The organism is Sporolactobacillus sp. CQH2019 (genome assembly GCF_028765345.1).
In the GTDB taxonomy this organism is placed as follows: domain Bacteria; phylum Bacillota; class Bacilli; order Bacillales; family Sporolactobacillaceae; genus Sporolactobacillus.
Window position 1 is genome coordinate 115,343 of sequence record NZ_JARAJZ010000004.1, and the last position, 57,671, is coordinate 173,013.

Consider the following 57,671-nt stretch of genomic DNA (forward strand, 5'->3'; position numbering starts at 1 on the left):
GCGTTTATCGGTCGCGCTCGGTTTTTCGATCACGGCCGCGAGTTAATCGAACGTGAGCTGCTATTTTGCGGGCGGCGACAGACGATTATCGGCCGGAAACTATGGTTTCGGTCGCGCCAGGCAGTTTTTCGGTCGCGCTCGGTTTTTCGATCACGGCCGCGAGTCGATCGAACGTGAGCTGCTATTTTGCGGGCGGCGACAGACGATTATCGGCCGGAAACTATGGTTTCGGTCGCGCCAGGCAGTTTTTCGGTCTGCCTTGGCTCTGTATCGGTCGGCACAGGCGATTTTTCGATCGTTACACTGGGTTTATCGGTCGGGACCAGGAGTTTATCGGTCGCTGCCGGAAAGGGAATTTCATTCCTCATATCGCCTCGCCGCCGGTAAAAACAAAACAGGGGAAAACTTATCCTGTCTCTTTTCAAAGCCGGGATTTTTTATGATAATAGCAAGGGGGGGCTGCACGGAATGACGAAATCAATGGCAAACGGGCTGCTATTGTTAGCTTCTGTCTTTTGGGGCTCCGGATTTGTCGCTATAAAAATAGTACTCGATGCCCATGCGTCTTCAGGATTCATCAATTTTTTCCGCGGCGTTATTTTTGTTGTGCTGGCATTTATGCTCTTTCACAGAAACATTTTAAAAATGACCCGCCTGGAATTCAAAATCGGGCTGATTGCCGGGCTGCTCAATTTTGGCGGATATATGACGCAGACCATCGGCCTCCTGTATACGACTCCGTCGGATAATGCTTTTATTTCCTCAACCTATGTGGTGATGATCCCGATCATAGCCTGGATCGTCTTTCATAAAAAAATTCCGGTTAAAAGCGTGATTTCTCTGCTTTTCTGCCTGCTCGGCATGGCCGTACTGACCGGAGTATTGAATCGGGCGTTCACTTTCAATCTCGGCGATGTATACTCTTTGATCTGCGCGCTGTTTTACGCAGGCTCCATCGTGTATCTGGGTTACGGAGCAAAAATAGCGGATGTCAGCGTGATCGCTTTTATGCTGGCGGCCGTCCAGGCAGCAGGTGGATTCGTTTTTTTTCTGCCGGGAGGGGTCGGACAGTTCGCAGCCGTCAATTGGTCCGTTGCGCTCTGGCCTTTGATTTATGTAGGCGTCATTTGTTCATTTGTCGGTCAAACCTTGCAGATTTTGGCACAGAAACATACTACCGCAACATCTGCCGGACTGATTATGATGCTTGAAGGCGTTTTTGGCAGCATTTTTTCGATCATTTTTGGTTATGATCATTTAACAGCCCATTTATTTTTCGGAGGATTGTTTATCACACTTTCACTTATTCTTATGGAAGTCGACTTACAGCATTTTCCATCTGGATTGCACCGGCATTCTCATTCCAAGAGCGGTATGTGAATTTTTATAAATCCTATGTTTTGAACGGTTCCCTTCAAGAGCCTGTCCCGCTTGATTTCTATAAAAGGCTTCTGCGAAAATTGGCCGTTATCCAATTTATGGCATTGTCATCGGCAAATTGCCGGTCCGGAAAAAAGCGAAAAAGACGTTATAGATAATCAGACTTATGATATGGACGCGAAAAGATGCTATACTGAAACCGATTGAACGACAAAATTAAACAAAAGAAAGTGAATTCGATGAAAATAGCCGTTTTTGATTCTGGTATCGGCGGAATGAGCGTATTGTACCGGATCATCAAATTATTGCCGAATGAAGACTATATTTACTATGCGGATACGGCGCATTTACCTTACGGAGAAAAATCTAAAGACGAACTCAAAAAATATATTTTCCAGGCGGCGGATTTCCTGATGGCTCATGACTTAAAGGCCTTGGTGATCGCATGCAATACGGCGACCAGCGCAGCGATTGAAGATCTGCGCGAATATTGTCCCTTCCCGGTCCTCGGCGTTGAGCCCGCGGTAAAACCGGCCGTTCTGGAAAGTGAGAAAGAGAATAAGAAAGTGCTGGTGCTGGCAACAAGGCTGACACTTAAGGAAGAGAAATTTCACCAATTGGTCGAGCGCGTCGACAAGCACGATATTGTCGACGGCCTCCCGCTTCCGGGGCTTGTCACCCTGGCCGAGGCCTTTCATTTTCAGGAAGATCAGGTTGTGCCTTACTTAAAAGAACAGCTGAAACCGTTTGACCGGAATCAATACGGCACCGTGGTTCTGGGATGCACCCATTTTCCGTTCTTCAAGGACAGCATTCAAAAATTGTTTCCTGAAAAAACAGACATTATTGACGGCAGCGTGGGAACGGCGAAGAACCTGAAACGGATTCTGGAAGAACGTCATCAGATCGGCGGCGGAACGGGAGCCGTGTCCTTTTATCAATCCGGCCGGAAAGTGGAGGACAGGGAGACACTGAATCGTTATCACCAATTGCTGAAGAGGCTGGATCATTTACAATGAGCGCAGACCGGCCTTCATCCGCAGCAGCGCAACACCGATTGAATGAAAAGCGGCGGTGCCGGAACAGCCGGCAACATAATGCTGAAACACATAAACACCTCCCGGCAGGTTTCCTGCCCGGGAGGTGTTTGATTCAAGCCGGCTTATCTTTACCGATCCGGCCGGCAAAATCATGATGCGGCTCAATCAGGCATTTCTCGGCTGCCGCGGCAGCGCGGCCTACCCGGAACGGCCGCTTTTCAAGCGTACATTGCGTGTTTCCGTTCGTATGCGGCAATTTCATCTTCGTACCCCATCGTCACGGCAATTTCATCAAGGCCTTTAACAAGCATCTCTTTCTGATAAGGATCGATAGCGAACGTGTAGCTGAACCCGTCCCCCGAGATCAGCTGTTCCTGCAGATTAACGGTTAGATGGAGGGACGTTTTCACGGCATAGGCGATCAGCACATCCGTTTTTTCCTTGTCCAGCCGTATGGCGAGAAGCCCGTTTTTCTGGCAGTTATTATAAAAAATGTCGGCAAAACCGGGGGCAATGATCACCTTGAAGCCATAATCCCGCAGGGCCCAGGGCGCATGTTCCCGTGAAGATCCGCAGCCGAAGTTATTGCCGGCGACAAGAATAGAAGCTCCTGCATATTTGGGCTGATTCAATACAAAATCCGGATTTCTGCCGCCGTCCTTGTTAAAGCGCCAATTAAAGAAAAGACATTCGCCGAATCCTTTCCGTTCGATCCGCTTCAGAAATTGTTTGGGAATAATCTGATCGGTATCCACATTTGCCCGGTCCATCGGGCAGACAAGCCCTGTAAAAGTTCGAAATGGTTCCATGAATTTACCTCCTCAATCAGTGCACTTTCTCAATTTCTCTGACGTCAACGAAATGGCCGCTGATCGCTGCAGCCGCGGCCATCGCCGGGCTGACAAGGTGTGTCCGCGAACCGGCCCCCTGGCGTCCTTCAAAATTGCGGTTGGACGTTGACGCACAGCGTTTTCCCGCCGGAACAATATCGTCGTTCATCCCGAGACACATGCTGCAGCCGGACTGGCGCCATTCAAAGCCCGCATCTGTGAAGACTTTGTCCAGCCCTTCCTGCTCCGCCTGGCGCCGGATCTGCTGCGATCCGGGAACAACCAGCGCACGGACGTCCTGATGGACATGCCTGCCGCGAACGATTTCCGCCGCCTGGCGAAGATCGCTCAGCCGCGAATTGGTACACGATCCGATAAAGACGACATCAATCGGAATTGCGGCTATCGGGGTTCCGGGTTGCAGACCCATATAGGCGAGAGCTTTTTCGGCGGCCTTCCTTTTCTCCTCGGAACCGAAAGAGCCGGGATCCGGAATTGTGTCTTTAATCGACGATCCCATGGACGGATTCGTACCCCAGGTTACCTGCGGTTCAATTTCAGCCGCATCGATCTCAATCGTCCGGTCATAAACCGCCCCTTCGTCAGTCGCCAACGCCAGCCATTCTTCCGCTGCCCGTTCGAACGCCTCGCCTTTCGGCGCGAATCGTCGGCCGCGGATGTATTCGACCGTCGTTTGATCCGGACTGATCAGACCGGCCCTGGCTCCTGCCTCGATCGACATGTTGCAGACAGTCATCCGTTCTTCCATCGACAGATTGCGAACAGCTTCGCCCGTATATTCGGCGATGCAGCCTGTGCCGACCGAAATACCGTATTTCGCGATAATAGCCAGGATCAGGTCTTTCGCGGCCACTCCCGTGCCGAGTCTGCCGTTCACCCGGATCTGCATGGTTTTCGGCCGTTTCTGCCACAGCGTCTGAGTTGCCAGCACGTGCTCCACCTCGCTCGTACCGATGCCGAAAGCGATCGCCCCGAACGCTCCGTGAGTCGATGTGTGGCTGTCGCCGCAGACGATCGTTTTCCCAGGCTGAGTCAGGCCGAGTTCGGGGCCGATGACGTGGACAATTCCCTGGTTCGGGCGATAAACGTCCGCCAGCTCAATACCGAAGTCCGCACAGTTTTTTTCCAATGCGGCAATCTGAATTTTGGAAACCGGATCCTTCGTCTCGCGGTTTTCCGTCGTCGGCACATTATGATCGACAGTCGCGAACGTCCGGTCCGGCCGCCTGACTTGCCGCCGATTCAGGTGCAGCCCCTCAAACGCCTGAGGGGAAGTCACTTCGTGAACAAGGTGGAGATCGATATAGAGCAGGTCGGGCTTTCCTTCCTCACGGTGAATCAGGTGATTTTCCCATATTTTTTCGATTATTGTCCGTGGTTTCATTCCATTCCTTCCTTTCCTGAAGCTTTAACCGACTATCTCATCAGACCGGGGCCCCTGCGGTTCGCCGGTACACGCAGCAGATGCATGATCGAATGATCGGGTCTTTCGAAATTCTTCATCTTTCAGAAAAATCGTCTTTCCGCAATTGATTGCCATCCCGGAACATATCACTTTTCAGGGGAGTTCATGACAGCCGGGCCGCGGACCGGCTGCGTACACGGATCAAACAGGCATGCCCTTTAACTTGCATGCTTTTTTCATCGCTCAAAAAGTTTCATTCAGCGCGGCGATAACCTGATCGGTCATTTCCGCAGTATTGACCGGGATTATCTGTTCCCCGCCGGTTTTCAGATCCGCCGTGCGGAAGCCGCGTTCGAGAACTTTTAAAACCGCCCTTTCGACAAGTGCCGCTTCACGGTCCATATCGAGCGAATAGCGGAGCAGAAACGCGGCGGACAGGATCGCCGCAAGCGGGTTGGCCTTTCCTTGTCCGGCTATGTCCGGAGCCGATCCGTGCACCGGTTCATACAGGCCGATTTTATCCGCCCGCAGGCTTGCCGACGGCAGCATGCCGAGCGATCCGCTAATGACGGAGGCCTCGTCGCTCAATATGTCGCCGAACATATTCTCTGTGACGATCACGTCAAATTGGCCGGGATTGACGATCAGCTGCATCGCCGCCGAATCGACCAGCAAGTGGCTGACCGCAACATCCGGATGGCGGCCGGACAATTCGTTCACGACTTCCCGCCAGACGCGGCTTGACTCCAGCACATTGGCTTTGTCGACGGAAGTCAGTTTCTTTTTTCTTCCTTCGGCCAGCCGGAAAGCTTTTTCGACGACGCGTTCAATTTCGCCGACACTGTAAGCCAGTGTATCGACGACCTGCTCGCCGCGCCGCTCGCTCGGTGTGCCGAAGTAAAGGCCGCCCGTCAGCTCGCGGACGATTACGAAATCGACATGTTCCACATAGTCTCTTTTCAGCGGCGAGTTGCCGAGCAGCGGTGCAAACGTTCTGACCGGACGCAGATTGGCGAAAAGGCCGAGCGTCTTGCGGAGGCCGAGCAGCCCTTGTTCGGGACGGACCCGCATTGACTGCTGATCCCACTTCGGACCGCCGACCGCCCCGAATAAAACTGCGTCGCTCGCCGCACACTGGTCAACTGTATCCTGAGGAAGCGGCGTGCCGTCCGCATCAATAGCGGCCCCTCCGATGCGTTTTTCGACAAACCGCACATTGCACCCTTTTTTTTCAAAAACGTCTTTCAACACACGGACAGCGGATCCCGTCACTTCCGGGCCGATCCCGTCGCCGGGAAGCACCGTAATCGTCCTTGTCATTTCCATTCCCCCGTTCCTTTCGTTTTCAATGGGTGATCTTCGTTTTCCCCGCATGTGCGAACAATGACAGAAGATCTTTGTCGCTGATTTCCTTCTTTTCATCCGCCATCTTCTTGAACGCTTTAAAAGATTGATCGACCTGCTCCTCCGACAGCTGCACGCCCAGGTCTGCCGCCCTCATTCTGAATGCGTGACGGCCGGAATGTTTCCCGAGCACCAGCCGGCCGGTATCCAGCCCGATCAGCGACGGCGACATAATTTCATAGGTTGCCCGGTTCTTCAGCACCCCGTCCTGATGAATGCCCGCCTCATGGGCGAAGGCATTGGCTCCGACAACTGCTTTATTCTTCGGAACCGGGCTGTTCATCAGTCTGCTGACCAGATCGCTCGTCCGCTTGATTTCATCCAGCTTCAGCCGGGTGAACGTTTTGTACGTATCCCGGCGGACATGCAGCGCAACGCCTATTTCTTCCAGAGCGACGTTGCCGGCCCGTTCACCGACACCGTTCATCGTACATTCGACCTGACGGACTCCGGCCTGAAGAGAAGCGAGCGTATTCGCCGTCGCCATCCCGAGGTCGTCGTGGCAGTGGCAGGAAAAACGCACGTGGTCGGCATTCGGTACGGATTCCCGAATATAGGTGAACATGTCCGCATACTCCCGAGGTGTATCATAGCCGACCGTATCGGGAAGATTGATGACCGTTGCTCCAGCGTCAATCGCTGCCGTCACAACTTTTGCTAAAAAAGCCGGATCACTGCGTGTGGCGTCTTCCGCCGAAAATTCGACCTGCGGAAAGAACCGTTTGGCATAGCCGACCGATTGAGCGGCGCAATCGAGAACGTCGGCCGGTGTCATGTGCAGTTTATCAGCCATGTGTATCGGCGATGTTGCAATAAATACGTGTACGCGCGGATTTTCCGTGTTTTTCAATGCCCGCCAGGCGGCGTCGATGTCGCTCTTCAGACACCTTGCAAGCCCGGTAACCGTACTGCTCTTTACCGCATCGGCAATGGCGGCCACTGCCTTGAAATCATCCGGCGAAGAAGCGGGGAAACCCGCTTCGATGACATCCACGCGGAGCCGTTCCAATTGCAGGGCGATCCTCATTTTTTCATCATCGTTCAGACTGCATCCCGGCGACTGTTCTCCGTCACGAAGTGTCGTATCGTAAATTTCAACCTTCTCCATTTTCGCAAACTCCTTTCTCATATTTTCATCACAATCACAGATCCCGGCCGTCTCTCTTTTTACCGAACTCGTTGACACACTTGTTTTATAAAAAATAAAAGAAGCCTCTCCGCGCCCTGCAGCGACTGCAGGGGCGAAAAGGCTTCTTTTCACGGTACCACCCGGCTTTCGCTATTCCTTGCGAAATAGCGACTCGGCGGCAGATTCAGATCACGCTGAACCTGCCTTTTTCTTAACAGGTGTCAGAAACACCCGGTCCGCCCTACTCATTCCTTTTCAGGCAGACACTCGGAGGTGAGCGCATCATCGGGGGCGCCGCCGGATTTTCACCCGCTTCCGGCTCTCTGAAAGGCACCGCGCCGCGATTTTTTCCTCCTCATCGATTTATCGCACGGCTGGCAGTTGCAAATGCCGGCCGCTTTGTTTTTAAACTCAAAAGGTTGTGAATTTTATGATACACGTTTTTAGAATTTTGTCAATGATAATAAAAATATTGAATCTTTCTTCTTTCTCATGATCGGATGGCCATTGAAAGCCGGCCGCCGTGCCGTTCGACAATGACTCCGCCGCCGTAAAAGGCGGTCATGTTTTCCGGCGTCATGATGTCGGCGGTCAATCCGGACTGATAGACCGCGCCCTCTTTAAGCAGCAGAGTATGGGAAAAGCATGGCAGGATTTCGCCGACATGATGGGTGATGAAAATCATTGTCGGAGCGTTTTCCGATTCGGTAAATCCCTCAATCAGCGTCAGCAGCCGTTCCCGGGCAAAGATGTCAAGCCCGTTGCACGGTTCGTCCAGAATCAGCAGCTCGGGAGATGCCATCATGGCACGGGCGATCAGGACACGCTGCTTTTCCCCCTGAGAAAGCGTGCCGTACGGCCTGGAAGCAAACGGCGAACAATGCATGAGCTCCAGCAATTCTTTCGCTTTGCGGACGTCTTGCGGATGAACGGCTTCATAAAGCCCGATGGAAGCGAATTTACCGCTCAGCACAATTTCTTCCGGAAGTTCATGCGGGCGCAGCTCGTTTCCGAGCGCGGAACTGACCCAGCCGATTTTCTTGCGCAGCTCGCGCAGGTCCCCCTTGCCGAACGGCATATCGAGCACCGACAGCGTTCCGCTCGACGGCCAGATATAGCCGTTAATCATTTTCAGCAGTGTCGTCTTCCCTGAACCGTTCAGTCCGACCAGAGACCAATGTTCCCCTCTTCTCACATGCCAGGTCACGTCTTTCAGCACCTCTTTATTTTGGCGCCGCCAGCTGACATGGTTTGCATTAATGATCATCGCACCGTCCCCTTCTTTGCCTTTTACGAAAAACGGAGCGTGCAGCGCGGCAGCAGCGGGAGTCCGGCTTTCCCCGCGCGAAAATTTTAAGATGGACGTCCTCTGCCCCGATATCCCGCCTGAAACGCTGTCCGCGCGCTCTGCGCTACTCCGCCGAACCGGCCCGTTCGCACCGCTCAGCCATTTTTTTGACCTCGGGCAGCATCTCCAGATCGACATTTCCGCCGCTGACGATCACGCCGACATGCCTTCCGCGAATGGCGGAACGGCCGGACAGGGCCGCGGCAAACGCAGCGGCTCCCGCTCCTTCGACGAGCAGTTTTCCCCGCTCCAGCATCAGGATCATGGCCTGTGCGATCTCATTGTCGGATACGGTCACCAGATCATCGAGATAACGGGCGATCAGCGGGAAAGTTTTCCGGCCGGCTTCTTTCACAAGGATGCCTTCCGCCAGGCCGCCCACGTGCTCCGATTTGACGGGACCGGTATGATAAAAAAGATTGAATACTGAAGGGCACCGTTCGGACTGCACGCCGATCACCCGGATATCCGGTCTGATGTTTTTCAGACACGTTGCCGTGCCGGCCGCCAGACCGCCGCCGCCGACAGGTACCAGGACCGTCTGAAGATCCGGACATTGCCGCAGCATTTCCAAAGCGACCGTTCCCTGTCCGGCCATGATTTCAAAATCATCAAAGGCGTGCACCAATACCGCGCCGCTGGCCTGACAGTCCGCTGCTGCCGCCTCGTATGATTCCTGATAGGAGCCGCCGGCAAGGACGACGTCCGCACCGTATGCCTCCGTTGCCCGTACTTTCGCTTTCGGCGTAGCAGCGGGCATAAAAATCTTGGCCCTGATCCCCTTTTTTGACGCGGAGAGGGCGACTCCCTGAGCATGATTGCCGGCCGAAGCGGCGACAATCCCTCCCGGCGGCAGCAACGGCAGATGGAGCATCTTGTTCAGCGCCCCGCGCAGCTTGAACGATCCGGTCCGCTGGAAATTTTCCAGTTTAAAGTGCAGGTGTGCGCCCGTTAAACGGTCGAACGTCGCCGACTCGACCATTGGTGTCTTATGGACATACGGGCCGAGACAGCGCATTGCCTCGAATATGTCGGTTAGTTGCAAGGAATCCCCAAAATCTTCACACTCCTTTTGAGTTTGCTTTTCAATGCGGCCTGTGGGTGTGGGACAGCCGGCCGCCGTCGCTTCTTACTGCGCCCCGCCTGATCATTCATCAGAAAATGCGGGCACGGGAAGGCGGAAATACGGTGTTTCCGCCAGGCCGCCCATCCGGACAGAAACCGCTATTTTTTTTGATTTCTTTCAGATTCCAGCAATTATTGAGCAACATTTTCAGTGATGTCTTCACTGTCCTGCTTGCCTTCTTTGACAAACGGCATGAGCCTGCGCAGTTTTCTGCCGACCCGTTCCAGTTCCGAATTGCTCTCTCTTTCCATGAGCGCATTGAACATCGGCCTGCCAACCTTGTTTTCGAGCAGCCAGTTGCGGGCAAATCTACCGGATTGTATATCCTCCAGCACTTTTTTCATACGGGCTTTCGTATCTTTATCGATGATATACGGACCCACTGTGAAATCGCCGAATTTTGCCGTATCGGAACAGGAGTAGCGCATGCCTGTCAGGCCGTTTTCATAGATCAGATCGGTGAGCATCTTCATTTCGTGACACGTTTCAAAATAGGCATTTTCCGGCTGATAGCCTGCCTCGACCAATGTCTCAAAACCGGCCTGGATCAAATGAGTCAGCCCGCCCATCAGCACCGCCTGTTCGCCGAACAGATCGGTTTCTGTCTCTTCCTTGAACGTGGTTTTCAGAACACCGGCACGGGCTGCTCCAAGGCCCTTAGCATAGGCGAAAACAAGCGCTTCAGCCTGACCGGTCGCATCCTGCTCCACGCCGACAAAAGCCGGAACGCCGCCGCCATTAAGATATTCCCGGCGGCAGAAGTGGCCCGGACCCTTGGGTGCAACTAAAAAGACATCGACGAAGTCCGGCGGAACGATCTGGCTGAAATGGATGTTAAAACCGTGGGAAAAGCCGAGCGCATTGCCGGGTTTCAGTCCGGATTCAACCTCCTGATAGTAAACCTGTGTCTGCCGCTCATCCGGCAGCAGCATCATAACGACATCCGCTTCTGCAGCTGCTTCCTTGACCGATCTGACATCAAATCCATCACGGGCCGCTTTGTCCCATGATTTGCCGGGTCTGACGCCGATTATCACCTGGAATCCGCTGTCGCGAAGATTCTGTGCCTGTGAATGGCCCTGCGAGCCGTAGCCGAGAACAGCTATCTTTTTGCCGCGCAGAACGCTTTCATCGATATCTTTGTCATAGTAAACATTGGCTGTCATTTTGCAGTTCCCCTTTGTTTTTTCCGATTTTTTCATGCATTCTTCCAGGCTGCGGAAGGCCCTTCCCGAAACCGATAGGCGGTTCAGCCATTGCCATTTGTTCCCGTTGCCGTATTTTCTTCTTCGCCGCGCTTCCTGTTCGCAGACGGTTCCGAGATATCGGCTGCCGAAATCACGTCGACCAGCTTGTTCAGCTGGCCGATCAGCTGCCGGGCCTGCCGTTCATTTTTAATATCCGTCACGATGTTCATATCGGACGTCGTTCCGGATCTCTGGTACGTCAGGCTGCCGATATTCAGTCTGTATCTGGAAAAAACGGCAGCGACCCGGGACAGAGCGTCCTTTTCAGCAGAAACCTTTGCGTGAACGGTTCTGTTCATTGTTTACACCCCGATCATTTCATTAAGCCCTTTCCCCGGGGCGACCATCGGGAAAACATTGGCCATTTGCCTGACCCGGCAATCGATCACCCAGGGGTAGGGATCCCGGAGGGCTTCGGGAAACACGCGGCGCGCATCCTCCTCCGCAGCCACACGGACACCGCGGATGCCGTAACTTTCCGCGAGGCGGACAAAGTCAGGCTGCACGGAAGGAATGGAATGGGCGTACCTTTTGTCATAAAAAGCCTCCTGCCACTGCCTGACCATGCCCAGCGCATGATTGTTCAAAATAACAATTTTGACAGGCAGATTCAGCTCGGCAACCACGGCCAGTTCCTGAAACGTCATCTGAAAACCGCCGTCGCCGACAATCGATACGACTGTTTTTTCCGGTTCGGCAATCTGCGCGCCGATCGCCGCCGGGAAACCGAAGCCCATCGTGCCGAGCCCTCCCGATGTCACCCAGCGATTGGGCCGGTCGAAAGAATAATACTGAGCGGTCCACATCTGATGCTGTCCGACGTCTGACGTCACGATCGCATCGCCGCCGGTATGGCGGAAAACATGTTGGATTACGCTCTGAGGGGCCATCCCCCCGTCATCCGCGTCTGTGCCGAAAGACAGCGGGTGCGCTCCGGCATACTGCTTCAGATGTTCCAGCCATCGGTGCCTGTCTCCGGACGGGCCCGTTGCCTGCAGCAATTTTTTAAGTACGGCCCGGGCGTCTCCTGCAACCGGAATCACCGTCCGGACGTTTTTCCCGATTTCCGAAGGATCGATATCCACATGGGCGACAGCTGCGCCCGGCGCAAACCGGGCAGGATTTCCGGTCAGGCGGTCATCGAAACGCGATCCGATGTTGATGAGCAGGTCGCATTCCGAAAGGGCCATATTGGCCGCATACGTTCCGTGCATGCCGGCCATCCCGAGAAAAAGCGGATGGGACGCCGGAAAACTGCCGAGTCCAAGCAGCGTGCTGACGACAGGCAAATGATGCTTTACTGCATAGGCGCGCAGCAGATCCGCCGCCTTCGCGTGGATGACGCCTGCTCCCGTCAGAAGAACGGGTTTTTCAGCTGTTTCAACGGCACGGGCCAGTTTTTCGACCTGCGCCACATTCGGCTCCTTCAGGAATCGATAGCCCGGGAGATCCATGTCCGTACCCGGCCGCTCCCGTTTCACTGCCGCCGCGCAAATATCCTTGGGCAGATCGACGAGCACGGGACCCGGGCGCCCCGTCGTCGCGATATAAAAAGCTTCCCGGACTATTCTTGGCAAATCATCTGTATTTTCGATCTGAAAGCTGTATTTGGTCGCCGGAATGGTCATTCCAATCACATCTGCTTCCTGAAAGGCGTCCGTTCCGATAACCTGGGTCGACACCTGTCCGGTAAAAACAACGAGCGGCAAGGAATCGATACAGGCATCCATCAGCCCGGTTACCAGATTGGTCGCGCCCGGACCGCTTGTCGCGATGACTACGCCCGGTTTTCCAGAAACGCGGGCATAGCCTTCCGCCGCATGAATTGCCCCTTGTTCGTGTCTGGCCAGGATATGTCTGACTTTCTGTCTGTAAAGCGCGTCATAAATCGGCAGGACGGCCCCGCCCGGATAGCCGAAGATGACGTCGGTTCCTTCCCGGAGGATCGACCGGATCATGACATCGGCACCCGTTTCCAAATGTGACCCCGCTGCGGCTGCGGTTTTTGTTCTGACATCCACGCGCGTTCCCCTTCCTTCTCAGATTTTTGTTATTAAGTTCCGGGTCTTTTTCCGTCCCATTGATATGGCAAATAGACTCGCTGAATCAGCAGATCCTGCGATCGCTCTATTCAAAAGTCCGTTTCTCCCCGCCAACTTTTCGATTCCGAACAAACGGCTCCGGAGCCAGTTTCTGAAAGCGATTTTTTGAGAGGATTGTCACACATACTAATCCAGATAAAAAAATCAGTCAACCTTTTTTTAAAACTTTTAAAAAATTTTAATTTCAAAAATTAAGGCCAATAGTTGGAAGCAAAAAAGGTCTGTAAAATTTTGGCGAAAATCGTAAATTTCCCTTTCTTATGCGGAAAATAAACAGATGATGGAACCTTTTCGGCCGATATCTGATTTTTTTAAAGAGCGTATTTAATTTGTAAACTTGGGTTGACTTTCTTTTGGACGGGTGTTATATTGAGCTATACCAAAGCGACAAATTATTCAGACAAGGAGTTAATCATCATGACTTTCCCATTTGATGACCGAGTGTTGTTGAGCATTATTCTTATTAGTTAGGATCCTGACAATCGTGAAAAAACTAACGACTGTCCGGGTCCTAATTGGCTTCAAATGGGATCCGGGTACAAGGCTCCCATCCGCAGTTCGGAATGGGAGCCTTTTTCTATGCCGTTTATGCAGCGGCGCCGGCAGAATGGTTTCAACAAAAAGTCTTCGCCGGGGCAGAAACGCCGGTGGAGAGATTTTTGCCATGGTAAAGGGGTGATGGAACTTCGACCGGAAAGAACGTCGCTGAGAACACGCTGTCCGGCGGTTAACGCCGCCGGGAACCGGTGCATTCTGTGGATGCACGGACTGTCATGGCTTGTGCAGCTCAAAGGCCGCTGCATCCGGCGGAAGTACGGCCGGCAGGCAGCGTCGGTGCCGTCTCAATCCGGTGGATGTACGATCTGCATTCTGCCGGCGGAGTCGGCGGATCTCTGGAAAGGTAAGCCGGGCAATGCGGAACTCGTTGTATTTTTTGTAAAGCCAAAAACAGAGAGGATGAAGAAACATTGAGAAGCGACGAAATCAAGAAGGGCGTTGACCGGGCACCGGCGCGCAGTTTGCTGAGGGCCACCGGAGTGGTGAAAAACGAGGAGGATATGCGTAAGCCGTTCATTGCAGTATGCAATTCATATGTCGATATCGTTCCCGGACATGTCCACCTCCGGAAACTGGCCGATGTCGCCAAACAGGCGATCCGGGAAGCCGGCGGAGTCCCGTTCGAGTTCAATACGATCGGTGTGGATGACGGCATCGCCATGGGTCACATCGGCATGCGTTACTCGCTGCCGAGCCGCGAACTGATTGCCGATGCTGCCGAAACGATGATCAACGCCCACTGGTTTGACGGAGTTTTCTATATCCCGAACTGTGACAAAATCACGCCGGGGATGCTGCTGGCAGCCGTACGCACCAATGTTCCCGCCATTTTCTGTTCGGGCGGGCCGATGAAGGCCGGTCTCTCGGCCACCGGAAAAGCGCTGACGCTGTCTTCGGTTTTCGAGGGCGTCGGCGCCTTTAAAGAGGGGCGGATTTCAAAAGAGCAATTTCTCGATATTGAAGCAGCGGCCTGTCCCACCTGCGGATCCTGTGCCGGAATGTTTACCGCCAATTCGATGAACTGTCTCATGGAAATGCTCGGAGTTGCGCTCCCCGGAAACGGCACCGCTCTCGCAGTTTCCGAAGAAAGGCGCAACTTAATCCGAAAATCGGCATTTAAGCTGATGGATCTGGTTAAAAATCAGGTCAGGCCGCGGGACCTGATCACACCGGAAGCTGTCGATGATGCCTTCGCGCTCGATATGGCAATGGGCGGATCGACAAATACCGTGCTCCACATGCTGGCCGTCGCCTCAGAAGCCGGTATCGATTATAACCTCGAACGGATCAACCGCGTCGCGGAAAAAGTTCCTTACCTCGCCAAAATCGCTCCAAGCTCTGCCTTTTCCATGCAGGATGTCCACGAAGCCGGCGGCATATCGGCCATCATTAAAGTGCTGACCGATATGGGCGGCGTGATCCATCCCGATCGAATGACCGTTTCCGGTCAGACAATCCGCGAGAATGTCGCACAGGCCGACATTAAAAATCCGAAAGTCATCCATCCGCTTGATCAGGCGTACAGCAAGACCGGCGGTTTATCCGTCCTCTTCGGGAATATCGCCCCGAAAGGAGCGGTCATCAAAGTCGGCGGCGTCGACCCGTCCATCAAAACATTCACCGGAAAAGCGATCTGTTTCAATTCACACGATGAGGCGGTTGAAGCAATCGACAATCATACGGTCAAAAAAGGCCACGTTGTCGTCATCCGTTATGAAGGACCGAAAGGCGGACCGGGCATGCCGGAAATGCTGGCACCGACATCCTCTATTGTCGGACGCGGCCTCGGAAAAGATGTGGCGCTGCTTACGGACGGACGGTTCTCCGGCGCGACGCGCGGCCTATCGGTCGGGCACGTTTCCCCGGAAGCGGCGGCGGGCGGGCCGATCGCCCTCGTCAAAGACGGCGATACCATTACCATAGATTTAGTGCAACGCACCGTCCATCTTGACGTTTCGGAGTCGGAACTGGCCGATCGTCGGAATCAGTTGAAACCTTTTGTCCCGAAAGTCAGGAGCGGCTATCTGGCCCGCTATGCGGCTCTCGTCACTTCCGCTCATACGGGAGGCGTCATGCGGCTGCCCGAAGCCTGGAACGATGCAGCACAAGAGAAAAAAGCGGCCGGTACCGCAAAATAATTTTTCAGAGACTTCATAGATATTTGAAAACAGAAGGGATGAAGCATCATGAAAGCCATTGTTTCCACAGGACGGTTTTTAGGAAAATATTTTGCGCTATTCGTCCTCGCCGGCGCAGTTATCAGTTATTTTCAGCCGAACCTGATCCTTTGGGTTCTGCCGTATGTTTCTCTTCTACTCGGCTTGATCATGTTCGGCATGGGCGTCTCTCTGAAAAGGTCCGACTTTGCCGCAGTATTTAAGAGGCCTAAAGATGTAATCGTCGGTGTCTGCGCACACTATTTGATTATGCCCTTGGTCGCCTACGCACTCTGCCTGGCTTTTCATCTGCCAAATGCGCTGGCTGTCGGCGTGATATTAGTAGGCTGCTGTCCGAGCGGCACGGCATCCAATGTCATGTGTTACCTTGCAAAGGGCGACGTCGCGCTTGGCGTTTCAATCGGCGCTGTCTCGACACTGATCGCTCCGGTCATGCTGCCCCTGATCCTGTGGCTGCTTGCAGGCCGCTGGGTTCGTATTCCTACCGGATCCCTGTTTATCAGCGTGATTGAAATTGTCATCCTGCCGATTGTTCTGGGCGTACTTGTCCACACATTCGGAGGAAACAAAGTCGAAAAAGGGGCTGAAGCTCTTCCGCTCGTCTCAACAATTGCCATTATTCTGATCGCCAGCAGCGTCGTTGCCGCTAACCACGCGTCACTGTTTGCAGCGAGTACTCTGATCCTGATCCCCGTTGTCATGCTGCATAATCTGCTAGGCTTTGCATTAGGGTTCTTCTTCAGCCGACTGCTCGGCATGAATCATCCGAAAAGCCGTTCGATCACCTTTGAAGTCGGCATGCAAAATTCCGCACTGGGCGTATCGCTGGCAATGGCCTTCTTCTCACCGGCCGCCGCCATTCCGGGCACTTTTTTCAGCGTCTGGCACAACATGTCCGGTTCGGTCCTGGCTTCGTACTGGGCCAGCAGGGGAAAAAAAGGAAAGGTGCCCGTCGTCGAAGCCGTTCAAAACTCGGTCAATTGACTCGGCACGCAGCTGCCGCTAAAAATTACTTAGTTATATATAATAGGTAGAAAAAATATGGTCTCGTCCGACGCGACCATATTTTTTTAATGGATATTCCCATCCGTTCAGTCGGGCCGCGGCGCAAAAACGCCGGCAATTCTTCCAAAAAGCGATCGCTCAGCACGGGCGGCAGCCTATTCTTTTGAATGTTCCTGCGAACGGCGATTTATTCCGCTGAAAAAGAGAGCTATCATGCAGAACAGGCGTTACATGGCGAAAACGTCCGATCTTTTTCTTCCGCCCGCCGCGGATTCCTGTAAATCGTGGTGAAAATCGGCAGGAAATACCAGCTTATCAGCAGTAAAAAGCAAAATATCAACGGTAAATGGCAGAATATCGATAATAACGTGCGGAAAATCGACAGCAAACAGACTGAAATCAATAAGTGCGGATAATCAGAACAGAAAGATTGTCCCTGATTGATGGATCAGCCGCGGCCGGAGCCTTATTAACCGCTGTTCCCGTTTTATCGATCATGGCCGGCAGTTTATCGGCCGCTATGCCGGCTTTATCGGTCGTCGCCGGCAGTTTATCGGTCGTCAGCGGGAGTTTATCGGTCGCTGTGCCGGCTTTATCGGTCGTCGCCGGCAGTTTATCGGTCGCCGGCGGCAGTTTATCGGTCGCCGTGCCGGCTTTATCGGTCGTCGCCGGCAGTTTATCGGTCGCTGTTCCCGTTTTATCGATCATGGCCGGCAGTTTATCGGCCGCTGTGCCGGCTTTATCGGTCGTCGCCGGCAGTTTATCGGTCGCTGTGCCCGTTTCGCGGCACCTGATCTATCAAATTGTTGCAGAAGTTTGATCGCGGACACACTCTCTGTCTTTCGGGATTGATCATCTCAGGAAAAGTCGATCATCATCTGAGGGCACAGCAGGAAAATGGGCTAAAGAGATACTCATATTTTTTAGCAGTTTGATCAACAAATCAGAGAAAGAGCATTCGCCGATTCGGCCGATAGAGCACTCGTTTTCGCCGATAGAACTCCGAATTCGGCCGGTAGAGCACCCATTTCCGCCGTTACAACCCCGAATTCGGCCGGTAGAGCACCCATTTCCGCCGTTACAACCCCAGATCCGGCCGGTAGAGCACTCGTTTCCGCCGATACAACTCCGAATTCGGCCGATAGAGCACTCATTTCCGCCGATTCGGCCGATAGAGCACCCATTTCCGCCGTTACAACCCCGAATCTGGCCGGTAGAGCACCCATTTCCGCCGTTACAACCCCAGATTAGGCCGATAGAGCACTCGTTTTCGCCGATACAACCCCGAATTCGGCCGATACAACCCTGAATTCGGCCGGTAGAGCAACGGAGACGGATGGATGAAATCTCTATCAGCAACATTTTTTCGGCGGCGGCTTCATTCTCTGCCGGGCATGTTCTGTGACGGCCGCCGGGTCCAGTCGATATCGATTTGATAGGGGATCGGGTCAATCAGCCCCGCTTCCTGAAATCCTTTGATCCTCAGCCTGCAGCTGTCGCATGTGCCGCAGGCCTTGTCTCCGCCATTGTAACAGGATGTCGTCAACTGGTAAGGAACCGCGAGCCTCGTTCCAAGCTCGATTGTCTCTTTTTTTGTCAGATGCATCAGCGGTGCCTGAATGGACAGGCCGCGGCTTGTGACCCCTGTTTTTGTGGCCAGATTGATCGTCCGGTTCATACTGTCAATAAATTCAGGGCGGCAATCGGGATAGCCGCTGTAATCAACGGAAGAGACGCCGATAAAGATGGTCTCTGCACCCAGCACTTCTGCATAAGCACTTGCAAGAGAGAGGAAAATCATGTTTCGGGCGGGGACATAGGTGACGGGGATGTCGCTTCCATCTCCGTTCTGCGGCACGCCAATGGACGTATCGGTCAAAGCACTGCCGCCAATTTGCTTAAAAAAGTCGATATTGACAATGCGATGATCTTTCACGCGGTAATAGGCCGCCACCTTTTTCGCCTGAACAACTTCCCGACTGTGACGCTGGCCGTAACTGAATGTCAGCGGATAAAGTTCAAAGCCTTCCTGATTCGCTATACCCATACATGTTGTGCTGTCCAGCCCTCCGCTGAGCACAACCACTGCTTTTTTGACCATTTCAGGCACCTCCCCGGTTTGGATCCTCAATCATTTGCGGCAGCGGTCCGGTAAGTATTTTTTCCGTCCGCTGCCTTGGCCGCGCACAAACGGCACTGCCTTTTTACGAACCTTGGTGTATGTATCCTTTCCTCCGACCGGATGCATCGGATCCAGTGCGGATTCAGCTTTTGGAGCTCAGATTACAGGCCTCTTTGGCATTCCGGCTGGCAAAAAGAAGCGAATGAAAAAAACTCTCCATAACAAAAATGGAGAGCGCAAAGTCGGACGACGTCCCTTGTCCCTTGATAGGCATCCGGACAGGTCCGTGAACCCAACTAACTGGACCACTCGCCGTTCCGAACGCTTTTTCTCAAGAAAAGCAGCCGAATTTTTCAGTTGCAACGCTCCCTAGTTTTGTTTCATGAGGGGCGGGAATTTCGAACCCTCAGTGTGACTATTATAGCAAACTCTCCGGTTCATGAACATACGGGGCTGCCGGCAGAACTATTCGAAAAAAACCTGGCTTCGCAGTCTCCGGCACAGCCTCTGCTGCAAAAGCCGGTACGTCTTCATACCATACCGGCAGGCCCCGGGGTCCGGCCCCTCTAATAGCTGTGCCTTCACAGTAAAAAAGCCCTTACGACTCATGCAGCTCCTGTCGGCTGGCTCACCGGATCAGCGCCGTCGTTTCGGCCCCTCTGTCTCATGAAATTTTCCTGTAGCTCGCCATCATCCACTGATCAATATCTTCGAAACCGAGTTTTTTGTAGATACTGCCGGCCTCCGGGTTGTTATAAAAAAGACACGGTTCTTTGTGTTCCGCCTTCAGAGCAGCAATCGTCTTGATCAGACAGCTGGTCGCATAACCGCGCCGTTTATAGCCCGGCTTTGTACAGACACCGACAATCATCGCTGCTCGGCGCGTCTCGGCCGTTGTCGAGACCGCGCTGACCGGCTCTTCGTTTTTCTCAATATAATAGGTTCTTGAAATACCTTTTTCCATGTTCTCCTGAAAGTCGGCGAGATCTACTTTCGGTTCCGAAAACTCCGGAATCGATGCCCGCAGCCGAACGATTTTATCCGCTTCCTCGGGGAAAAGCATTTTTACGTCTTTGCGCATCGACTCTTTATCCAGTACTTCGCGATCTTCACGTTTTGCATAGAAACAAAGTTTTCTATCCTGAGGCGGCTGTCCGATAAAAGGCAGAATCCGCTCAACCATCTCTTTCAGGCCGGAAAGCATGCTCAGTTTCCCGTTGTTCTTGATCACTTCCGACCATGCCTCTCCGTCCAATTGATCGGGATGCTTCGCATAAGGAATAAAATTATCCCGGTATCGGAGCAGGATACTGATCAGTGCTCCGGTCTCATTAAAGTCTCCCCATACCATCACCGGTTCACCGCCAAAGCCAAACGTTTCAATATCGCCGAGAATGAAAAGATTTTCTGCAGGACGTTCACCTGCAAAATCCATGACGAGCGTTCTGTCCTTTTCCGTTAATTGCCTGATCATCTATACTCTCCTCTCCAGAGGCATTTCAGTCCTGCACATGCCGAGAGACCCTGTGTCATCGTTAACTAATCTTTACTTTTTCTTCATAATTATATATGAAAATTTTACGAAATGGTATGAATAAATCTTGTCATTCATCATGATGAATATAAAATTAATTTTCTTCTATGAATCTGAATATCTCCGCTGCCGCTTAGACACCGGCAATCGGTAAAAACGGCATAGTCATAAAAGCCGGACACTTTATGAAAAAATATGAGCCGCCGATTTCTTCAGCCCGCCCGAATAGGAATTCAAAAAAACTGCACGCTGAAGAAACCTTTATTTCCAGAAAGCAGCGTTGGAGAGGATAATATTTTTCAAGACGGGGCAGCAGTTTTTGCGCTTAAAACGATTATCTTCGGCCTAAATCTTCTGCAAAAATTTTCCACGCAATGTCCTGCCATCCGTGCAGCGGCATAATCGTGACGTCCCGCCGGCGGACAGGATTTATCGGCAGCATTTGAAAGAAGCCCTGCGACGTGCCGCTCAGAAAAAATGCAGCAAAAAATGAGAAAGAATAGACGGATTGGATAGGCCATTCTCTCTCATTTTAACTGTTAAACCGGCTGCCCATCAGAAAAGACCGGCCGGCTGCTTCGACAAGATGAATCATTTCCCGCAGCATCGTTTTTATTAGAATTAAGCCGGTGGCCGCCTGTTTCTCTCAATTACGAAACGATCGGCACAACAGGATGGCGGATTACTGTTTTTCTTTTTTCCGGCATCGATTTTCGCGGATCGGACAGATAAATCTCGTGATGCCTTTTGATCGTTCCGTCCGGCCGGACTGTTGAAATCGCGTTCCTCAGCTGATGACCTTCGATATAGTTTTCCATTTGCGCCATGGTTTCCGATTCTTTCTCAAAAGGACCGATATGCATCATTTGCACGCACAGGCCTTCTTGAAACGTCTGAAACCGGGCTTTCGATACGTCAAGCAGCGGCTTCTTTCTTGCAATCTCTGCACATGCCCAACGGAACACCTCAGCAGTCACAAACTCCGGCTGGCGGATCATCGATGTCCAGCTATAATGATCTTTATCCGATAAGTCAAGCTCCCGGCCGTCCATCCACCACAGCCCTTCAAGCGGCGGCACGACATAATCAAAGTATCCTTGCAGCCGCTGTTTTCCGTTCTTACTCATCTTAATGGTGTAGGAAAGGCCGTATAACAATTCAACCGACGACTGATAGTCTCCTCCTTCATCGTTCGGATTGCCCATTCCGTCGACCATGATGAAAGGCATGGCCGGCACATCAATGAGCACGGGTTTTTTCGGGGGAAGATACAGATCTTTAAACGCATTTTTATAGTCTAATTTATCAGCAGCCATGTTCCTGCCTCCTGCCGATCGGCATGATGATTTCCGTTACGTAGTTATTCGGATTGCCTTTAAATATCCTGCCCGGTCCCTGAACATACACCTCCCGGAAGGGCGTGAGATAGCTGAAATGATGCTTCCCGGCATAGTCCAGAAGAGCTTTATATGCCCTGTTCAGGCTGTTATAGCCGCCCTTATGTTCCGTACAAACGGCTCTGACCGGCGCGGCCGCATCCGCCTGCTTCAGCTGCGCCGGGACTGGCAGACAGCATTCAATATCCGCTTCATCGCTGTATTCAGCCGAGTAGTAGAGGGTAAAGGGGCATCCCTCGGTATGGCTGCCGGCGGCCTTATATAACTTTTCCATATACTTTCCGATATCGCTGTATTTCCCTTTATATTTGATCGATGCCACGGCAATCGGTTCGATATCCCGGATTTCGATTTCGTAATCCGGGCCATTTTCTTCCGCCTGTTTCGGTTTCCTATAAAAGTTAATTTTATCCGGCAGAAATTTTTCTTCCAGAATTCTGTTTTCGATCATCGCCTTCTTTTCCTCAAGAAAATAAGTTAAATCAGAAGGCGTTTCGCAGCGGCCGAGCATATCTTTCATTTCGGAAATGGAAAATTCAAGATTCCGAAGCAGTTTAATCCGTTCTGCTTTTTTAAAATCGGCAGTGTTATAAAATCTGTATCCGTTTTCTTCATTACGAAAAGACGGAGTCAGTATGTTTTGCTCGTCGTAATAGCGCAGCGTTTTAACAGTGAGGTTTGTGATTTTGGAAAACTCCCCGATTTTGTACACGGCCCATACTCGCCTCCTTAGTATAAACGATCCTCCGCACGGGAGAGTCAACTGTTTTTTTTCTAAACGTCTGAACGGTGGGCCCCTTTAAAGCGGGCATCGATTGGATGCTGAAACCGCCGTATACAGACCACCGGGAAGGAGCAGGAAGATAATCGGCCGCCGTCCGGCGGCAATTGTCCGAATCGCTCTTTAAACGGCGGACTGAAACATTTAAACAAATTTCTTTCCTCTTAATTTTTTACAATTTTCAGTGACAAAAGTCAAAATCTTGATGTTTGATTTTTGAGAGGCATTAATGATCTAATTAACAGTACGAAGCCACATCATTACTATGACTGTCATATGAAAAAGAAAAAACATCTAACTCTTGAAGAGGTGAAGAATTGCTGAGAGAAGAGGTTTGAAAAATCGGTGGAGAGACCGGAGATCTTGGCAAAAATAACAGAAGATATGGATTGGTCAGAACACATGAGTTCAGATTGATGGGTTCATGAATTAACTGATCGATTTGTTCATATTGAGTCACTAGATGATAACGATCCATATTGAATGATTCTTTCAAAAACATCCTCAAATTCTAAAATATTTGCATAAAATTTACAATTATCCTCCCTAATTCGACAGTCTTTTTAATTGGCAACGTTTACAATCATAGATGTATTCCAAACTAAGGGGGGAAAATCATCTATGAAACTATTAAAGCTAAAGAAAATTATACTGACAGTTATTGTCCACTTTGTTTTTCGGCTCATTCGCCCTATTCGCAACTTCAGCTAGTGCTACCACGCCAGCTACAACTATACCAAAAGTTAGCGTATCACCTTCGTTTGCCCCATCTGCATCTTTAAACAATGTTGATTTACAAAATACAAGTAACACAACACCTAAAAAGATCATCTCGTTCATGATGAATCCTGGATCAGGTGGTGGGGGTGGCATTACCTATGTAACGGGCTGGCAATATTGGGGAACACTTAAATACTCTAAAAAATTTTTAGCCGTAACGAGATCTGCTGTAATAGCGGGAGTTACTCAGTTTATACCTTTTGCATCAATTAGGGCCATCTCAGTCATCGCAAACACTTTTCTCGCGGCCTATGCTCCCAACGAATATGTCACAGAAAAAATTTATAGAATATGGCTAGTAAATAGAATCAATGGCGGTAGAATTGTACTAAAGGAAAGAACAGATTGTTATTTCTATAGTAATTCAGCACGGACACACTTCATAGGTAAAATAAGTAGAACTTACAACAAATAAAAAGGATACTAAATATGAACAACAAAGTCTTCGTTTCGATCAAGGTTTTTTCTCTAGTTCTTCTCCTAATCTATATTTTCATACGTCCTGATGCCGGTGGAAATTATTACATGCCGGGATTGATTGCCTATGTGGTTATCAACATGACCGTAGACGTTTTAAATTATAGATTATTAAAAAAAAACAAACCATGAATGGGCACGATTTTAAGTGCCTGTTTTGCCTGTTATACGTCACTAAAAGTTTTTCCCTTCAAATCAAACCGTTCTTTGTCTAGATCCTGTGAACGGACACTAGGTAACCACGTCTTTTCAACTCTTTTTCATACACCTTGATTGACGCCTTAACTCAGCTGAATTCTTAGCAATGATTAAAGGGACAGCCATCCACAACGCTTTTACAGACAGATTTGTGATTTCCGAAAATTTCCTTGTTTGTACACAATCCCGTTCCTTATTTTCAGTCTAAACAACCCGCCGCGCAGGCGGGTCAGCGGCTATTCTGCGCTCCTTATTTGAGAGAGTGGATAATTATTATGGCAAAAAAGATACGCTTTGTCTGCTTCACTGGACTGAGACATTTTCTTACACTTTTTCCATCGACATGATGTCAATGAAGTTCCTCGCTGCACCATTTGGGCCGTCCTTTTAATTAGAACGCACATTCTCTATAATAAAGATAGAGAAATGTCTCCATATTCAGATGTGAACAAGAAAACTTCCCGGCCGGTGCCGTACAGAATCCGCTGCGGCGGGGTTCACCGTCCCGGGCTTGGCAGAAATAGGCGATGCCTTTTCGGCGGCAAGAGTGGATAAGTTCAAAAATGAAAGCGCTTCATATTGTGTTTCCTTAAGAGTTTACCTATTCTACCGCAATCACACAGACAATCGAGCATTCAGACAAACAACGAGGGGGGTTGTTAAGATGATGAAACAGGAAAGCATGCCATTTGAAATCAATGCCGACATAAAAAAAACGATGATCAAATTTCTAGTGTCCGCTTCAAAGCGATTAGAATCCGACACGGCAGACTTTATGTCGGATGCTTCCGCCGTGGAAACAGTGCACCAGATGCGCCTTGAAATCAGAAAGATACGCTCCCTCTTATTCTTTATCAAAAAAATGATCACAAGCGGCTGCTACGATTCATTAAACGGCGGACTGAAACATTTAAACAAATCTCTGGCAGCCATACGGGATTTAGATATTCTCATTTCGAACTGCAGCCGCTTCAACAAATCGAGCGTCCTGAGCAGCATTGTCCGGGCAGAGCGGCTGGATTTATCGGACAGTCTGCGCAAGAAACTGGCAGGCCCGGACGGAAAATCCAAAATAGTGCCCATTGACTGGCCGGCGGCGATTGAATGGAATGATTCGGCCCGTCTTGAAACGGCCGTTTCCGATTATGTCCGGAGCGAACTGAGCGTCATGTTAAAAAAATACTTAAAACTGGGCAGAAAAACCGATTTTTCCGCACCCGATCAATTGCACCGGTTCCGAATCGCGGGTAAAAAAATCAAAACGATCCTGGAGTTATTTCTCCCGATTCTGGATATGAAGGGTCAAAAACTCTACCGAAGGCTCAAAAAACTGCTTCAGACGATCGGAGACATCCATGACTTCCAAACTTCCTGCGCTATTGTGCTGGAACTATCCGAAAAAAATTCCGTTCCTTCGGATGAAGTCCGTCAATCCGCCGATTATTTGAGAAAAAGTGAAAAAAGAAAGGCAAAATCCCTCGATAGCGATTGGCACAGCACCAAAAAAATGATCAAAATTTATAGGCTGACACGGTAGGAACCAAACTGCTTCTGCTTATTTCCGCCGTTTTCCTTTATCTGTTCCTTTTCGGTGAAGAAGGCGCCTTTTTAAACGACCCGATGATTTGCCGGCTGCCGTTTTTTTTATTATAAGGAAGGCATTGGAAATAGCCGTTTACGGAGATGGCCAAAGAGGGAGCCTGCCCGGTATAATACGTGGATCCTCGGGATCGGCCTCCCATTGGACAGCCAGCAGATGCCTCAAAGGTTTTTAAAAATTTGTTGCAGAAGCGGCCGAACGCGGGATCCCGTTCGGCCTGAGACGGCACAGCCCTCGCTAATACGGTAAAGCCGGGTTTTCCGATCGACGGTGTTTTACCGGGCCTTGTCCGCGGTCTTCTACTATTAGTTAAGCCCTTAGCAGAAAGCGGAATCTTTAAGAGTTTCTGGTCAAAAAAGGGTATGCCAAAGGAGGCCTGGCCCGGTGGATTTTTTCAGTCAGGCGGATAGAGGATAGAAACGTACAGCGGACTATCTTCGAATGGCCAGGCCATAGTCATAGGTTTGATTGTGGGTCACCGGGAGGTATAGAGTCCGAATCAATCGGTGTACCGCCGCAGCGGCAGTCTTCTTGGTTTTGGCGACGAAAATTGCTTTTTTGTGATGACAGCCGGCGCGGCGGAACTAATCAAACGATTGTTTCGTGTTTGAGATGGCCTGGAGGCCGGGCAGACCATTCGATCCCAGACAGGCCATCCCGCTTGTCCGTACTTCTTGCACAGAACGAACCATTTCGCGAATTAATGTAAATAGAGCGGGGATCTGATAGGATTCGTTGAATGCGCAGATTTTATTGATCGATGGCGATCAAACAAAACAGGCCGCCCCATCGCCGGAAGCCCGGCCGATGTGCTGCCTGTTTAAAAGCTTTTTATTGACCCTTATCAGCGATTATCGATTTTTTCAGGATACATGTCGTGCCTTGAAAGCCTGTCAAAAGCGACTTTTTCCCAGACGGTGCCCTTCTTGCCGTAATTGACATAAGGATCGATGCTGATCCCGCCCCGCGGCAGGAACTTGCCCCACACTTCCAAATATTCGGGATCCATCAGGGCAATCAGATCATCGGCGATCTTATTGATGCAGTCCTCATGAAAATCGCCGTGATTGCGGAAACTGAACAGATAAAGTTTCAGCGATTTGCTTTCGACCATCCGTTCAGCCGGAACATAGCTGATATGCAAGGTCGCAAAATCCGGCTGATGGGTAATCGGGCAGAGACTCGTAAACTCCGGAAAATTGAATTTTACGAAATAATCCCGGCCCGGATGCGCGTTTTCAAATGTTTCCAGCACGCCCGGGTCGTAGTCGAAAATGTAGTTTGTTGCTTTATTGCCGAGCTGAGTGAGCCCTTCTTTTTTTCTGTCCGTCATGATCGGCGCCTCCCAGTGCTTCAATTATTATGCTTGTCAGCGAATCTCCGAAACCGCTGCAGCCGGCCGTCCTTTTCCCCTCGCCCAGTGAACGGCCAGATAGATAAGCGGAACACCGATGACCGAGTAGGAGAATTTGAGAATATACTCGCTGCCAATGGTTGAAAGAATGACGGCAAGAGGCAGCGTGCCGGAAAAACCGACGAACATGAATACCGTGGAATCGGCCAGCTGGCTGACAGCGGTGCTCATCCAGCTGCGCAGCCACAGCTTTCTTCCATTCGTACGCTCCTTCAGCCGGATGAAAATGGCAATATCAAGCATTTGCGAGACAGTATAGCCGCAGAGAGACGCGAAAACCACTCTCGGCACGGCACCGAGCACGGCCGCATAGGCCCGCTGGCCGCTCCAGAACGGAGACGGCGGCAGATGAACCGCAGCCTGCAGCAGCAAAGTAAAGAGAATATTCGCCGCCAGCCCGATCCAGACGATTTTGCGGGCGACTTGCTTGCCCCAGATTTCCGTCATGCTATCCAGGATGAGAAAAGTTAAGGGATAGATAATAATGCCGGAGGTCATTGACCATCCGCCGAGTGAGAAAATTTTTGATGCTGCGAGGTTGGCGGCGATCAGGCAGGTGGCAAAAAGCATCGCCAGGATGAGCAGTCTGAAGGGGACGCCGGCAGTTTGTTTTGTGTGATCCATTCGTTATCGCTCCCGTAGTTTTTTTGCTAAGGCAGAGGAGGGTTTCGAACTCTGCCGTCCAATTTACGCTCTCTATTGTAATGATAAAACGTGGATCGGGCAAGATTCAGTTCTTTTTTCTTCCGATTTCTGAAGATTTGTTTATAATATTTTATAGTACATTTTTACCTGCCTGGGTAAAAAGTATGAGCAGCGTCCTTCTGATCGCGACACAGGTTAAACCCGCGGAACAAGAAGCCCGTGTCTGCCAAAAAAGCAGATGAAAACGGATTCCTGTCAAAAACAATAAAGAGATCGTGTATCATCCCGCTTTCAGCCCTTATGCCGTCCGTCTGCAGGCCCTCAGGCACCTGAACATCCTGCAACATCCCACAGCGGCGGGCAAAGGCCCGGTTTAAACCTCCCCTAAATCTACTGATCTGAAAGAAGGAACTGATCGTGCCGATCCTTCATATTGATGATTACCGTCTTCATTATGATTATCGCTATCTGGATAAAAAAAATCCGACCCTGCTGCTGCTTCATGATCTGAGCGTTGATTCAACGGTCTGGCACGCACTTGTTCCGTTTCTGGATCCGTCCTTTAACATTCTCGTCTATGATTATTTCGGCCATGGGAAAACGACGGACAGTGCCGGCCCCGTTTCATTTGAAAAGCTTTTCCGTGAAATACTGTCGCTGATGCACACACTGCGCCTTGACACCGTCCATCTGGCAGGCAGCGGATTCGGCGGCGTGCTTGCTTTTCTGTTCGCGGAAAACTATCCCCGCCTCGTACGGACACTGAGCTTTATGTCCATGCCCTTTTATGTCCCGGAAGAAATCTATAGAAAAGAATTACACACGATCATTCGGCTGTTTACAGTCGACCGCCGCTTATTGACCCAAAAGATTGTTGCGGAAAATGTGTATCCGGTTACTCCCGGAAAAACAACGCTGATCACAAATGCGTTCAACCGTGTGTCGGCCCGGAATTTCGAACAGATCATTACTGTGATGACGGATCAGACATTTGCCGATCGCTTCAGCCTGATTCGGGAAATGAGCCGCTTAAAACTGCCGGTTCTGATTATGAGCGGCGAATTCGACCCGTTATTCCCGGCAAATCTGTCCGTCATTCTTGCCTCACAACTGCCAAACGGCAGAGGACTCATTATTCCCGAGGCTTCGCATCTCATCGAACTGGATCAGCCGAAAATTGTGGCTGCTCGTTTAAATTTTTTTATTCGCGGCCAAAAGGCGCCTTTCCCCTTCTCCGCAGCCCATCAAAAAGCGGCAGACGAATTAAAAAGGATTCTTGACAAAGGATTCAGTGAACTGCACATCCGCCGTCCCTCTTTGAGAATGACGGTCATGAAGGGCACCGTTGAGATACTTTGGGATGAGCGCCCCATTGAAGGCAAGTGGAATCAGCGCCACGCCAGGGAACTGCTTTTCTACATCATCATGAATCACGGCTCTGTGACCCGTACGGCTTTGATCGACACATTCATGCCCGAGCTTGCCGCTTCTCAGGCAAAAACCCGTCTGCGCGTCCAGTTGAACCACCTGAACAAAATTTTTCAGCATTCGCTCGATCACGCACTGATGATCAGCCGGGAAGCGGTCGCCCTTAACGTAAAATTCGAATGCGATCTGCTCGATTTCATGGAAGACCTTAAACCGCTGCTTCTGAAGGAGATTCCGCTCGCCGCACGCACTGAACAGTTTATTCATAAACTGAATATCTATAATCCTTCCTGTCTTGCCGTCTTCCAGGATGAGTGGAGCGGTTCACTGATTGAAAAACTGGAAATTCGGCTTTCACAAATCATGATTCGTTTATTGGAGGAACTGGAATCCGAGGATCAGACTTTGCTGGCTAAGGAAATGCTCAAGGCGGGGACGGCAGTCGAACCCTACGACGGATTCTGTAAGGAAAAACTGGATCATCTCAGCTGAGGGAACGGATCCGGCCGCATAGGGTGCGACGCGGCTGCGGATTCCGCAGGGAGCGGTCCCATTGGTCAGGGCGGGAGCTTATCGGGCGGAGCGGATCAGATTTTTTAACACATCGCGCCGGGCCGTTAGCCATACTTTTACGTATAAAAAAGGCTGTCAAGAGCCTAAAAGAAAAGAACCGGAGTGGCTCCGGTCCTTTTTGATAGTGTTGTCCGGCTTTCTCCTCGTGGAACTCCTTTCGGACTTTCTTCAGGAAGTCACGGCCGAATTCAACCAGGACTTTTTCCAGCCTTTTTAAATTGAAATCGCGGGCATCGTTTTAGCGAATGCCCGCTTTTGACGGATCGGCATCAGATTTCTTCAAAAATTCTGCCGGGGACGAGGAAGGCTCCGGAATTTTACCCGGAACGGGACCGCTTCGTCCGTCGGGACGGTCGAGCGCATTGATCGTTTCCTCTTCATTATCTGCCAGCGCGAGGCTGTAAGCGCTGGTGTTTCGGCGCGATCCGCGACGGCGTTTTTAGGATATCCGGCCAAACAATGGTCTTGTTGTTAAAAAATAGTCGCACATCACTTTTACTGGCACATTCATGCACACCGGATTCAGTGAATGGGTGCTGAACCCGCTCACCGTTTCGGCCTCAATTTTCAGTTTTGCATTCACGCTTTAAATTTCGGATCGGATCCGGCCTTGACACGGCCGCCGTTCAACTGACATTAGACCCGCTTCGGATTCCGGGAAAAGCCGGCAGCCGAATTAGGTGCTCTTCCGGCTGAATTTCTAGTCTTTCGGCCAGATTTATCAGTTTTTCGGCCGGTTCCGGCGTCTTTCCGGCCAGGTTCGGCATGCGGGCGTCTTTTTGCTGCCCGCCGGTTTTTCCGGCCTTTCAATCAAACGTAATGACGATTTTTCCGCGCGCATGATGCGTCTCGCTCAAGGCGTGGGCTTCTTTGATTCCCTGTTCTGAAAAAGAAAATTCGGAGCCGACGACTGCTTTCACCTTTCCGGATGCAAGCAGACCGGCTATTTCGCTGAGCTGTTTGCCGTTTTCCTTGAGCCAGATCGATACCGCCGACACCCCGTAATGTTCGGCGAGCGTCCGGTCGGGCGCATTGGTAATGGAAACGAGCCTGCCCATGCCTTTTTTCAGCACTTTAAAGCTTGCCTTCTGAATCTCTCCGCCCATCGTATCAAACACAACATCAATATTCGAGAGCACATTTTCAAAATGTGCCGTGTGATAATCGATAACTTCGTCAGCGCCCAGCGATTTCAGAAAATCGCTGTTTTCCGCTCCGGCCGTGGCAATCACATACGCTCCCCGTGCCTTTGCGAACTGCACAGCCAAGCTGCCGACACCGCCTGCTCCGGCATGAATCAGCACTTTTTCCCCGGATTTCAGATCGGCATGATCAAATAGGGCCTGCCAAGCCGTCAATCCGGCGAGCGGGACAGAAGCTGCCTCGGCGAACGAAATATTTTCCGGAATGCGGGCAAGCAGATCGTCATCCACGGCTGTATATTGGGCATAGGTTCCGAATCGCGTGGTCGCCGGCCGCGCAAAGACACGGTCGCCTCTCTTCCATCCGGCGGCCTGCTCGCCGACTTCCGTAATGATTCCGGCAGCATCCCAACCGAGTATTATCGGGAATGGCCAGTCAAACATTTGTTTCAGAAAACCCTCACGCAGCTTCCAGTCAATCGGATTGACCGACGTCGCGGACAATTTCACGATCACTTGGTGCGGGCCGGGAACCGGTTTTTCAACTTGAACTTCATGTAATTCTTCTTTGCCTCCATATCGATCGATGACAACGGCTTTCATAAAAAGTAAAACCTCCTGCGTCTGTTATAAAGCCATCATAACCCGACCGGTGCGGAAAGGAAAAGAATCTGCTTCTTTGCGGTGTTATTTTGCACCGGAGTCTGAAATGGCTCCGCCGGCAGTGGCAAACTGCGGGCGGAGCGATGCGTTTTCTGAACCGGACGATGCCAGACACCGCCGCCCATGACCTTGCCTCTATTTTTCGGGTGAGCAGCAAAGCCCGGCCGGAACCGTGACTGCCGGTTTCCGGAATCAGCCCTATGGCTGTTTTCCAGCAAATACGGTGCAACCGGCGGCGGGCATACGTTATAATAAGACGAGATACAGATTGAAAGGTGCGATGCGCAATGTCTCTCCTCCTTGATCAGCCTGTCTGGCGGGTGATCGACCAATCTTCACTTGGCAGCGGTTTTGACGGCAGACAGTCTTTTGCTGTTGATGATACACTGTGCCGGTCGGTCGGTGCAGGAGAGTCTCCGTGCACGGCCAGGCTGTGGGTGCATCGCCGGACGGTCATGCTCGGTATTCAGGATACGCGGCTTCCGCACTTGAACGATGCACTTCAGGTCCTTCGTCGCGCCGGCTACCGCTATGCGGTCAGAAATTCCGGCGGGCTGGCCGTTGTACTGGATGACGATGTACTGAATCTCACGCTGATTTTTTCCGAAAAAGAACAGCCGCTGTCGATTGACGAATCATTTCAGGCGATGGTCGACTTTACAAAAAAAATGCTGACACCGTTTGCCATTTCGTTCGAAACCGGAGAAATCGCCCGTTCTTATTGTCCGGGGCGCTATGATCTCAGCACCAAGGGGCGAAAATTTGCCGGCATCTCGCAGCGCCGGATCAGAAACGGCGTCGCCGTGCAGATCTATCTGTGCGTGGGCGGCAGCGGGCCGGAACGGGCGCGGCTAATCCGCAACTTTTACAAAATGGGTCTTCAAGGAGAGAAAACCCGCTTCGCCTACCCGAATATCGATCCGCTCGTGATAGCTTCACTCGCGGAAATCAGCGGTCAGAGACTGACTGTCTCCATGATCATCACTGCCATTCTCCGGACTTTACAGTCACTCGGCCGAGTCGTGCCGTCTGCTCTTTCCGATCGCGAGAGCAGGCAGTTCGGCATCTATTACGAGCGGATGATCCGCCGCAATGAAAAAGCGTTCGGCAACGATGCCATCCATCCGCAGCAGGATTGAACGGCGGCCCTCTTTTTGGACCGGCCGGCTTCGAAATTATTTAATATGATGATTAGCTTATTTTATAGAGAGGGCGACGTTAAGATTACCCATGAATTTTTTTAGAAAAAGCAGCTGTATCCTGCTGGCATTCGTGATTGGCCTGGGACTGGCCGCATGCGCCCAAAATTCGGCCGATCATTCGGATCAGCAGAAGTCCAGAATTGACACTTCCGCCACTCAGAAGAACCAGGCAAAGACATCATCGACGCAGGCAAATTCAGCATCCCATGCCTCCGTTAATTGGAACGCTCCGTCCGGAGGTACTTATCCCGTCCTGAAAAAAGGCGAAAACATCTGGCTCGACGTCTCGATCAAACAGCAAAAAGTGTATATAAAAACCGGCAACAGGACGCTGTACACCATGATCGTTTCGACAGGGTTGGGTACCGACCCGGATAACGCGACACCGACCGGTACCTATTACATTCAGGCCGAACGCGGCCAATGGTTCTATACCCCTCAATATAATGAAGGGGCTAAATACTGGGTCTCTTGGAAAAACCACGGCGAATTCCTTTTTCACAGTGTGCCGATGGACAAAAATCAGCATGTGCTCACTGCCGATGCCGAAAAGCTGGGTCAGAAAGATTCGCACGGCTGCATTCATTTGACTGTTCCGGATGCGAAATGGGTGTACGAGCATGTGCCTTTTAATACAAAAGTGGTCATCCAGGCCTGATTGAGGAACCGGACAATTAAAAAGCCGTTGAAATCCCTTTATTACTGGAGATTTCAACGGCTTCATTTCACTTTTTTTATCCCGTACTCTCATCCGCGGCAGGCAGGCCGCGATACTTTTCGGCTGGATCGCTGTGCCGTCCTCTGCCCAGTTGGCCGGACAGGATTGATTTTCTGCCGGCTTGACCCGACGGCGGAAAATGATTCAGGCGTAACCCTCTGCAAGCATCCCTGCACCGCCGACCTTCAGCAGCGTCCTTTTCAGCTGTTTCACATGATCGCCCTCCACGACAACTAGACAATCGTTTTCCCGCGATAGATTGGCAAACAGAAAAGAGAGCAATTCCGGCAATTGATGGACCTTCTCTACTTTGTTTTTCCCATAGACATAGACAGTCTGTCCCATTTTTTCACAGTAACGGTAGAAACGAATCATCGGTTTTACCCGAAACGCCGCCGCACAGACCTTAAATGAAAAAATGTTTTTCATGATCTTTCCTCCTTACTGGCTTAACCGCGATTGTGCACCGCATCCTCATCGGACAAAAACATCGTACAACGCAATTTTTAACTTTTCCTGAAAGATCTATCCCTTTATCATCTTAGCCCGAAATCCCTTTCAAAAGATAAATTTGGGAAAAAATCGACTTTTATACCGAACCGGACCTTTTGATTTTCGGACCGGCCGATCCGGAACAGCATCAACTTTCGGACAGCCGGCCCGGATAAAGAAAACCTGCTGTTTGGCAGGCCTTTAAAAATAGGCAATGGCCCGCTGCGACAGCTGGCGGTCGGATTCGGGGCGACTTTTCTCTATTTCGGTGCGGCTCTAGCCCGTTTCGGGGCGACTTTTTTCTATTTCGGTGCGTCTCTAGCCCGTTTCGGGGCGACCACTTCTATTTGGTGCGTCTCTAGCCGGATTTGGGGCGACTTCTCTCTATTTCGGTGCGGCTCTAGCCGGATTCGGGGCGGCCGCTCCTTTTCATGGCGACTTCCCAGCGATATTCTCTCTATGATTCATACGAATACGCGGCAAGCCGAAGAAAAGGTCAGATGTTTCCGCCACATTTAACGCCTTTCCGCGCAGAATATCCCCCTTTTCGCCGGAACATTCGAAAGAATAAACCGGCGCTCATACAGGCCGATCGCTTTTCAGAATAAATGAAAGCGTATTCACGCAGCAGCACGGCTGGATACATGAATTGAGGAAATAAACATTTTTATTAATAAAAAATCCGCACCGTCATTGCAGGCGCGGACTCAACAATACTTTTAAGCATGCAAACGTTCAGGCTTTGATATCCCGTTTCGTGTAAAACAGCCAGCCGATAATCACAAAAACAACATAATAGACGGCGAGCACGGCCAGCGAGAAGCCGAGTGTCATGTCGCTGCGCAGCGGCGTCCCCGTTGTGTACTGCGTCAGATCGGTGTTGGCGAACAGGACATATTTCACCCAGCTGTAGCTCTCAAGAAGCGAGATGATGATCGAGGAGGCCATCAGCAGGAAAATAGACAGACCGATTGCCAGCCCGCCGTTGCGGAAGACCGAGGCGATCAGTCCGGCAAGCGTGACCATCATGAACAGCGATACACAGCTCAGCAAATAGTTTTTCCAGATCGCAAGCACCCAGCTTGTTTCGTACACCTTGCCGTTAATATAGCTCAGATGGGCTTCGGTGACTCCGCCAAATCCGAACATAATGCCTCCGATCAGCCAGGAGAAGACAAAGAGGACAACCAGGCAGAAAACGGCGAACAGTAAAGCCGAAAGATATTTGGACAGCAGCACCTGCGTTCGATAGATCGGCCGGATCAGCAGCAGCTTAATCGTCCCGGTATCGAATTCGCTGGCGATCGAGGTCGAAACGACAATGATCGTAAAAATACTGATCAACAGGGCGGCATTGGGCGCAGACTGTTCGATAAAGCTCCACAGGGTCATCCCCGATGCCGGCTTGAGATTATGATCGATCCGGTACTGGTTTGTGGCAATCGTCTGCTTGTAATAATTGACGGCCTGCTTACTTCCTTTAACCTGCGCCATCTCGCGCTGATAGGCCTTATTTTGCAGCGCCAGAGTCTGCTTCCACTGGGGATTCTCCTTGGGCGCCGGCTGATTCAGTTTAATGATCAGTCCGGCGGCCAGAATGATGCCAAGCAGGATGATCAGCATCACTTTGGTGGCATTCCTGCGGTAAATTTTCATATTTTCATTTTGAATGAGTGCGAAAAAGTTAGACAAGGCCTTTCCCTCCAGTCACTTCCAGGAATCTGTCTTCCAGTGATTTGGTTACCGAAACGACGCCGTAGATCTTCACCTTGGACATGACCAGCGTATCGATGACAACCGGAATCTTTTCGCGATGGATTGCCAGCTCAATCGCCTGAGCCTCGACCGCATCTGCTTCGATCGCCAGTTTTTCTTTAATCACCTGAGCAGCCAGGGTACCATCGTCAACAGTCAGGCGGACTTTTTCCCCGCCTTCCTGAACGAATGCATGGACCGTTTCCACGCCGAGCAGCTTGCCTTCCTGGATAATGCCGATTCGGTCGCACATCAGCTGCATCTCCGAAAGCAGGTGGCTGGAGACGATCACCGCGACGTCTTCTTTGCGCGTCAGGTCGTGCAGATAATTGCGCAGATCGCGGATGCCCTGCGGGTCGAGTCCGTTGGTCGGTTCATCGAGAATCAGAACGGACGGACGGTGAAGCAGGGCCTGAGCCAGGCCGAGCCTCTGCCGCATCCCCAGCGAGTAGCGTTTGACTTTTTCGTTAATCCGCTCTTTCAGGCCGACCAGACCGACGACTTCGTCGATCCGTTTCCGGTCGATCCCCGGGATCATCCGCGCATAATGGATAAGGTTCTGATAGCCGGTCAAGAATTTGTACATCTCCGGATTCTCAACGATCGCTCCGACCTGGCGCATCGCCTGTTTAAATTCGCCTCTTACACTGTGCCCCTGGATGAAAATATTGCCTTTCGTCATCCGCATCAGACCGACGACCATTCGGATCGTTGTCGTTTTCCCTGCACCGTTCGGGCCGAGAAAGCCAAAAACCTCGCCGCCGTAGATTTCAAAGCTCAGATCATCAATCACCGTCCTGCTGCCGAATTTCTTGGTCACGTGTTCCAATTTGACCGCAGGTTTCTTCCCGGTTTCGGCCTTATTGTTCATACTCTTTCACCATCCAATCGACTAAACTGAGATTTTCCTTGCTGCGAATTTCTTCGACACTTTTCATATCAAGAATTTCGCCATTTCTGATCAGGATGACCGTGTCCAGCAGCGGTTCGACTTCATGAAGCTCATGCGTCGTCAGCACAACCGTCTGTTTTTCAAGATCGACGAACGAAATCAGCCCTTTGATGATCGAGCGGCGAACCATCGGATCAAGCCCCGACAGCGGTTCGTCCATGAGGATGAACGGCGCGTCTCTGGACAGTGTGACGACAATCTTCAGCCGGCCGCGATTGCCCTTTGATAAGTGCCTGACTTTCTGGTCACGGTCCAGCTTCATGAAGTCGATCATCTTCTCCGCCTTTGCCCGATTGAAATCACTGAACGTCTGCTCGTAAAAATCGAGCGTCTGTTTTACCGTGAAAAAAGTATAGTAGGCGTCCAGTTCCGACAAAAAAGCGACTTTCGTACAGATCTTCCTGCTTGCCATGACGCCGTCGACAAGCACCGTTCCCTTTGTCGGACGGATGAGGCCGGAGATCAATTTGAGCGTCGTCGACTTCCCGCTTCCGTTCGAGCCGATCAGGCCGACAATATGTCCCGGTTCAATCTGCAGGCTGACGTCCCTCAGCGCCCTTTTTGTCAGATAGCGTTTCGATACATGCTCCAGCTGGATCATTGCCTTCCCTCCCCTGTACTATTTTCGTCAAAGTAGTGCTTCAGCCCTTCCAGCATTTCGGCCTCCGAATAACCCATTTCGTTCATTTCGCAAACGAAGGCGGAGATATGCCGTTTCTTCAGCTCATTGCGCATCCGGCCAAGTGCCTCCTGATTTTCCGTCACATAGGTCCCCTGCCCTCTGCGCTTCTCCACAATACCCTCCTCCTCCAGCTCGCGATAGGTTCTTTGTACCGTATTCGGATTCACACCCGAAGCAATCGCCAGATCCCGCACGGACGGCAGCCGCTCGCCGACGCCGATTTCTCCGCGGATGATTCTGTTCTTGATGCGCTCGCCAAGCTGGAGATAGATCGGTACAGAGGGGTTAAACGTTTCTGCCATCTTCCATACCCTCTTTCGTACGATTTCCGGTACAGATTTTTAAAACATTTCCAGTCTGTGATCCATCAGCCAGGCCGATAAAGCAAAGAAAAGCGCCATGACGAAAAGATCCAACACGTAACTGCCGAGATATACCGGATCCGAATAAACATGCACGCCGGATGAGATCCAATAATCAACAAACCCTGTCGGCAATTTCCCCCATTCTGTGATGGCTGCAAAAATTCCATATTGCGTAAGTTTAACTAACAGAAAGACAGCGGCTCCCATGCCCGCAATCATGATCGCCCACGCCGCACGGCCCATTCTCGATCTTAGGCAGAGAAAAACCAGCCATAGAAAGATAAAAACAATCCCTATGTAAATCGCAATCCAGTAAATATAAGCAATAACCAGGATGCCGGTCCGATAGATATGCATCCCATGGGACAACGGGATTGGACCTGACATCAGATACCCGATCCATGTATAGATTCCAATCACAAGGAGCGAAAACGTCATGTAGATGATGCCGCTGACGAGTTTTGCGGCCAGCAGCGACCAACCGGGCAGCGGATTGTGCAGCCACAAATGAAAAGTCTTTTTTTCCATAGAGACATTGACAACCATGTAACCAAATAGATAAAGAAAATGAAACCCGATTAAAATCAGGCCGGTTACAGCCATCGCTGTACGGCTGCCGCTTCGATAGGCCAGATAAATGCCAAGAGCCATCACGGCAGCCTGAGATATGAGGAAAATCAAAAAGCCAGGGCCTCCAAGCCGCATCTCCTTTTTTAATAAGGCCGTCCAAGCCGCCATCGTCAACCCCCCAGTTACTGATTTATCTTTGTTTTACTGTGCTAGTTAAATAGTACACTAGGCGGAAAATCATGTCAATTCAAAAATAGAAAATTTAAGACATAAAACAAAAACCGGGCATCCGCTCGGCTCATGTATCCGGCCGGACGGGAGCGTGAATCCGTCATTCGTTCATTAGAGCAGGTATAGGCATAGCGAGCGGCAATAGATTTCTTAAACGGGATCATGCGCAGATGGTGTTAAAATCCGAAAACGGCCGCAATCCGCTGCGTATGCCGACATCCTGACGAAAATCGTCCGTATAGGCTGGAGAATCTATACTCTTATCCAATAACCGCCGCTCTATCGTCAGTAAACTGCCCACTATCAACAGTTACAGTCAAAGAATCATCGGTTAAGCGCTGAATATTAACAGTAATGGCCAAAGGATCAATAAGCGTGAATGATCAGAACTGAGAAAAAATATTTAACAGGCACCGGCTCCTTTCAACAGCAGCGGACGGGCATGGGCCGTACATGGAACGCCATCCGCCGGCCTGGATGAGTCCCCGCAGATTTTTGGGGCCGGCTGACGGCACAATTTATAAGAAAGGTTATTACAAGCAAAAATTTTTACATAATGTTAAAACAACTACTATCACTCCGGAGGCCGCTGCTTCCCCGTGTGTCAATGCCCGGCATGGCCTTTATAGACGATAAAAGTAATTTGTAAAGCGGCCAAAAATCATCATTATTTGATAATATGACAATAAAAATATATTGTAACCAGTATAACATGTTATACTGGTTACAAAAGCATTTGAGGTCCTATCATGAATTGGATAACGATTATCTATCAGATTCCAAGAGAAATGCATAAGAACAGGATGGCTGTTTGGAGAAAGCTCAAGTCGATTGCCGCGCTCAATGTTTTGCAATCGATTTGGATACTTCCGGAATCCGAAGCTGCAAAATCAGAACTAAAAGCCCTTGAAAAACAGATCAGCGAGAACGGCGGCAAATCCATCTATTGTGTCACGGTGATCGAAGACGAGGCCCAAAATCAAAAAATAATCGACGGTTTCAACAGTGAACGGAAACAGGATTTTAAAGAATTCTTTGATAAATGTGATGATTTCGGGCATGAAATAAAACGCGAAACGGAAAGAGAAAACTTTACCTATGCAGAAGTCGAAGAGAACGAGCACGAAATTAAAAAACTGCACATCTGGCTGAACAAGATCATCCGAAAAGACTATTTCGATTGCTCCTTCAAATCCGAAGCAGCTGAGAGACTGAAGAAGTCCGAAGATTTGTTGAGCCGGTTCAGTGACGAGGTATACAACAGAAATGATGAATAATCTGATAAGCAGGATCCGGCTATGGGCCAGACAAATGAAGATGAACATTTCTGCGTTGTGGCTGGCGTATCAGGACAAGCGAACACCGGGTTACGCAAAAATCTTACCCATTATCATCGTGGGATATGCCTTCAGCCCGATTGACCTGATTCCCGATTTCATACCCGTTCTGGGATTTGTCGACGATGCAATTGTTCTTCCCGCCCTTATTTGGCTTGCTATCCGGCTGATTCCATCTGAGATTATGGAAGATTGCCGTGAAAGGGCCCAAAAACTTGAAACGGACAAAGAGCCGAAAAATTATGTTGTTTCCGCCGTAATCGTCCTGTTCTGGCTTGCAATTCTGAGCGCTGCAGCTGTGGCAATCATTAAGTTATTACACAGAGAGTCGTGATTTGAATGATGAACAATATGAAAAAAGCCGCTTATTCTTTTATCATTCTGCTGGGAATTGTAAGCCTTCTGTCTGACATGGCCTACGAAGGTGCAAGAAGTATCATCGGTCCTTACCTCGGACTCCTTGGTGCGACCGCCGCAACGGTCGGTTTTGTCTCAGGGCTGGGTGAATTTATCGGATACGCTCTTCGGCTGGTTACCGGATTTATCAGCGACAGAACGAAAAAGTATTGGACGATGACAATCGTTGGCTACGCAATGAATATTATAGCCATCCCGTTACTCGCAATCGTTCCCGCAAACGGCTGGATTTACGCCTGTGGACTGATTATTCTCGAACGGCTCGGCAAGGCGATCCGAACACCCTCCAAAAGCACGCTGGTTTCCTTTGCCGCAAGTGAAGTAGGCGCGGGAAAGGGATTCGCCATTCAGGAAGCACTTGATCAACTCGGTGCATTTATAAGCCCGGTCATTCTTTTTGTTATCCTGACGTTGAAAGGTTCGTCCGGTACAAAAAATGCATACGCCGTTTGCTTTTTGGTGCTTGGCATCGCCGCCATACTCTCTGTTATTATGTTACTGATATCAAAAAAAATCTATCCGACACCGGATGCATTTGATAGAACCAAAGAAGCCGAAGGAAAGATTCATTTTAAACACTCATTCTGGTTTTACATGGTGTCTATTAGTTTGATTGCCGCCGGATTTGCCGATTTCTCGCTGATATCTTATCATCTGGTGCATCAGAATCTTTTCGCAGACAATATGATTCCTGCTCTTTATGCCGTTGCAATGGGAATCGACGCTTTGTCCGCCCTGTTTTTCGGATGGCTCTACGATAAAAAAGGATTGCTTTCGCTCATCATAGCAACAGCTATCTCGGCATTCTTTGCACCATTTGTATTCCTCACCGGAAACACGGCGCTCATTATCGTTGGAATCATCTTTTGGGGAATCGGAATGGGCGCGCAGGAATCCATCATGCAATCGACCGTCACAGGCCTTGTCGCCAAAAATCACCGTGCAACCGGCTTTGGCATATTTAATACCGCATTCGGGCTGTTCTGGTTTATGGGCAGTTTTATCATGGGTACCATCTACAGTATTTCATTGCCGGCTTTGGCTGGAATATCGGTGCTTCTGCAGCTTGGCGCTATTCCGGTTCTGTTTATAGTCCGCAATCATGTGACGGGAAAATAAAACGCTAATGGCTAAAATAATATACTGACAAAATCGTCAACAATTGCTGGCTTTTTTTGTGTTCTATTTCGACTAAATACGATAGGTTCAAATAAATTTGAAAGATAAAAATTATGTGGGAAAGGGGAGCGGGCAAGCTCCCTTTTCACAAAGCAGCATTCATATTTTAGACATGATTTCGTCATGGGCAATCAAGTTTTTGATGGATTATTTTATCTGCGGCAATCGTTTTCGTTACGTTCATTCCTTACGGAAACATTTCACGGTGAAAGAAAACGCCGATAAGAAATTGATCCAATCTTAAGGACCGGGCGGATGCAGTCCCCCGGCCGCGTTTCACTGTCCCGTCCTTTGTATGCTATAATAAACCGAAGAAAAATTGGAGTAAACGGAGTGGAACAATCTCGATGCTTGATTACCAGCAAAAACTGTCAATTATTGAATCATTTCCCGAACTTAAGAAAAAAGAAGTCTCGCTCGGAAGGATTAATTTCCAATATGCGGATAGCGTCGCAGATAAAAAGAACGTCATTTATCATCTGCATCCCAATGGCAACGGCTACGGCTACGCTAAGGATATCGACGGATACGAACCCGATGCAAAGGGCATGGTCAACATCCGGGATTTCTCGGAGGAAGAATTGCGCGGGATCATTAAAAAGGCGATTCATGCCCTGTCCGCAGAAGGCGCCTATGAGGCCGCAACCGCCGGAGGAGTCGATCATGAAATCTGGATAAACCGCAGCGGCCAGAGTCTGGAGGTGATTTACGAAAACGATCTTTGGAATGTCTATGCCGGAGAACTGCTGGACGGCACCTTCCGGACATATCTCGAGGCACGGGAATACTTGATCGAAGAAGGCTTCCGTCCGGAAAAGACTAAAAAGGGCCGTTCCTGAACCCGGCCGGACAGTCATTTTAAGAAAAGACAATCGGCTGCCGACATCGGTGACTATTTTTCAACAAAAAATCTGCGGTCGTTTAGCCGCACACAACATATGAGCCGGCCGGCAGATAGAGTGGATAAATTCGAGAACAGTTAAGCCCGGCTCATTGAACAGGAAGCGAAGGAACTTTTCCAGCCGGTTCAGAGGAAAAGTTCCTTTTTTCTGCGCCGCGATTCAATCAAAATTCGGCGAATTTTCCCATTTAATGTTAAAACGGCACAATAGCTCCCCAATGTCACGCTATCTGCTTTAACAAATTATCGAAGACTGTTTTATCGAAATTTGAGTATCACATCCGGTTGATCTCATTTCGGAGTATTCGTTTGATTTTGTTACTCATGGTCTCCCTGCCGGCGGTGCTAATGTGGACTCGCACCCGGTAAACGGCCTTGCCGATTTTCTTCACAAACGGGGCATTTTCTTCTTTTACGATAGGCGGGACAGCAGCAGATGTAGTGGAGTTGTCGATGGCTTTTTTGTTCATAGGCACCCCGGCACTAATCATCAAATGGGAATTTACTGGCCTTAAAGGGGCACTTTCCGGGCCTTGAAAAACAAACACACAGGCCCCCTGTCGGCGCGTGACTGGAAGCCTTGATTTATCAGGTTTTTCCCAGCCCTAAATACGCAGAAATCACGTATCGTTTCCGTTGTCTCGCGGCGCTCCACACGGCAGCGCCCCCGTCCGGCAACAGTCCTCGCTCGGTTGGAGCTGAGGAGGAACAGCGCCTCGCATAGGACCAGCGTTTTTCACTCCCTCAGTAGAGTAGGGCGCTTTCCAGTCTCTTATCCAGCGGGAGAACGGCCGCTTGGAACCCTCGACACAGTGGGGAGTAGAAAATACTCTGAACGCAGATCCATTTCTCTCCATCGTCTAGTGCGATGCAATTTCCGTTATCATAGTTGCAGCACTCGTGCACCAACTACTGCGCCCATCGGTATCGGCGTAGTCCATGATAGGACTAGGTTCAGGTTCATTAACCATAGAAATTAAGATGCCACTTAGAGCATATAACACCAAAAACGGTAAAATTTTTTCACAGACAGGCGCTTACCTGAAGAGGATACAAATTATTCCCGGTCATCGGACCGTTCACCCGAATCAGCAAAAAATTGCGGAGCTGTTCATCAACAGGGACAGCTCCGCAATAAGGAAACCGGTTCAATCTTGCTTAACCTATTTTAGAATTTAAGCTCTTTATCACTATTATTTTACCGAAACAGCAATCTGTACCAGGCTCATCGGATCGGCAGCATCCGTGAGCTGGTAGACGGTCCGGCCGTCCTGCCACATGGCCAGGCTTTTCCGGCTGTCCGTATAAACCTGAATCATGCCGTATTGATGCGGAACAGGCAGCAGATATACATCCAGATAGGCAACGACACTTTTCGCCAGACTGATTGCTTTGACCTGATCGGGCGTCGGAGACAGGGCCATCAGTGTCCAGCGCCCTTCATTCCAAGAGACGCCGGCCGTACCGGCTCCCGCCGACGTGTAGCCGGTTATCCGGTGGCCGAGATCGGTCGACTGGCCGTCGGAAGCACCATAGCGGTGAAAAGAAATCTGCTTCCCGGCTTCTGCGTCGCTTGAATAAACAGTGGCCTTCAGTGTGACCAGAGTCCGGGCCTGCGAAAGCGACGGGTCATTCACTTTCAGCGGACGGGCCGTTTGTTTGTAAGTGACCGTATAACCGGAAGAAGTGTGCTGCGCAAGCGCCGAAATATAATAACCCTTCGGAACAGGAACCATCTGCGGAAGTTTAAGGCCTGCCGTCGTTTTCAGTGCCGACCGGATTTCCTGCTGAGTCTGTTCAAGCGACCCTTGTTCAACGGACGAGCCGTTCGACGAGGCGCTGCTTTCCGTTCGAGCATTCCGGCTGGCAGCCGTGCTGCTGCCCGCTTCCGAGTTTTGTACCTGGCTCTGTCCGGCTGAACTTTTGGCTCCGCCTGAACTTCCGGCGCTGCCGTTCGCACAGCCGGCAATCAAGAAAACAGCCGATACCGCGGCGATCAGGGCACTCAGTTTCTTCATTGTGCATCCCCTCCCTGGCTTAAAACGGATGACAGTGACTGGGAAAAAGGCAATCAGGCTTTCTGATGCAGGCGAAGCGATAATGCCTGTTTCGCTGTAATAATTGCCAGCTTATAGACATCGTCCGCCGAGCAGCCCCGCGACAGATCGTTAACCGGTTTATTCAGGCCCTGGAGAATCGGTCCGATTGCTACAAAGCCGCCGAGCCGCTGGACCATCTTATAAGCGATGTTGCCGGCATCAATATTCGGAAAAATAAAGACGTTTGCCCGTCCCCCGACCGGGGAGCCCGGCGCTTTCCTTTCAGCCACGGAAGGCACATAAGCAGCATCAAACTGCAGCTCTCCGTCGATCAGAAGTTCCGGGGCCTTTTCCCTGACCAGTTTTACAGCCTCGGTCACTTTATCGATTGCCGGATCTTTCGCAGATCCCTTGGTGGAAAAGCTGAGCATGGCAATTCTCGGATCGATCCCGAACAGTTTGGCCGTTTCGGCCGATTCCACCACAATTTCCGACAGTGTTTCACTGTCCGGAGTAATGTTAATGCCGCAGTCGGCAAAAACAAACTCTTCCGTGTCTCTCACCATGATGAACGATCCGGAAATTCTTTTCTTCCCGGGCTGGGACTTAATAATCTGAAGCGCCGGCCGGACCGTGTCCGCCGTGGAATGGACGGCTCCGCTCACCAGCCCGTCCGCTTCCCCCATGTAGACGAGCATGGTTCCGTAATATACGGGATCAGCGAGCCATTTTCGTGCCTGTTCACGGTCGGTTTTCCCCTTCCTGCGGGCAACGAGCGCTTCAACCAGTTCGTCCAGCTTCGTTTCCGTTTCGGGATGCCTGAACAGAATTTTCTGTTGATCCGCCAGTGCGCCTATCTCCGGCACGGCTTGCCCGCGCTTTCCGATCAGAATAGGCTGAACCATTTCCTCGTCCGCCAGCTTCCGGACCGCCGCCAGAATCCGTTCATCTCCGCTCTCAGGGAAGACAATCGTCGGTTTCTTTTCCTTCACCTCAGCTTTAAGCCTGTCAAACAAATCTGCCATGTTGGCCCCTCCAATTAAAATTAATGCGTATTTTCAGTATAAACTAAATGAGCCGATCCTACATCCTGAAAATTAATTTGATTAGGGTGAAAATTGCAGATGACTTGGTCGCAGACAGCCCCCGCACTGTGCTATAGTAAATAAGTAGCAAACAGACAAAGAGGTGACTTATCGTGGCCGAAGCAGCAGAGACACTCGACGGATGGTACTGCCTGCATGATTTCCGAACTATTGACTGGTCTTTATGGAAAGCCCTTTCAGCTCATGAAAAAGAGGAAGCCGTTCAGGAATTCAGCCATTTTCTGGCGGAGTGGAACCGAATTGAACAAAATCACGAAGGCAGCTACGCCTTCTATTCCATTCTCGGTCAGAAGGCTGATTTCGTCATCATGTCGCTCAGACCGACGATGGACGAGCTGAACGAACTGGAAACAGCCTTCAATAAATCGAAATTTGCCGAAGTGACAGTACCGGCCTACTCCTATGTTTCCGTTGTCGAACTGAGCAATTATCTCGGCAGCGGCAAGGGCGATCCGTACGCCCATCCCCGCGTCCGGGAGCGCCTGTACCCGCTTCTGCCTAAATCTGATTATTTCTGTTTCTATCCAATGGATAAAAAACGCGATCAGGACGACAACTGGTATATGCTTCCGATGGAAAAACGGCGCGAACTGATGAAAAGCCACGGCATGATCGGGCGCAGCTATGCAGGAAAAATCACGCAGGTCATCACCGGCTCGGTCGGCTTCGACGATTGGGAATGGGGAGTTACGCTCTTCTCAGATGACGCACTCCAGTTCAAAAAAATCGTCTATGAAATGCGATTCGACGAGGTAAGCGCCCGTTACGGCGAATTCGGGCCGTTTTATGTCGGACCGCTTTTGGATGAAGAAAAGTTCAGGAAGATGCTCGCCGTCTGACACGGCAAAAAGGCCGAGCGGCCCGCCCCCCGAACCGGGAGCGGGCCGTTTTTGCCGACCAGCGGCATGCGGACGTCCTTCCGCGCTTTTGTCATCATTTGCTTCAAGCCGCATAGTCTTTAAAAGTATACGGCAAACAGCCCTGTGTTGTACGTCAATGAAATCTGTCCGCAAACCGGAATGTTCGGATAAAAGGGGGTGTCCGGCCATCGCTGTCATCCAATATACATCGAGCGACGTATCGCTGCTTGCCCGGCTGATGCGCGCAGAAGCCGAAGGAGACGGACGGCTCGGCATGCTGCTGGTCGGCAATGTCGGCGTCAACCGGGTTCTGGGCAATTGTCTCGACTTTAACGGCATCACAAGCATTCAGCAGATGGTCTTTCAAAGTCCCGGCGGATTTGAGGCCACGCAGCACGGTTATTTCTATCAGGCCGCGCGTTCGCAGGACAAAAGGCTGGCAAGGCGCGTCATCAACGGCGAGCGCTTCAATCCGGCAGCGAATTCGCTTTGGTTCTTTAAGCCCTTGGACGTGTGCCCGGCTCAGTGGTTCAATCAATGGAACACCGGGCGTTATAAGGCGCACTGCTTTTTTGCTCCTACTCCGACAGAATGCCCGCGGGTCTACTGATCCTGCCGGACCCGCTTTGGAAAGCCCGATTTTTCATTTTTTAGTGAGACTGTGCCGGTTAATCTTTTCTAAGGAGTGATTCAAATCATGAGCGATCAATTTCCACCGGAAAACTGGCCTTACGGCGCTTCATTCAATCCGGAATACGGAGAATCCCAGAACCAGAGGGCTTCTGGGCAGCCGACACCGCAGCAGGCGGGAAGTGCTTCGTTCCCCTTCCCCGGACAGTTCGCCACGCCGTCGGGAGCTCCCGCAACAACGCAGGCACCGCAGGCTCTGCCTTATCCATATCCGTCCTATACCATTCCTGCGGGAACCGCCGTCCCGTCGCAGGCGGCACCTGCAGCGACCGCACCGGCCTTCGTCGAGCAATCCTATATTGAAAACATTTTGAGGCTCAATCTTGGGAAAACCGCCACCGTCTACGCGACATTTGAGGGGAACACGGAATGGAACGCAAAAAAATTCACCGGCACGATCGAAGCGGCGGGCCGTGACCACGTGATTGTCGTTGATAAGCAAACGAACGTGCGTTATCTGATTCCGATGGTATTCGTCAATTATTTTACGTTTAACGAGCCGCTGGAATACAGTTATCCCTACGCGCCTCCTTCAGCCGGAAGATGACGGCGGACAGGAAAAGAACGGGCTGAGTGAGCTGCTCCGCCCATTTCACTTCGGCCCATTTTTACTTGGAAGGACTCCCGAATGCGCTTATCCCACGATGGCAGCAAGAAACAGCAGAGCCCAGCCGATCAGAAAGGCTACGCCGCCGAACGGCGTGATGATGCCGATCGCATCAACACGGCTGAGGCTCAGCGCATATAAGCTTCCCGAAAACAGAACCGTGCCGAGTACCAGCAGCCAGCCGGCCCATTGCAGCAGACCGGCCGACCCGCGGAATACACTTGCAGCGAGTATGCCGATCAAAATCAGGCCGAGACTGTGAAACATCTGATACTGGACACCCGTCTGAAAAATGGGAAAGTAATGTTCGCCCAGATGCGGTTTCAGAACATGAGCGCCGAAAGCGCCGAAAGAAACCGAAAGAAATGCCAGCAGGGAACCAAGGGCAATAAAAATTTTCATCTAATTATCTCTCCTTTGCCGGATCACCGGCACCCGACTGTGTTCCGCCGCTTGTTCCGCTTAATAAAACGCGCGGAGACCGGCTGAAGCCGAAATCAGCAGAACACTTTCAAGGCCGAATGCGGCAGGCAGTCTTTTTTCTTTTCGCTTCATACACCGATTATCGGAAACGCCGCTCATTCTTTCCAATATTTTTTAAAGATTGCCTGGGTACCGCTGTTTTCTTCACCGGCATCGGCAAGTTGTTCATAAATTTTCTTTGAAAGAGCAAGGCCGGGGGTATCCAGTCCCATACTTTCCGCGGAGTCCAGTGCGATTCGTTCATCCTTGATCAGATGTTTGATATAAAAGCCCGGTTCGAAATCGCCCTTCAGCATCCGGCGGCCGAGATTGGAAAGCGACCAGCTGCCGGCCGCTCCGGTTTCGATACTTTCCATCACTTTGTCCGTATTCAGCCCCGCGTGTTTCGCATAAGAAAGTGCTTCGGCGACACCGATCATATTCGAAGCGATGGCAATCTGGTTGGCCATTTTGGTGTGCTGCCCCGATCCCGCTCTGCCCTGATAGACGATCTTTTTCCCCATCGCCCGAAAAACAGGAGCCATTGTTTCGGCATCCTCTTTTTCGCCGCCGATCATGATGGACAAGGTGCCGTTCTGCGCGCCGACATCCCCGCCCGAAACCGGAGCGTCCAATGCGTGCAGCCCTTTCTCTTGCGCCGCCGCGCTGATTTTTTCAGCCAGCTGCGGCGATGACGTCGTCATGTCGATCAGATAAGCACCCGGTTTGGCGTGGTCAAGTATGCCATCATCAAAATAAACGGCTTCGACATCCTGCGGGTAGCCGACCATTGTGATCACAATATCGGCCGTCTCGGCAACAGCGGCCGGATTGGCCTTCCAGACGGCTCCCGCAGCTAAAAGTTCATTTGCTTTGCTCTTTGTCCGGTTATAAACGTAAAGTTTAAAACCGGCCTTCATCAGATTGCGGATCATTCCCCGACCCATGACTCCTGTCCCGATAAAACCGACTGCTTTTTCACTCATGAGCTCCACTCGCTTTCATGCTTTTTCACCATTTCTGCTTCTCTTTCAACGATAGCACGAAAAACGGCTGAATTCACGTAAAGAAAACTTGCCGATCGGCAAGCCTTTAAGCGAAGCATGGAGTTCCGTTGCGGCGGCCATGGACGGCCGGGCGCCGGGCAGGCCGCCGGGATGCCGCGTTTGTTCGGCCTCTGATCGTATCACCTGCTGAAATTTTATACGTTTATAAGACAGCGGACGGGCACCTCAGACTTTTCGGATCTGAAAGAAATGGGTAAAAATCCAAGGATACTGAGGCATGGCAAAATTCAGCTGCCAGCCGCCGATGCCGCCCAGTCTTGCATTATAGGCGATCTGGGCCTTATTAAACAGGCTGCGTGTATCCTCAAACCAGACAACATGATTCTGCCCGTTGTCATCTGTGTAGTAAAAATAGGCTGACTGATCGGCTGCGGAGAAATTAATCGGAATCCGCTCGCTCATTGCGAGCTGGATTGCCGCCTGATTGGTAATCGGCCGCCCGGGATTCTGTCCGGTAAAAGGAATCACCCAGTCATAGCCGTAAAACGGCGTGCCCAGAATAATCTTGTTCCGATCAATCAGAGAGCTCGCATAGCGGACTGTTCCGAGGACATTGGCGATCGGTGCCGTCGGTCCGGGTTCGTTGCCCGCATGGTGCCAGTCATAGGCCATGATGAACATGAAATCGACGACGGCTCCGATCGCTTCATAGTCATAGCCCTTTACCCACGGAACCGTGTCGTCCATTTTCGCCGGCACGGCAATGCTCAGACGGATTCCGGCTGATTGGGTTCTCGCTTTCAGTGCCTGCAGGAATGCAACAAAGGCCTCTCTGTCGTCGGCGAGCACCCCTTCAAAATCGATATTGATCCCGCCATACCCATGCGACGTGGCAAGATTTATCAAGTTGTCGATCAGCCGTGCCTGTACATCGGGAGCATTCAGCATACGCTGTACGAGCGCGGGATTAAAACCCGTCTCCGATAGATTGGTCACCGCCAGGATCGGCGTCACACGCCTGCGCCAGGCTGCCAGAACCGCCGCCCTGTCGTTCATCGGGCTTAAATCGCCGTTCCAGTTAAAATGGGTTTCAAATAAACCTACATAAGTCAGGTAAGGCGCATGGCTTTCAATCAGCGCCTGATCGGCGGCGGGCGTCCGAAGCTGCGTATAGCTGAGAACGGTTGCCGGGCGCCGCTCAATGCCGGGAAGATTCAGTTTCATCCCGGGGCTCAGATTTTCCGGACGAATGCCCGGATTCGCCTGCGTTAATGCGTTCAGCGGTACGAAGGCCGCACGCGATATCGCCCAGAAACTGTCGCCGGGCTGCACAACATAAACATCACTGGTCACGAGCAGCGCCTGGCCGGTGACAATATTTGTCGCCGTCAGACCGTTCACTGTTCTTAATGTGTCAACGGGAATATTAAACCTCTGCCCGATGCCGTACAGAGAATCCCCCGCTTTCACTGTATAGACAAACATAGTCCCATCCTTTCCGCCCTTGTCCCGGGCGCCGCTATTCGCCTCATGATCGATTAGGCGTTTCCCTCTATCCTATTCTCCGCACCTGCGGGTGTGCCTCTTCGGATCAGGCAGCCGTTCCAAATTGACAGAGCAGGAATGAATGGGATAAAATTTTTTCGTCTGTTGCTTTTTCACAGCCCAAGGGGCCAGGGATTCCTGCGCGCAATGGATAATAGATGCAGGACAGCGATCGGCCGGAGCGAAGCCCGATCAAAGCGGCTTGTAAATAAGCGGTGCGTTGTTGCGATTTCTCTTGTTTGGAATAATGTAATAGGAATAACCCGTTGAAATTGGAGGCTTTTTCATGGTTGATTTCATTCCTTCAGAACTCGTCCGGACAATACCCGGCAACTATTTTGCCCGGATCGACCGAATGATTGATGCGTTTGAGAATAAAGGAATTGATCTGATTCATCTGGAAACGGGCAGTCCGGATCAGCCGACTCCGGAGCCTATCGTCCGGGCGCTCGGCCGCGCTGCGCGGCTTCCGGAGAATCAGGGCTATCCGCCGTACGGCGGCAAGCGAAGCGCCAAAGAAGCGATCGCTTCGTTCTATTTGCGGGAATACGGAGTGCCGCTCGATCCCGAGACGGAAATCACGGTTTTTGACGGGGCAACCATTGCCATCGCCGCACTGCCTCAGATTCTGCTGAATCCGGGCGACATCATGATCACGACGGATCCCGGCTATCCGATGTATTTTTCCTGTCCGTCGCTTGCAGGCGCCGACGTCTACGGCATTCCGGTACGCGCTGAAAATAACTTTCTGCCGGATTACCGGACGATTCCGGATCAGATTCTGGAAAAAGCCCGGCTGCTGATGCTGAACTATCCGAATAACCCGACAGGCGCCGTAGCGACGGAACAATTTTTTGCCGACACCCTTTCTTTCGCCCGGGCGTACCATCTGCCCGTCGTCCATGACTTCGCTTATGCCGCCTTCGGATTTGACGGCGTGCGCCCCCGCAGTTTCCTGCAGACGCCGGGCGCAAAAGAACAGGGCATTGAAGTCTGCACGATGTCCAAGACCTATAACATGGCCGGCTGGCGCTTCGGATTCGCCGCCGGGAACGCTTCAATCATCCGGGCATTCAATCGTTTTCATGAAATGGCACACAGCGACGTGTTCGGTGCGGTACAGGATGCCGCATCGGCTGCGCTGCTCGGTCCCCAGGACTCCGTCCGCGACCTGTGCGTACGCTACGAACGGCGCCGGAACGTCCTTGTCGAAAGCCTGCGCGCGATCGGCTGGAATGTTCAGGCACCAAAGGGCTCTTTTTTCTGCTGGTTCAGAATACCGGACGGGTATACTTCGGAGACGTTCGTCCGCGCACTGCTGGAAAGAGCACATGTTGCCATGGCACCGGGGATCGGATTCGGAAGCCATGGAGATCTGTTTGTGCGTGCGGGACTGCTGGAACCCGAAGGCCGCCTGCGCGAAGCCGCAAAAAGGATTCAGGCTTCCGGCATCCTGCAGGCAACGAACGTATAACAAAACAATGTCTGCCGGCCGATCAGGCTGTTCCGATTTGATCCGTTAAAAGGGGCCGATTCCAAAAACCTTGTAAAATTCAAGATCCGAGTTTATTAAACAATTTCTTTCCGGATCTTTCGTGAAAGCCTCCCTCCTGTCAAAAAGTCCTCCGTTTCTTCTTCAAAAGGCTGTCGACCGATGGCAGGACGAAGCCAATTAAGGACTTTCGCGGACTCTTACAAATAATCGGCAAAAATTTTAAGACTCCGGAACAAAAATCGACAGGTTCAGATGAGCCTGTCGATTTCTTATTTTCGGGCGGCCCTTTGACACGCCACTTCATGGCCGCAGCCATTATTTAGAATACTCCATAACCGATCAGCAGAATTACGATTAAAATAACGATGATCAGAAGCCACATAAAGAAAGTGGGTTCTTTTCTTTTGCGCCTGGCGAGCGTCATTTCCATTATGCCGATCAGGATCAGCGCAAGAATACCCTTTAAAATAAACAGCCATGGGAAGCCCTTCAACGCAAGCATCCACACGCCGGTCACGATCATCACAAGATAGGCCAGCCTCAGGCCGATTTTCCATCCGCGCTGCCGATAGAACGCGAAACCGAGAATAAACAGCAACACCATGATCCCCCACATGCCGCTATGTGTTTGTACTAAAAAGTGGAACAATGACAGCCCCTCCCGTTGTTTTTCCGTTAAAAAACGGACCGCTCTTTTCTATTTCACTGTCCAGTTTATCACGGAAAGCGCCCAGACTCACAATCCGCGACCTGAAGGTTTCTGCAGACCTAAATAAATCCGCCGGTCGATGTGCGGCCAGAAGCGGGGGAGTGCTCCTATCCGAAAAACGATGAGCCGTTATAAGCAATGCTTCATTGGCTGCCGGAACAAAGCCTGCCGCTACCGAGCGGACCGCCGCAATACCCGGTGCCGAAGTCGGGTGCACCCGCTGAGGACGATAAAATCGAACGGCGCATCGTCAGCTGTTTATTATAAATTTATATAGTCCCATCCAGGTCGGCAAACAGCATCCCAAAGTGCCAAGCGGCCGTTCAGGATGATCTCCGTTGCTGTTGAAAGGAGGAAATGCCTGGTGAAATATATCTTATAATTCCAATTATTCGCACTTATTAATTCTTTAGCTGTCACAGTCGACTTTCCGCATTTTTCTGACGATGACTGGTGCTATTCTGCAACCTCAATCCGGGTTCTATTTGGATATCAACCGGATTCAGGGTGAGTCCGGCGTCATTTGGGCACGACCGATAAATCAGGTACATTGACCGATAATATTGCCGCGATGACCGATAAAATCGCTGCATTGACCGATAAAGCGGGTACGGCGACCGATAAAATCGCTGCATTGACCGATAAAGCGAGCACGGCGACCGATAAACTCCCGGCAATGACCGATAAGCCCGGTGTGTCGACCGATAATCGATGACCCGGATACAACGGCCGACAAACCCTCCTGAAACAGGGCCGTTTAACATTTTGGTGCGAATTTTCGGATTTCGGTATGACTATCGTTGATTTTAGCATTTACCGACGCTTTTCGGCACGATTCATACGAATGTACAATGGACGGAAGAAAAATATCGGGCACTTCCGCAATTCAGCACCCGGCCGCGTGTGATATCGTCCTTCAGAAAGAGCATATCGTCCCTCGTTGCTGTCCGGAAGAATACAGATCCCTTCCAGAAGAGCGGATGACGCATTCACGCTGCGATCGGCGCTTCCATAAGTCGGCCGTATTTCGTCCCATCCGTTTATTCGGCATAGTGTTTCTGCGAGATATCGCACTTTTCAAGGGGAATCAATTTCGCCTTCATCTTCCATTTGGCAATCAGCCAGACGGCCAGAAAGACGGGAATGCCGACGTAGGAAGCAATCAGGTTGCCCCAGTCGATCCTTCCGCCCGAAAAGGCGTTCATGCTTTGACCGATGACGACGATCATGCAGACGGCAAAGGCAAACAGGGGGCCGAATGGAAACCACTTCGCACGATAAGGCAGATTTTCAAGTTTTCCTCCCTGAGCGGAATAGGCCCGGCGAAAGCGCCAATGACTGACGGCAATGCCGAGCCAGGCAATGAATCCGCACATGCCCGAAGCACTGAGCAGCCAGTTATAGACGATACCGTCGCCAAAACCCGATGCCAGAAAAGCGAGAAAGCCGAATGCCGCCGTTATGATCAGCGACCAGAGCGGAATACCGTTTTTCGTGACAAAGCCGAGAAGCCTGGGTGCCTTGCCCTTTCTTGCAAGCGCATAAAGAATCCGCGTCGAAGCATACAGCCCGGAGTTGCCGGCCGAAAGCACCGCAGTTAAAATCACGGCATTCATGACAGAAGCCGCGACCGCAAGACCGGCCTTCTGAAACACCAGTGTAAACGGACTGACCATGATCGTGTCAGTAATCGACAAATTGTGATTGGTGTAAGGTATGATCATGCCGATGATAAAAATGGCCAGGATGTAGAACAGCAGGATCCGCCAAAATATTGTTTTCATGGCCTTCGGTACATTTTTCTCCGGATGCGTGCTTTCGCCGGCGCTGACGCCAAGCAGCTCCGTGCCCTGGAATGAATAGCCGGCCGCCAGAAAAACGCCGAACGTCGCCAGAAAGCCTCCGTGGAAGGGGGCGTCGCCGATCGTAAAATTTCGGAAACCGGGCACGCCGCCGCCGATAATCCCGACAATCATCAGAAGGCCGAGAGCGATAAAGATAATGACCGTCGCAATTTTAATAAAAGCAAACCAATATTCCGATTCGCCGTACCCTTTTACAGACAGGGCATTCAGTAAAAAAATAATCAGCAAAAACAGGCCGCTCCAGAGTATCGACGGGCTGTCCGGGAACCAGAATTTCATGATCAGCGTTGCCGCGGACAGTTCGCTGGCGATGGTGATGGCCCAGTTATACCAGTAGTTCCAGCCGAGCGCAAAGCCGAATGACGGGTCAACGAATCGCGCTGCATAGGTGCTGAACGAACCGCTCGTCGGCATAAAGGCGGCGAGTTCGCCGAGGCTTGTCATCAGAAAATAGACCATGATGCCGATGATGCCGTAAGCAAGCAGGGCCCCGCCCGGTCCCGCCTGATAGATCGAGTTCCCGCTTGCCAGAAACAGCCCCGTGCCAATCGCTCCGCCGAGCGCAATCATCGTCAGATGGCGTGATTTCAGACCGCGCTTTAATGTTCTGGGCTTTTTTGTCGCTTCTTCATACTGCATGCTTCTTCCAATCTTCTGCTGCATCTTTCTTTTTCTCCCCTTTTTCTGTTCGTTCTCTCGGGAGACAGATGAAGAAAATAAAAACCGCCGGAAGCGCATCGTGCTTACGACGGACGAAATGTATCATACATGGGAGGATCGTTAAAAAAGCGGAACATACCGGCGGCGCCTGTCCGACTCGCGTCATTCACGGACCCGCACGGATACGGCTGCCGATCCCGGAAAGAATTTCTCACAACCTTACCGGTATCTATGCGATACTTTTTCAACTGACACTCAAAACGTGTGACTTTCCGAGCGGCGGCATGTTTCCATACAGCCTTCTCTTACTCTCTCCATCCATGTCTTCCGTCGATAGCACATCACATGTGTTTTCATGTGACAGTCCCGCCCCTCTTCGGATGCGGGCCCAGCACGCCCGTTAAGGCAACGGGCGCACTTCGGCGATGTTTCCTTTCACGCACAGTCAAGCGGCTTCCTTATGCCTTCCATACGCTAGTCTTAAACACCGCAACCTCTACCTCCTCTGGTCCATGCGAGGAGATCGGCCTTAAATACCAACAGTCATTGTACCCTTTATAGAACCCTTTTGCAATCGTCAATTCTTGTCTTCATTCGTTCGGAGAAACGGATGCCTTCATGCTGCCCCGCTCCGCTTCATACTGTGCTATCGTTTTCATGAATACGCGTCCGTATTTTTCCAGTTTTTGCTGTCCGACCCCTTTTATCATCAGGAATTCCCGGTCTTCCGCAGGCAGCTTCGCGCTCATTTCGCGGAGCGATTGATCAGAAAAGATAATATAGGGCGGCACGTACTCTTTCTGTGCGAGCTGCTTCCGCACGTTTTTCAACCGTTCAAACAGTTCATTATGAACTTCAAGCTGCACGGCCCGCACCGCACCCTTTTTCAGCACGTGTGTCTCTCCTTTTAGCACCGGCAGCGACCGGGCAGTCAGTGCCAGAGTCGGATAGGCGCCGCCCTGCTGGGCCAAATACTGCTCGGCGGTCAGAAAATCGATAAATTCGCCGATTCGCCGCTGTGTCAAATCTTTCATAATACCGTAAGTCGGCAGGGTATTCAGTTTATATTGAATGATTTTCTGATCGGCCGCCCCGGCAAGCACCTTAGTCACCATCGTTTTCCCGTAACGCTCGCGCAGCCGTTTAACACAGGAAAGCACTTTCTGTGCCGCCGTCGTGACATCCGTTTTTTCGCGGGTATCGAGACAGTTGCCGCAGTGACGGCACGGCTCGGAATTCTGTTCTCCGAAATAGCGGAGAATATAAGCCTGCAGGCAGGACTCCGTGTGGCAGTATCCGACCATCTGTTCAAGCTTATGATATTCCTCATTTTTCAGCGCATCGTCCATTTCCGATTGTTCGATAAAAAATTTCTGAAGCCGGATATCCTGCGGCGAAAAAAGCAGGATGCAGTCGCTTTTTTCACCGTCGCGCCCCGCTCTGCCCGCCTCCTGATAATAAGCCTCAATATTGCGGGGCATATTGTAATGAATCACATAGCGGACATTCGACTTGTTAATACCCATGCCGAAAGCGTTCGTCGCCACCAGCACCGATAAATCGTCATAGAGAAAATGCTCCTGGCCGGCCGCACGTTCTGCCTCGGAGAGACCCGCATGATATTTTCCGGCCGCGAATCCGTCTGTTGTCAGTCTGTCGCAGAGCCGATCCACTTCTTTGCGCGTCGCAGCATAAATAATGCCCGGCTGATCGCGATTCTTTTTTAGATAATCCCGCAAAAAAGCATCCGGATTCTGGCCGCGGATCACTTGAAAATTAAGGTTGTCGCGGGCAAATCCGGTGATGACGACGTGGGTCTGCGGAATATGGAGCAGCCGGCAGATATCGGCCGTAACACGCGGAGTGGCCGTTGCCGTCAGAGCGGCGACGGCAGGCTTGCGCGGGAAGCGGGCAATCATATCCGCAATCAGGCGGTAGCTCGGCCGAAAATCATGGCCCCACTGCGAGATACAATGGGCCTCGTCAACGGCGACAAGCGAGACGTTCATCTTCTCAAGTGCCTGCTGGAAAGCCGGAACCTCCAGACGTTCCGGAGCCACATACACCAGCCTGTAACGGCCGGCGGCTGCCTGGTTCAGCCGCCTTTTGCCGTCGCCGAAAGAAAGCGAGCTGTTAATAAACGTCGCCGCAATCCCTGCATTCTCCAGAGCATCGACTTGATCCTTCATCAGCGAGATCAGCGGGGAAATCACCAGCGTCGTCCCCGGGAGAAGCAGGGACGGTATCTGATAACAGAGCGATTTCCCGCCTCCCGTCGGCATGATGCCGACCGTATCTT

Annotated in this window: 53 protein-coding genes, 1 pseudogene and 1 riboswitch (2 of these 55 running past the window's edge); of the genes and pseudogenes, 19 read left to right on the forward strand and 35 right to left on the reverse strand. The window is 51.1% G+C overall.

The window, feature by feature from the left end; translation table 11 throughout:
• The 4 genes from OYT88_RS07015 to murI all read left to right on the forward strand — a co-directional run.
• On the forward strand, window positions 1-46 hold the end of the coding sequence (locus OYT88_RS07015) for a hypothetical protein (RefSeq protein WP_274398892.1). The gene continues 119 nt to the left of window position 1, outside the view; the window shows 46 of its 165 coding nt (coding positions 120-165); its start codon lies beyond the left edge, outside the window; the stop codon is at window positions 44-46.
• A 140-nt stretch (window positions 47-186) separates the two neighbouring features.
• Entirely contained in the window at window positions 187-387 is a 201-nt protein-coding gene (locus OYT88_RS07020; RefSeq protein ID WP_274398894.1) for a hypothetical protein, read from the forward strand.
• A gap of 81 nt (window positions 388-468) precedes the next feature.
• Window positions 469-1,380 carry a DMT family transporter gene (locus OYT88_RS07025; RefSeq protein WP_274398895.1) on the forward strand — a complete coding sequence of 304 codons (912 nt, stop codon included), beginning with the start codon at window positions 469-471 and terminating at the stop codon, window positions 1,378-1,380.
• Between the two features lie 239 nt (window positions 1,381-1,619).
• On the forward strand, window positions 1,620-2,399 hold the full coding sequence (gene murI, locus OYT88_RS07030) for a glutamate racemase (protein ID WP_274398897.1): 780 nt from the start codon (window positions 1,620-1,622) through the stop codon (window positions 2,397-2,399).
• A 239-nt stretch (window positions 2,400-2,638) separates the two neighbouring features.
• Here murI and leuD read toward each other — a convergent pair whose 3' ends face one another.
• From leuD to ilvB, 9 genes and pseudogenes are all read right to left on the reverse strand, one after another.
• Window positions 2,639-3,229 carry a 3-isopropylmalate dehydratase small subunit gene (gene leuD / locus OYT88_RS07035; protein WP_274398898.1) on the reverse strand — a complete coding sequence of 197 codons (591 nt, stop codon included), beginning with the start codon at window positions 3,227-3,229 and terminating at the stop codon, window positions 2,639-2,641.
• Between the two features lie 16 nt (window positions 3,230-3,245).
• Window positions 3,246-4,655 (reverse strand): 3-isopropylmalate dehydratase large subunit, encoded by a 1,410-nt coding sequence (gene leuC, locus OYT88_RS07040; protein ID WP_274398900.1) that lies wholly within the window; start codon window positions 4,653-4,655, stop codon window positions 3,246-3,248.
• A gap of 264 nt (window positions 4,656-4,919) precedes the next feature.
• Window positions 4,920-5,996 carry a 3-isopropylmalate dehydrogenase gene (leuB, locus tag OYT88_RS07045; protein WP_274398903.1) on the reverse strand — a complete coding sequence of 359 codons (1,077 nt, stop codon included), beginning with the start codon at window positions 5,994-5,996 and terminating at the stop codon, window positions 4,920-4,922.
• Between the two features lie 61 nt (window positions 5,997-6,057).
• Window positions 6,058-7,188 (reverse strand): annotated as a pseudogene (locus OYT88_RS07050) (2-isopropylmalate synthase); the annotation flags it as partial.
• A gap of 511 nt (window positions 7,189-7,699) precedes the next feature.
• On the reverse strand, window positions 7,700-8,476 hold the full coding sequence (locus OYT88_RS07055) for an ABC transporter ATP-binding protein (RefSeq protein WP_274398905.1): 777 nt from the start codon (window positions 8,474-8,476) through the stop codon (window positions 7,700-7,702).
• Window positions 8,477-8,621: 145 nt separating this feature from the next.
• Window positions 8,622-9,575, reverse strand: a complete 954-nt coding sequence (locus OYT88_RS07060) for a threonine ammonia-lyase (protein ID WP_274399196.1) — start codon at window positions 9,573-9,575, stop codon at window positions 8,622-8,624.
• 239 nt (window positions 9,576-9,814) lie between these two features.
• Window positions 9,815-10,849: a ketol-acid reductoisomerase gene (ilvC, locus tag OYT88_RS07065; protein WP_274398907.1), complete on the reverse strand. Its 1,035-nt coding sequence runs from the start codon at window positions 10,847-10,849 to the stop codon at window positions 9,815-9,817.
• An 83-nt stretch (window positions 10,850-10,932) separates the two neighbouring features.
• Window positions 10,933-11,229, reverse strand: a complete 297-nt coding sequence (locus tag OYT88_RS07070) for an ACT domain-containing protein (RefSeq protein ID WP_274398908.1) — start codon at window positions 11,227-11,229, stop codon at window positions 10,933-10,935.
• Window positions 11,230-11,232: 3 nt separating this feature from the next.
• Complete coding sequence (gene ilvB, locus OYT88_RS07075; protein WP_274398909.1) at window positions 11,233-12,951, reverse strand: biosynthetic-type acetolactate synthase large subunit; 1,719 nt, start codon at window positions 12,949-12,951, stop codon at window positions 11,233-11,235.
• A 1,049-nt stretch (window positions 12,952-14,000) separates the two neighbouring features.
• Here ilvB and ilvD point away from each other — a divergent pair.
• The 3 genes from ilvD to OYT88_RS07090 all read left to right on the forward strand — a co-directional run bounded on the left by ilvD (window position 14,001) and on the right by OYT88_RS07090 (window position 17,592).
• Complete coding sequence (gene ilvD, locus OYT88_RS07080; protein ID WP_274398911.1) at window positions 14,001-15,728, forward strand: dihydroxy-acid dehydratase; 1,728 nt, start codon at window positions 14,001-14,003, stop codon at window positions 15,726-15,728.
• A gap of 48 nt (window positions 15,729-15,776) precedes the next feature.
• A complete protein-coding gene (locus tag OYT88_RS07085) occupies window positions 15,777-16,751 on the forward strand; it encodes a bile acid:sodium symporter family protein (protein ID WP_274398913.1) in 975 nt (324 codons plus the stop codon).
• Window positions 16,752-17,202: 451 nt separating this feature from the next.
• Window positions 17,203-17,592, forward strand: coding sequence for a hypothetical protein (locus OYT88_RS07090; protein WP_274398915.1), 390 nt, complete (start codon window positions 17,203-17,205; stop codon window positions 17,590-17,592).
• A gap of 115 nt (window positions 17,593-17,707) precedes the next feature.
• Here OYT88_RS07090 and OYT88_RS07095 read toward each other — a convergent pair whose 3' ends face one another.
• The 6 genes from OYT88_RS07095 to OYT88_RS07120 form a co-directional block, all read right to left on the reverse strand.
• Window positions 17,708-17,998, reverse strand: coding sequence for a hypothetical protein (locus OYT88_RS07095; RefSeq protein ID WP_274398917.1), 291 nt, complete (start codon window positions 17,996-17,998; stop codon window positions 17,708-17,710).
• A 152-nt stretch (window positions 17,999-18,150) separates the two neighbouring features.
• The gene (gene queC, locus OYT88_RS07100) at window positions 18,151-18,873 is read right to left on the reverse strand and encodes a 7-cyano-7-deazaguanine synthase QueC (RefSeq protein WP_274398919.1); all 723 of its coding nucleotides are present in this window, start codon (window positions 18,871-18,873) and stop codon (window positions 18,151-18,153) included.
• Window positions 18,874-19,558: 685 nt separating this feature from the next.
• Window positions 19,559-20,368, reverse strand: a complete 810-nt coding sequence (locus OYT88_RS07105; RefSeq protein WP_274398921.1) for a GNAT family N-acetyltransferase — start codon at window positions 20,366-20,368, stop codon at window positions 19,559-19,561.
• Window positions 20,369-21,078: 710 nt separating this feature from the next.
• Window positions 21,079-21,744, reverse strand: a complete 666-nt coding sequence (locus OYT88_RS07110) for a GyrI-like domain-containing protein (RefSeq protein WP_274398923.1) — start codon at window positions 21,742-21,744, stop codon at window positions 21,079-21,081.
• Entirely contained in the window at window positions 21,734-22,537 is an 804-nt protein-coding gene (locus OYT88_RS07115; protein ID WP_274398925.1) for a MerR family transcriptional regulator, read from the reverse strand. Before OYT88_RS07115 ends, OYT88_RS07110 begins: the two co-directional genes overlap by 11 nt.
• A 705-nt stretch (window positions 22,538-23,242) precedes the next feature.
• Window positions 23,243-23,446 (reverse strand): hypothetical protein, encoded by a 204-nt coding sequence (locus OYT88_RS07120; RefSeq protein WP_274398927.1) that lies wholly within the window; start codon window positions 23,444-23,446, stop codon window positions 23,243-23,245.
• Window positions 23,447-24,725: 1,279 nt separating this feature from the next.
• Here OYT88_RS07120 and OYT88_RS07125 point away from each other — a divergent pair.
• Window positions 24,726-25,598 carry a CHAD domain-containing protein gene (locus OYT88_RS07125; RefSeq protein WP_274398929.1) on the forward strand — a complete coding sequence of 291 codons (873 nt, stop codon included), beginning with the start codon at window positions 24,726-24,728 and terminating at the stop codon, window positions 25,596-25,598.
• 907 nt (window positions 25,599-26,505) lie between these two features.
• Here the strand turns inward: OYT88_RS07125 and queF are convergent.
• Complete coding sequence (gene queF / locus OYT88_RS07130; RefSeq protein WP_274398932.1) at window positions 26,506-26,994, reverse strand: preQ(1) synthase; 489 nt, start codon at window positions 26,992-26,994, stop codon at window positions 26,506-26,508.
• A gap of 36 nt (window positions 26,995-27,030) precedes the next feature.
• Complete coding sequence (locus tag OYT88_RS07135) at window positions 27,031-27,699, reverse strand: queuosine precursor transporter (protein ID WP_274398934.1); 669 nt, start codon at window positions 27,697-27,699, stop codon at window positions 27,031-27,033.
• Between the two features lie 438 nt (window positions 27,700-28,137).
• Here OYT88_RS07135 and OYT88_RS07140 point away from each other — a divergent pair, with 438 nt between their 5' ends.
• Entirely contained in the window at window positions 28,138-29,640 is a 1,503-nt protein-coding gene (locus OYT88_RS07140; protein ID WP_274398936.1) for an alpha/beta hydrolase, read from the forward strand.
• 887 nt (window positions 29,641-30,527) lie between these two features.
• Here the strand turns inward: OYT88_RS07140 and OYT88_RS07145 are convergent.
• Window positions 30,528-31,466, reverse strand: a complete 939-nt coding sequence (locus OYT88_RS07145; RefSeq protein ID WP_274398937.1) for an NADP-dependent oxidoreductase — start codon at window positions 31,464-31,466, stop codon at window positions 30,528-30,530.
• 347 nt (window positions 31,467-31,813) lie between these two features.
• Between OYT88_RS07145 and OYT88_RS07150 the strand changes: the two genes are divergently transcribed.
• Together OYT88_RS07150 and OYT88_RS07155 are read left to right on the forward strand one after the other, a co-directional pair.
• Window positions 31,814-32,665, forward strand: coding sequence for a lipoate--protein ligase family protein (locus OYT88_RS07150; protein WP_274398938.1), 852 nt, complete (start codon window positions 31,814-31,816; stop codon window positions 32,663-32,665).
• Between the two features lie 91 nt (window positions 32,666-32,756).
• The gene (locus OYT88_RS07155) at window positions 32,757-33,386 is read left to right on the forward strand and encodes a L,D-transpeptidase (protein ID WP_274398940.1); all 630 of its coding nucleotides are present in this window, start codon (window positions 32,757-32,759) and stop codon (window positions 33,384-33,386) included.
• Between the two features lie 204 nt (window positions 33,387-33,590).
• On the opposite strand, the gene OYT88_RS07160 is transcribed toward OYT88_RS07155, so the two are convergent.
• The 6 genes from OYT88_RS07160 to OYT88_RS07185 all read right to left on the reverse strand — a co-directional run bounded on the left by OYT88_RS07160 (window position 33,591) and on the right by OYT88_RS07185 (window position 38,430).
• A complete protein-coding gene (locus OYT88_RS07160) occupies window positions 33,591-33,875 on the reverse strand; it encodes a hypothetical protein (RefSeq protein WP_274398941.1) in 285 nt (94 codons plus the stop codon).
• A 798-nt stretch (window positions 33,876-34,673) separates the two neighbouring features.
• Window positions 34,674-35,630 (reverse strand): ABC transporter permease, encoded by a 957-nt coding sequence (locus tag OYT88_RS07165; protein ID WP_274398942.1) that lies wholly within the window; start codon window positions 35,628-35,630, stop codon window positions 34,674-34,676.
• Window positions 35,623-36,564 (reverse strand): ABC transporter ATP-binding protein, encoded by a 942-nt coding sequence (locus tag OYT88_RS07170; RefSeq protein ID WP_274398943.1) that lies wholly within the window; start codon window positions 36,562-36,564, stop codon window positions 35,623-35,625. The genes OYT88_RS07165 and OYT88_RS07170 overlap by 8 nt, the downstream gene beginning before the upstream one ends.
• Entirely contained in the window at window positions 36,554-37,246 is a 693-nt protein-coding gene (locus OYT88_RS07175) for an ABC transporter ATP-binding protein (protein WP_274398944.1), read from the reverse strand. Before OYT88_RS07175 ends, OYT88_RS07170 begins: the two co-directional genes overlap by 11 nt.
• Window positions 37,243-37,629 (reverse strand): GntR family transcriptional regulator, encoded by a 387-nt coding sequence (locus tag OYT88_RS07180; protein WP_274398945.1) that lies wholly within the window; start codon window positions 37,627-37,629, stop codon window positions 37,243-37,245. Before OYT88_RS07180 ends, OYT88_RS07175 begins: the two co-directional genes overlap by 4 nt.
• Window positions 37,630-37,668: 39 nt before the next feature.
• Entirely contained in the window at window positions 37,669-38,430 is a 762-nt protein-coding gene (locus OYT88_RS07185; RefSeq protein WP_274398946.1) for a hypothetical protein, read from the reverse strand.
• Between the two features lie 812 nt (window positions 38,431-39,242).
• Between OYT88_RS07185 and OYT88_RS07190 the strand changes: the two genes are divergently transcribed.
• From OYT88_RS07190 to OYT88_RS07205, 4 genes are all read left to right on the forward strand, one after another.
• Complete coding sequence (locus OYT88_RS07190) at window positions 39,243-39,770, forward strand: Chromate resistance protein ChrB (protein WP_274398947.1); 528 nt, start codon at window positions 39,243-39,245, stop codon at window positions 39,768-39,770.
• A gap of 34 nt (window positions 39,771-39,804) precedes the next feature.
• On the forward strand, window positions 39,805-40,164 hold the full coding sequence (locus OYT88_RS07195; RefSeq protein WP_274398948.1) for a YkvA family protein: 360 nt from the start codon (window positions 39,805-39,807) through the stop codon (window positions 40,162-40,164).
• A gap of 5 nt (window positions 40,165-40,169) precedes the next feature.
• Window positions 40,170-41,366 (forward strand): MFS transporter, encoded by a 1,197-nt coding sequence (locus OYT88_RS07200; RefSeq protein WP_274398950.1) that lies wholly within the window; start codon window positions 40,170-40,172, stop codon window positions 41,364-41,366.
• A gap of 407 nt (window positions 41,367-41,773) precedes the next feature.
• The gene (locus tag OYT88_RS07205) at window positions 41,774-42,265 is read left to right on the forward strand and encodes a hypothetical protein (RefSeq protein ID WP_274398951.1); all 492 of its coding nucleotides are present in this window, start codon (window positions 41,774-41,776) and stop codon (window positions 42,263-42,265) included.
• 337 nt (window positions 42,266-42,602) lie between these two features.
• Here OYT88_RS07205 and OYT88_RS07210 read toward each other — a convergent pair whose 3' ends face one another.
• The 4 genes from OYT88_RS07210 to pta form a co-directional block, all read right to left on the reverse strand.
• Window positions 42,603-42,875 (reverse strand): transposon-encoded TnpW family protein, encoded by a 273-nt coding sequence (locus tag OYT88_RS07210; RefSeq protein WP_274398953.1) that lies wholly within the window; start codon window positions 42,873-42,875, stop codon window positions 42,603-42,605.
• A 196-nt stretch (window positions 42,876-43,071) separates the two neighbouring features.
• Entirely contained in the window at window positions 43,072-43,233 is a 162-nt protein-coding gene (locus OYT88_RS07215; protein ID WP_274399197.1) for a cysteine-rich VLP protein, read from the reverse strand.
• Between the two features lie 287 nt (window positions 43,234-43,520).
• The gene (locus OYT88_RS07220; RefSeq protein ID WP_274398954.1) at window positions 43,521-44,345 is read right to left on the reverse strand and encodes a hypothetical protein; all 825 of its coding nucleotides are present in this window, start codon (window positions 44,343-44,345) and stop codon (window positions 43,521-43,523) included.
• Window positions 44,346-44,398: 53 nt separating this feature from the next.
• A complete protein-coding gene (pta, locus tag OYT88_RS07225) occupies window positions 44,399-45,391 on the reverse strand; it encodes a phosphate acetyltransferase (protein ID WP_274398955.1) in 993 nt (330 codons plus the stop codon).
• Between the two features lie 173 nt (window positions 45,392-45,564).
• Here pta and hemQ point away from each other — a divergent pair, with 173 nt between their 5' ends.
• The 3 genes from hemQ (at window position 45,565) to gerQ (ending at window position 47,569) form a co-directional block, all read left to right on the forward strand.
• On the forward strand, window positions 45,565-46,311 hold the full coding sequence (gene hemQ, locus OYT88_RS07230) for a hydrogen peroxide-dependent heme synthase (RefSeq protein ID WP_274398956.1): 747 nt from the start codon (window positions 45,565-45,567) through the stop codon (window positions 46,309-46,311).
• Window positions 46,312-46,519: 208 nt separating this feature from the next.
• Window positions 46,520-46,942: a cell wall hydrolase gene (locus OYT88_RS07235; RefSeq protein WP_274399198.1), complete on the forward strand. Its 423-nt coding sequence runs from the start codon at window positions 46,520-46,522 to the stop codon at window positions 46,940-46,942.
• Window positions 46,943-47,029: 87 nt separating this feature from the next.
• On the forward strand, window positions 47,030-47,569 hold the full coding sequence (gene gerQ, locus OYT88_RS07240) for a spore coat protein GerQ (protein ID WP_274398957.1): 540 nt from the start codon (window positions 47,030-47,032) through the stop codon (window positions 47,567-47,569).
• Between the two features lie 87 nt (window positions 47,570-47,656).
• On the opposite strand, the gene OYT88_RS07245 is transcribed toward gerQ, so the two are convergent.
• The 3 genes from OYT88_RS07245 to OYT88_RS07255 form a co-directional block, all read right to left on the reverse strand.
• Complete coding sequence (locus tag OYT88_RS07245) at window positions 47,657-48,031, reverse strand: DUF423 domain-containing protein (RefSeq protein ID WP_274398959.1); 375 nt, start codon at window positions 48,029-48,031, stop codon at window positions 47,657-47,659.
• A gap of 176 nt (window positions 48,032-48,207) precedes the next feature.
• Complete coding sequence (locus OYT88_RS07250; RefSeq protein WP_274398960.1) at window positions 48,208-49,077, reverse strand: NAD(P)-dependent oxidoreductase; 870 nt, start codon at window positions 49,075-49,077, stop codon at window positions 48,208-48,210.
• Between the two features lie 246 nt (window positions 49,078-49,323).
• Window positions 49,324-50,583: a glycosyl hydrolase family 18 protein gene (locus tag OYT88_RS07255; RefSeq protein WP_274398962.1), complete on the reverse strand. Its 1,260-nt coding sequence runs from the start codon at window positions 50,581-50,583 to the stop codon at window positions 49,324-49,326.
• Window positions 50,584-50,929: 346 nt separating this feature from the next.
• On the opposite strand from OYT88_RS07255, the gene OYT88_RS07260 reads away from it, so the two are divergent.
• Window positions 50,930-52,117: an aminotransferase class I/II-fold pyridoxal phosphate-dependent enzyme gene (locus OYT88_RS07260; RefSeq protein WP_274398963.1), complete on the forward strand. Its 1,188-nt coding sequence runs from the start codon at window positions 50,930-50,932 to the stop codon at window positions 52,115-52,117.
• Window positions 52,118-52,457: 340 nt separating this feature from the next.
• Here OYT88_RS07260 and OYT88_RS07265 read toward each other — a convergent pair whose 3' ends face one another.
• From OYT88_RS07265 to recQ, 4 genes are all read right to left on the reverse strand, one after another.
• Window positions 52,458-52,787, reverse strand: coding sequence for a DUF1516 family protein (locus tag OYT88_RS07265; protein ID WP_274398964.1), 330 nt, complete (start codon window positions 52,785-52,787; stop codon window positions 52,458-52,460).
• Window positions 52,788-53,366: 579 nt separating this feature from the next.
• Complete coding sequence (locus tag OYT88_RS07270) at window positions 53,367-53,573, reverse strand: hypothetical protein (RefSeq protein ID WP_274398966.1); 207 nt, start codon at window positions 53,571-53,573, stop codon at window positions 53,367-53,369.
• Between the two features lie 314 nt (window positions 53,574-53,887).
• Window positions 53,888-55,375: an amino acid permease gene (locus tag OYT88_RS07275; RefSeq protein ID WP_274398968.1), complete on the reverse strand. Its 1,488-nt coding sequence runs from the start codon at window positions 55,373-55,375 to the stop codon at window positions 53,888-53,890.
• A 323-nt stretch (window positions 55,376-55,698) separates the two neighbouring features.
• A riboswitch (Lysine riboswitch) is annotated at window positions 55,699-55,879 on the reverse strand.
• Between the two features lie 83 nt (window positions 55,880-55,962).
• Window positions 55,963-57,671, reverse strand: partial view of a DNA helicase RecQ gene (recQ, locus tag OYT88_RS07280; RefSeq protein WP_274398969.1) — the 3' portion only. 97 nt of this gene lie beyond the right edge of the window; 1,709 of the gene's 1,806 nt are visible here — the last part of the coding sequence; the start codon falls outside the window, past its right edge — the gene reads right to left on this strand; it ends in the stop codon at window positions 55,963-55,965.

Coding starts and splice junctions, on each gene's coding strand:
- OYT88_RS07195 (WP_274398948.1), top strand. CDS start 39,805: ATGAAGATGAACATTTCTGCGTTGTGGCTGGCGTATCAGGACAAGCGA.
- OYT88_RS07180 (WP_274398945.1), bottom strand. CDS start 37,629: ATGGCAGAAACGTTTAACCCCTCTGTACCGATCTATCTCCAGCTTGGC.
- OYT88_RS07175 (WP_274398944.1), bottom strand. CDS start 37,246: ATGATCCAGCTGGAGCATGTATCGAAACGCTATCTGACAAAAAGGGCG.
- OYT88_RS07200 (WP_274398950.1), top strand. CDS start 40,170: ATGATGAACAATATGAAAAAAGCCGCTTATTCTTTTATCATTCTGCTG.
- OYT88_RS07220 (WP_274398954.1), bottom strand. CDS start 44,345: ATGAAGAAACTGAGTGCCCTGATCGCCGCGGTATCGGCTGTTTTCTTG.
- leuD (WP_274398898.1), bottom strand. CDS start 3,229: ATGGAACCATTTCGAACTTTTACAGGGCTTGTCTGCCCGATGGACCGG.
- leuB (WP_274398903.1), bottom strand. CDS start 5,996: ATGACAAGGACGATTACGGTGCTTCCCGGCGACGGGATCGGCCCGGAA.
- OYT88_RS07155 (WP_274398940.1), top strand. CDS start 32,757: ATGAATTTTTTTAGAAAAAGCAGCTGTATCCTGCTGGCATTCGTGATT.
- OYT88_RS07150 (WP_274398938.1), top strand. CDS start 31,814: ATGTCTCTCCTCCTTGATCAGCCTGTCTGGCGGGTGATCGACCAATCT.
- OYT88_RS07120 (WP_274398927.1), bottom strand. CDS start 23,446: ATGAACGAGATGATCTTTTTAGGTGTTGTGTTACTTGTATTTTGTAAA.
- OYT88_RS07110 (WP_274398923.1), bottom strand. CDS start 21,744: ATGGCTGCTGATAAATTAGACTATAAAAATGCGTTTAAAGATCTGTAT.
- ilvC (WP_274398907.1), bottom strand. CDS start 10,849: ATGACAGCCAATGTTTACTATGACAAAGATATCGATGAAAGCGTTCTG.
- murI (WP_274398897.1), top strand. CDS start 1,620: ATGAAAATAGCCGTTTTTGATTCTGGTATCGGCGGAATGAGCGTATTG.
- OYT88_RS07255 (WP_274398962.1), bottom strand. CDS start 50,583: ATGTTTGTCTATACAGTGAAAGCGGGGGATTCTCTGTACGGCATCGGG.
- OYT88_RS07185 (WP_274398946.1), bottom strand. CDS start 38,430: ATGGCGGCTTGGACGGCCTTATTAAAAAAGGAGATGCGGCTTGGAGGC.
- OYT88_RS07085 (WP_274398913.1), top strand. CDS start 15,777: ATGAAAGCCATTGTTTCCACAGGACGGTTTTTAGGAAAATATTTTGCG.
- queF (WP_274398932.1), bottom strand. CDS start 26,994: ATGACGGACAGAAAAAAAGAAGGGCTCACTCAGCTCGGCAATAAAGCA.
- leuC (WP_274398900.1), bottom strand. CDS start 4,655: ATGAAACCACGGACAATAATCGAAAAAATATGGGAAAATCACCTGATT.
- OYT88_RS07275 (WP_274398968.1), bottom strand. CDS start 55,375: ATGCAGCAGAAGATTGGAAGAAGCATGCAGTATGAAGAAGCGACAAAA.
- OYT88_RS07070 (WP_274398908.1), bottom strand. CDS start 11,229: ATGAACAGAACCGTTCACGCAAAGGTTTCTGCTGAAAAGGACGCTCTG.
- pta (WP_274398955.1), bottom strand. CDS start 45,391: ATGGCAGATTTGTTTGACAGGCTTAAAGCTGAGGTGAAGGAAAAGAAA.
- OYT88_RS07055 (WP_274398905.1), bottom strand. CDS start 8,476: ATGATCATTAATGCAAACCATGTCAGCTGGCGGCGCCAAAATAAAGAG.
- OYT88_RS07170 (WP_274398943.1), bottom strand. CDS start 36,564: ATGAACAATAAGGCCGAAACCGGGAAGAAACCTGCGGTCAAATTGGAA.
- OYT88_RS07125 (WP_274398929.1), top strand. CDS start 24,726: ATGATGAAACAGGAAAGCATGCCATTTGAAATCAATGCCGACATAAAA.
- OYT88_RS07060 (WP_274399196.1), bottom strand. CDS start 9,575: ATGCGCTGTCTCGGCCCGTATGTCCATAAGACACCAATGGTCGAGTCG.
- OYT88_RS07145 (WP_274398937.1), bottom strand. CDS start 31,466: ATGAAAGCCGTTGTCATCGATCGATATGGAGGCAAAGAAGAATTACAT.
- OYT88_RS07205 (WP_274398951.1), top strand. CDS start 41,774: ATGCTTGATTACCAGCAAAAACTGTCAATTATTGAATCATTTCCCGAA.
- OYT88_RS07105 (WP_274398921.1), bottom strand. CDS start 20,368: ATGATCAGGCAATTAACGGAAAAGGACAGAACGCTCGTCATGGATTTT.
- OYT88_RS07190 (WP_274398947.1), top strand. CDS start 39,243: ATGAATTGGATAACGATTATCTATCAGATTCCAAGAGAAATGCATAAG.
- gerQ (WP_274398957.1), top strand. CDS start 47,030: ATGAGCGATCAATTTCCACCGGAAAACTGGCCTTACGGCGCTTCATTC.
- OYT88_RS07245 (WP_274398959.1), bottom strand. CDS start 48,031: ATGAAAATTTTTATTGCCCTTGGTTCCCTGCTGGCATTTCTTTCGGTT.
- OYT88_RS07160 (WP_274398941.1), bottom strand. CDS start 33,875: ATGAAAAACATTTTTTCATTTAAGGTCTGTGCGGCGGCGTTTCGGGTA.
- OYT88_RS07135 (WP_274398934.1), bottom strand. CDS start 27,699: ATGGATCACACAAAACAAACTGCCGGCGTCCCCTTCAGACTGCTCATC.
- OYT88_RS07095 (WP_274398917.1), bottom strand. CDS start 17,998: ATGGGTGCTCTACCGGCCAGATTCGGGGTTGTAACGGCGGAAATGGGT.
- queC (WP_274398919.1), bottom strand. CDS start 18,873: ATGGTCAAAAAAGCAGTGGTTGTGCTCAGCGGAGGGCTGGACAGCACA.
- OYT88_RS07260 (WP_274398963.1), top strand. CDS start 50,930: ATGGTTGATTTCATTCCTTCAGAACTCGTCCGGACAATACCCGGCAAC.
- OYT88_RS07025 (WP_274398895.1), top strand. CDS start 469: ATGACGAAATCAATGGCAAACGGGCTGCTATTGTTAGCTTCTGTCTTT.
- OYT88_RS07250 (WP_274398960.1), bottom strand. CDS start 49,077: ATGAGTGAAAAAGCAGTCGGTTTTATCGGGACAGGAGTCATGGGTCGG.